Below are 57671 nucleotides of genomic sequence, written 5' to 3'. Positions count from 1 at the left end.
GAGACTCTAGCCATAACGGTTATTCTCTTGTTAAATGGAATCGCCTTGTCTTATTTTACAAAGGATCAAGGCTTCATGATTGGTGTGAAGAAGGTCTTTATGATTTATGGCTTGCAGATCTTTATTTTCCTAAGAAGACTGTTCCGAATCCTATTTGCACCAAATTCAGTTTTCGGTAATAACTATCATTACAAAGACTTACTAATCATGAACAGCGAATTTACGTTCTACTTCCTCGAGGGACTTTTTGTCCTTATCATGCTTTTCCTTATTCGCAATATACGCAAGGAAAATCGTAAAAGTGCTGCTTAGAATGAAAGCGTAGAGAAGAGGACTCTAGTTCAAGTTTCTAGTAAATTTTCCTGAATAAAGGTATAATGGAACTATTAAAATGAAAGAGGTAATGAAAATGGCTTCAAAAATGCTACACACTTGCTTGCGAGTAGAAAACCTTGAAAAATCAATCGCTTTTTATCAAGATGCTTTTGGTTTTAAAGAATTGCGTCGCAGAGATTTTCCAGATCATGCTTTCACCATTGTCTATCTGGGACTTGAGGGGGATGACTACGAGTTGGAATTGACCTATAACTATGACCACGGTCCTTACGTGGTAGGAGATGGTTTTGCCCATATCGCCCTCAGTACACCTGATCTTGAGGCACTTCATCAAGAACATAGCGCGAAAGGCTATGAGGTTACAGCCCCTAATGGACTTCCAGGAACTCAACCAAACTATTACTTTGTCAAGGATCCTGATGGCTACAAGGTCGAAGTCATTCGTGAAAAATAATCCAGTGAAGTCAAGTAGAATGTTCGTTTTCTACTTGACTTTTTTTCTTTGAAAGAGTATACTAATACAAATTTAACCTTTAAGGGGAGTCCAGAGAGACTCACAAGGTGTCAGATAAAAGGGATAGGGGACTCTCTGTGGAGACTTTTTAAGTGTGCGCATGAGTTCTAGCCTAACCTAACTGAGGCCTTGCATTAGCAAGGTCTTTTCTTTATCTGGTCCCCTTAAATTTAAGGAGGAAAAGTCATGAATCCCACATGTAAGAAACGTTTGGGTGCTATTCGTTTGGAAACCATGAAGGTGGTCGCACAAGAGGAAATTGCGCCAGCAATCTTTGAATTAGTCCTAGAAGGAGAAATGGTTGAAGCCATGCGAGCAGGCCAATTTCTTCACTTGCGTGTGCCTGATGATGCCCATCTCTTGCGTCGTCCTATTTCAATTTCGTCTATTGACAAGGCAAATAAGCAGTGTCATCTCATTTATCGGATTGAGGGGGCTGGGACCGCAATTTTTTCAACCTTACGTCAGGGAGATACTCTTGATGTGATGGGACCTCAGGGAAATGGTTTTGACTTGTCTGATTTAGACAATCAGAGCCAAGTTCTCCTCGTTGGTGGTGGGATTGGTGTTCCCCCCTTGCTTGAAGTAGCCAAGGAATTGCATGCGCGTGGGGTGACAGTAGTGACAGTCCTTGGTTTTGCGACTAAGGATGCTGTTATTCTCGAAACCGAATTGGCCCAATATGGTCAGGTCTTTGTAACGACAGATGACGGTTCGTATGGCATCAAGGGAAATGTGTCAGTCGTCATCAATGACTTAGACAGTCAGTTTGATGCTGTTTACTCATGTGGAGCGCCTGGAATGATGAAGTATATCAATCAAAGATTTTATGATCATCCAAGAGCCTATCTATCTCTAGAATCTCGTATGGCTTGCGGGATGGGGGCCTGCTATGCCTGCGTTCTAAAAGTGCCAGATAGTGAGACTGTCAGTCAACGCGTCTGTGAAGATGGCCCTGTTTTCCGAACTGGAACAGTTGTATTATAAGGAGAAAGTCATGACTAACAAACGTTTACAAGTTTCTCTGCCGGGCTTGGACTTGAAAAATCCTATCATACCAGCATCAGGCTGTTTTGGTTTTGGCCAGGAATATGCCAAGTACTATGATTTGGACCTTTTAGGCTCCATTATGATCAAGGCGACGACACTTGAACCCCGTTTTGGTAATCCTACTCCAAGAGTTGCAGAGACGCCTGCTGGTATGCTCAATGCAATCGGCTTGCAAAATCCAGGTTTAGAAGCTGTTTTAGCTGAGAAATTGCCTTGGCTGGAAAGAGAGTATCCTACACTTCCCATCATCGCCAATGTAGCAGGCTTTTCAAAACAAGAGTATGCTGCCGTTTCTCGAGGAATTTCCAAGGCAGCTAATGTAAAAGCTATCGAGCTCAACATCTCTTGTCCGAATGTGGATCACGGCAATCATGGACTTTTGATTGGGCAAGATCCGGATCTAGCTTACGAAGTGGTAAAAGCAGCTGTGGAAGCCTCTGATGTGCCAGTTTATGTTAAGTTAACCCCTAGTGTAACGGATGTTGTCACCATCGCCAAAGCCACAGAAGATGCAGGAGCAAGTGGCTTAACCATGATCAATACTCTAGTCGGTATGCGCTTTGACCTCAAAAACAGAAAACCAATCCTAGCAAATGGAACAGGTGGGATGTCTGGTCCAGCAGTTTTTCCAGTAGCCCTCAAACTCATCCGCCAAGTCGCCCAAACAACCGACCTTCCCATCATTGGAATGGGGGGAGTGGCTTCTGCTGAAGCAACGCTAGAAATGTATCTGGCTGGTGCCTCTGCCATCGGAGTTGGAACAGCCAACTTTACCAATCCTTATGCCTGTCCTGACATCATCGAAAATCTGCCAAAAGTCATGGATAAATATGGCATTAGCAGTTTGGAAGATCTCCGTCAGGAAGTCAAAGCCAGTCTGAGATAAGCTAGGTCTTCCTTATCGTCAACAAGAAATAGAATCTTCATCAATTTGTAATATTTCCGTCGATTAACTATGTTACAATAGGGATTAGAAAACGTTATTGGAGCATTTAAATGAAACGATGGAAAGTGGCCCTAGTAAGTGCTGGCTTATTGGGGTGTTTTTTTACTGTAGTGGAAACAGCAAAAGCAGAAGAGGGGACTTGGCAAGGAAAGACCTACCTCAAAGCAGACGGGAAACCAGCAACCAACCAATGGATCTATGACCAAACGCAACAGGCCTGGTTTTATTTAACAGCTGATGGAAATCGTGCTGAGAACGGCTGGCTGACTGTTGGTGGTAAGGATTACTATTTTACCGAAGTTGGAAAATTAGCTACGAAAACGTGGGTTGGCCAGTACTATGTGACTGAAAGTGGTACTAAAGCCAAGGAACAGTGGGTATTTAATCAGGAACAAGAATCCTGGTATTATCTCAAGTCTGATGGTCAGAAAGCTCAAAACGAATGGATTCAACAAGGTCAGGAAAAATATTACCTTAAAGAAGACGGGAAAATGGCCAAAGATGAGTGGATTACTCAAGGGGAGAACCAGTACTACATCAATTCACAAGGTAAAATGCTGAAAAATGCTTGGCTTGGTAAGAATTATATATCAGAAAATGGTCATAAGGTTAAACAAGCCTGGATTTATGATGACAACTATAGCAGTTGGTTCTACATTCAACAAGATGGTACCTATGCTGAAAATGGCTGGTTAACCATAGATGGGAAGGACTACCATTTTAAATCAGGCGGCTATCTTTCTACCGAGCGTTGGATTGATCGCTTCTATGTTGCGAAGAGTGGAGCTAAATTGAAATCGGAATGGCTCTTTGATAAGAATTATGATGCTTGGTTTTACTTGAAAGCTGACGGAACCTATGCCGAAAAAAGCTGGGAAACGATTAAAGAAAAAGATTACCATTTCAAATCAGGTGGGTATCTTTCTACCGAGCGCTGGATTGATCGCTTCTATGTTGCTAAAAGTGGAGCTAAATTGAAATCGGAATGGCTCTTTGACAAGAATTATAACTCTTGGTTTTACTTGAAAGCTGACGGAACCTATGCTGAAAAAGGTTGGCAAACTATCAAAGGTAAGGATTACCATTTCAAATCAGGCGGCTACCTCTCTACGGAAACTTGGATTGACCGCAGTTATGTGACGAGCAGTGGAGCAAAAGCTGGCAAAGGGTGGCTCTTTGACAAGAATTATAACTCTTGGTTCTATATCAACTCTGATGGAAATTATGCCAATAAAGAATGGCTCTGGGATAATGGTTACTACTATCTCAAATCTGGTGGTTATATGGCTGCGAGTGAGTGGGTATGGTACAAGAACAATTGGTTCTACCTCAAGTCAAATGGAAAGATGGCTGAGAAAGAATTAATCTACGATTCATCCGACCAATCATGGTACTACCTTAAATCAGGCGGTTATATGGCAAAAAATGAAACTGTAGATGGTCATACCTTGGATGCTTCTGGTAGATGGCATGTTGCGGATAAAACCAAATATTACAAAGTTAAACCAATCACAGCCTATGTCTATAGTGCATCTGGAGAAATCTTGAGTTACATTAACCAAGGAAGCATTGTTTCACTGGATAGCTCGACGCGAAAAGGCGGCCGACTTGCAGTTTCGATTTCTGGCTTGTCTGGCTATATGAATCAAAGTGATTTGACAGCAGTAGATGAAGGTAGCGAGTTTATCCCTCATTATACTAGTGATGGGAAATTCCTCTACCATGAACTCTCTCCATACACGAGTATCAAAGTAGCTCCACACACATCTGCTATGGTTATTGGTAAGAAGTACTACTCAACTGACGGGGAGCATTTTGATGGCTTTACCATTAAAAATCTTTTCCTCTATAAAAACTTGAGAGAACCAAGTAATTATAGTGCAGCTGAGTTGGATAAACTGTATTCGATGATGAACTTGCAGGATAGTCCTCTCGCAGGTAAAGGAGCGACTTTCAAAGAAGCTGAGGAACGCTACGGTGTCAATGCCCTTTACTTGATGGCACATAGTGCCCTTGAAAGTGCTTGGGGTCGCAGTCAAATTGCCAGAGATAAGAATAACTTCTTTGGTATTGCTGCTTATGATACGAGCCCATATCTCTCAGCCAAGAGTTTTGATAATGTGGATAAAGGAATCCTTGGAGCGGCCAAGTGGATTCGTGAGAATTACATCGACTATGGCAGAGACCACCTTGGAAATAAAGCAACCGGAATGAATGTTCGCTATGCTTCTGATCCATACTGGGGTGAGAAAATAGCTAGCATCATGATGACCATCAATAGCAAACTTGGTTGGAAAGACTAATCAAAAGAAATCAACGATAACTACTGAAAAGTGGTTATCGTTTTTGTTTTAAACATTGGGGGAGAAATAGTATAATAACAGCCTCTTTATTCTTGAACAATTAACAAAATGATAGTAAAATGTAATAGGAGATATTAATCTAATTACTATATAAAAAGGAGACTTTTATGAAAAAGCTACTATCCTTCTCAATTGCCTTGCTTTCAATCACAACACTAGTTGCTTGTTCTGGACATAAGGCGGAATCAAAGGTCCCAGAAGAAAAAATTGAACAGAAGCAAATCAAGTTCGATGAAAAGTTGTTTAAAGAAGCTGGACTCTTACCTTTTAAAAATGAGAAACAACTAGAACTTGGGGAATTGGATTCTAAATCACGCGCAACGGGTGCTCATATTCAACTTAAGGACAGTGATGAACCAACAGAGAAGAGAGAGCCTAAGATAAGTTATAACCCAGTTGGTTGGCACAACTATAATTTTTATTATGGAGATGGCTCTAAAAAGGCTTGGTTGATGAATCGTGGTCATTTGATTGGGTACCAGTTTAGTGGATTAAACGATGAAAAGAGAAACTTGGTCCCTATGACGAACTGGCTCAATGCTGGAACTTACTATGGTACAGATAATACTAATCAAGAAAGCATGCTTTATTATGAAAATCGATTGGACTCTTGGTTGGCCAATCACCCCAACTACTATCTTGACTACAAGGTAACCCCAATCTATCAGAAAGATGAATTAATTCCGAGACAAATTGAATTGCAGTATGTGGGAATAGATGAAAATGGCAAACTCTTGGAAATCAAATTGGGTGGTAGTAAAGAAAAGATTGATCAGTATTCAGTAACGCATGTCGTTTTAGACAATGTTTCAGCTAATGCGGAAATCAATTACTTGGACGGTACGGCTAAAAATACAGTTGAAAACAAAGAAGAAAAAGCTAAAAAAGAAGCTGAAGAAAAGGCCAACAAGGAAGCTGAGGAAAAAGCCAAGAAAGAGGCAGAAGAAAAAGAAGCAGCTGAAAAGAAAGCAAAAGAAGAAGAACAGGAAAAAGCACATCAGGCCGCACAAGAAAAGGAAGAAAGCCAAGAATCAAACTCGCAATCATCTAATTCAGGTGGCTACTTTAGAGATAAAAACGGAAGATGGCACAGACCAAATGGTAAATTTGCTTCCAAGAAAGAAATCAGAGAAGCAGGATTACAGTGGTAGGAAGAATTTAGTAGATATACAGTCAAAAAGCCGTTGGAAAACGGTTTTTTGTTATAATTAAATGAAGAATGAAGAATGAAGAATTAAAGGAGAAAAATTTGATGAGATACATAACTCTTGGTCAAGATGACAAAGAATTATCAGAAATTGTTCTCGGAATGATGAGAATAAAAGATAAGTCTGTAAAAGAAGTTGAAGAGCTTGTAGAAACAGCACTTTCTGTTGGAATCAATGCTTTTGACTTGGCTGATATTTATGGTCGTGGTCGTTGTGAAGAACTGTTAGGTATTGTCCTAAAAAATCGTCCAGATTTAAGAGAAAAGATGTGGATTCAGTCCAAATGTGGCATTCGCATTGAAGAATTTACCTATTTTGATTTTTCTAAGGACTATATTATAAAATCAGTCGACGGAATTTTGCAAAGATTGAAGATTGATCATCTAGATAGCTTGCTTCTTCATCGACCAGATGCTTTGATGGAATCTGACCAAGTAGCAGAAGCCTTTGATCTTCTTTATAAACAAGGTAAGGTCCGAGATTTTGGAGTTTCTAATCAAAATCCTATGATGATGGAGTTGCTTAAAAAAGATGTCAAGCAGCCGTTAGCTGTTAATCAGCTACAATTGAGTGCGGCTTTTACTCCAGGATTCGAATCAGGTTTTCATGTTAATATGGAAGATAGTCAAGCAACTATGCGAGATGGCAGCGTTTTTGAATATTGCAAATTACACGATGTGGTCATTCAAGCATGGTCTGTCTTACAATTCGGTTATTTTAAAGGGAACTTTGTTGGTAATGAGAAATTTCAAGCTTTGAATCAAGTACTTGATCGTCTAGCTTTTAAATATGGAGTAACCCCTTCAACTATTGCCATTTCTTGGATATTGCGTTATCCAGCAAAAATGCAGGCAGTCGTAGGTACAACAAATCCTAAGCATTTGAGAGAAGTTAGCCAAGCGGCAAACTTTAGCTTAACAAGAAAAGAATGGTATGAAATTTATCTTGTAGCAGGGAATAATTTGCCGTAAGTAGAAGCAGATTTAAATAAAGCACAGTCAAAAAGCCGTTGGAAAACGGTTTTTTGTTATAATTAAACTAAGAATTTAGAATTAAAGGAGAACATCATGACTTTTGAAGAAATCCTGCCTGGGTTAAAGGCCAAGAAAAAATATGTACGCACTGGTTGGGGAGGGGCTGAAAACTATGTCCAACTCTTTGACACTATCGAGCAAAACGGGGTTGCACTTGAAGTGACGCCTTATTTCCTCATCAACGTGTCTGGGGAGGGGGAAGGTTTTTCCATGTGGAGCCCGACACCTTGTGATGTTTTGGCGACGGATTGGGTAGAAGTGCATGACTAGACGTGTATTGATTACGGGAGTGAGCTCAGGTATCGGACTTGCTCAAGCTCGACTCTTTTTAGAGAAGGGTTATCAAGTTTATGGAGTTGACCAGGGCAAAAATCCACTCTTAGAGGGTGATTTTCATTTTTTACAGAGAGATTTGACCTTGGACTTGGAGCCAATTTTTGACTGGTGTCCTTATGTGGATGTTTTGTGTAATACTACAGGAGTTTTGGATGATTACAAACCACTGTTGGATCAAACAGCGCAGGAAATTCAAGAGATTTTTGAAATCAACTATGTGACTCCTGTTGAGTTGACTCGCTATTATTTGACGCAAATGCTGGAAAATAAAAAAGGAATCATTATCAATATGTGTTCGATTGCCTCAAGTCTAGCTGGCGGAGGTGGTCATGCCTATACTTCCTCTAAGCATGCCTTGGCAGGATTTACCAAGCAGTTGGCCCTAGACTATGCTGAAGCTGGGATTCAGGTCTATGGGATTGCTCCAGGGGCAGTTAAGACAGCTATGACCGCTGCCGACTTTGAACCAGGTGGCTTAGCTGACTGGGTGGCTAGTGAAACGCCAATCAAGCGCTGGATTGAGCCAGAGGAAGTAGCAGAAATCAGCCTTTTCTTAGCAAGTGGAAAGGCATCTGCCATGCAGGGACAAATTTTGACAATAGATGGTGGTTGGAGTTTGAAGTAATATAGTTGATACTTAGTGAATATGTGGAGGTGAACTATGAAAAGGAGAAATGATGCGTAAATATATAGAACTTTCACTTGAGCAGATTATCGAGCAGGTGCGTGTGGACAAGTTATCATCAGATGATTTTTGCCTCTATGCCAAGGAGGATGGAGAACTGAGACTTAATAACCTATATTGGGTATCAGATTATCCAGATGTCGTGGAAGACCGTGATGTCTACCCGACAGAAGTGGCGGAACAAAACCTCCAGCTAGTCTACTATGGAGAGCAGTTGATTGATGTTCTCATCGTAGCGCTCGAAGAAAAGCCAGATGCAAGTCACCAAGACTTGGTTGATGCTTTGAATTATTATAATCAGCACGATAATTTTATACCCTTTAATGATTAGCTAGGTTAATTAGATAAAAGGTATCTGATGACTGATAGCATTAGGAGAGAAAATGATGAGAGGATATAAATTTGATATCCATAACGAGATGTTTGTATCGATTCCAGAGGAAAGAGAAAAGGTCTGCCTTGTTTTAAGTGATTCTTTATAGGTTATCAATGAGGAGTTGACTTCGTCTTACAGAGCAAAACTAGATAATCTCCTGGATCAATCATCAGTATGGTATCCAAAAGCTTTGGCAAAAATTCAGGAGGAATTTACAGAATTAGCAAGTGCAAGACTCCTTTCCATTTTTATCTTGTCTGAACAAAGGGATATAGATTTAATTTTCGGCTTGGAATTTGGACTGAAAGAGGACTCGGAGCATGGTAGAGGTATTAAATTCTCCCTCAATTCTCTTGAAATATTAGAATATGTTTTAGGAGAAGTCGCTTACTACTAGGTGTGGTCGGTTATAAGAGAAGTATGAGAAGATGGAGCAGGAGATGGTTGAGAAAGATGGGATTATCATAAAGGATGGGCAGATCATCCTAAACAGTGGTGAGAAGCTATCGATTGAAAATCTAAAAGAGGAAGCAAGAAGGATTCGTTTTATTCGGAATCAGCACTTTAAGGATACAAGCATCAGAATACTAGAGAGTTCACGAGTCGTGTTTGAAAACTGTATCTTTGAGAATGTCTTCTTTGAAAACTGTGATTTGAGGGAAATCAGCTTCAAAGATCATACAGTTATTCGAAACTGTACTTTCAAACGATGCAATTTAAATGGAACTTTATTTTATGACAGTCACATTATATCGTCTACCTTTCTTTCTTGTCAGATGGAGCGTCCTCTTTTGGAGAATGTCAGTGAGATGAGGGATTGTCTCTTTAAAAAGTGTAGGATGCACGATATTTTCTTTCCCCTACCAGAATTTCAGTCTAATAAAATCATTGGAAAACTGTCTGAATGTACCTTTGGGTCGAAAACAAAGAAAGTAGAAAAGTTGTATGCAGATCTATCAGAGGCTCAACTCAGTTTTGTCGAGTTTACAAGGTGTGATTTAACGGAGATCATTTGTCCTGCGGATCCAGATATTCTCTATATAAAAAATCTGAGTGAACGGTCAAAGAAGGCTCAGGAAAAAATAGCAGCGATCCAAGATGATAGAAAAAGGCGAGCTCTTTCTATCCATACAGAGAGCTGGATGAATGAAAAGTATGTGGATTACTTGATGAGTCGCAAAGATTACAAATGGGCCTGGGATGATTATTTTGAGGATGTGTCTAGGTGTTTGGGACTTGAATGGAAGTAACTAGCTCTTGTTTGAAAAATGACTGAGATAGTTGCAAATAGGTAAGCAAGAAAAGGGAGATCGGATAGAGAAATGACAGTCAATATCAATGAATTAGTGAAGGAGCACGGTTTTTGTGTGGTGTCTACAGAGGAGAAATCATTTCGTCTGGATGAGGTCCGTTTCAACCTTTTGTCTTATTTAGAGGATTATCCAAAAATGGGATTCTCTTTTGTCAAAGTAGCTAACGAACTAGTCGAACTCAGGAGAAAGCAAGAGGTCTATAGGCTTTTTGGCCAGTGTTTTTTAGGATTTTTTGTGATTGGAGAAGAGGAGCAAATCTTTTTACTTTGCAATTCTGAAGGAAGGGAAGTTTTTCAAGAAGATAGAGTTTTTGTCAATTCTTCCTTGCAAGCTTTTATTTCCTCTTATTCGCTCTTTCTATCAAGCATCTTTCTTTTGAAAGCAAAGTTTTATGAGATTGAGCAAGATGAAGTCGAAGAAATTGCAGCAAACTTGAAGAGTCAAGTACTTGCCCTAGATAAGCACCTTGAACAACAATTGCCCTTTTGGGAGCATATGGCTTATTTGATAGAAGACGATGGAATTGTTCTAAGAGATGATCTCTTTCATATCTTAAATAAAGAGCAGTAGGAATGGAATTAATTATGGAGAAAAAATTGCCCCAGTTAAAGATTCGTGAGTGGAATGAAAAGCCAAGAACAAAACTTCGATTTATTAAAATTGGTGATATTTTTTGCTATCAATTTTCGGAGGAAATGTTTGTATTTGGTCAAATCCTTGGAAAAGTGAATGTTGGTCATGTCATCCAATTTTTCGATATCTTTCAAGCAAGTCCTACTATAACAGTTGAGGAGCTAAGTCGTGCTCAATTTATAGGTAAGCCCATCATTGTAGACTCCTACACCTTGTTTGATCGAAGTCCAGTATGGTCTTGGCAGATAATTGGTCACCAAGCGGATTTTGATCCAAGCCCTTTTAAGGATTTAGCCTTTAAGTGGGGAGATCCAAATGGTCTTCACTTTGGGAAGGTCTGGCTAGATGGTAGGCGGGAATCTAAGATTTTTTCTAGGGAAGAAGTTGAGGACCTAGACTGGGAAGCCTGTGTTGGAAGTATAGTTTATAACAGAATCTTGGAAGAAGAACTGGCAAGCAGAAATAAAGGAGTTTGATATGGACTATGTAGAGGAGTTAAGCTCAGGACGTACGCCCTTGGTAAAAAAAGCAGCGAAAAAAATTTTAAAAGGCAGACTAATAGGAGAAAACTATGAAGTACTACTTTGTGATGGATGATAAAGCAAATAAATCCTTTAATTTTGATGTTGAATACGGACGAGTGGATTTTGAGATTCAAACGAAACCCTACGAAGAAGAATGGAGTAAACCGATAGAATATATCTATGATCCAAATTGTCCCGATGTGATCTATTATAATTTTGTGAATAAAAAACAATACATAAATAAAATAAATTTTGATTATGATTATTATTGGTATTCCCATGGTTTTATCCTTTCTAAAAAGTTAGCAACCATTTTTAAACAATTCAAAATTCAGGGTCATGTTTGGAAAAAGCTTAAATTTACAGTGAATGGCGATGTAATGGAAGCTCCTGACTTTTATCTATTTAAATTTAATACCTATACCAGAGATAATCCCGCTCCTGATTTTATTGATTATGAGAAAACAGAATCGTTCCCTTCTAAAACGATGTATACAGTATCAAGAAAAATAGTCTTAAAAGAGGATGTTGACTATGATATTTTTAAGCCTGGAAGGGTTGAATTACTTGCAGCGGCTGGCTTTGTCGTTACGGAGGAAGTAAAAGAAGCCATCGAATCGAATCGCTGTGGTCGAGGCATTCGTTTTTTACCGATTGAAACAGCTCAAGAAGAATATTGCAAACATAGTTTCAAGGATTTTAACGACTTAATAAAAAGACCAAAACCAAGAATACCCTGGTAAGTAGTAGCTATTCTTGCTGGTATCCTTTGCCTTTTCTTCAGATCTACAGACATAAAACTTCAATCTTAATTGGATGATAAGGGAGAGGAAGAAGGATATTTAAGTATTAAAAATTGTTAAAAGGTTGGCCATGATAAAGAACGTAAAAACTGATTTTGAAAAGAAGTTAAAAGCTTATCTAGCAGATAGATTTGCAGAATAGAAAGATATTAAAGTTTTAAAAAATGAAATACTCATTGAAGCAGAAAACGGACAGGGGATAATAAGATTCCTCTACCTAAGAAATCTCCAGGGCTATAATCTGTCAGAAAGTGTATCTATTCCAGCAATTCAAGATTTCTATGAGAAAATATCCCTTCCTTATAAACCAAATTTTCGGACAGATTTTGTATTGGTGATGAACACATCGATGGAAAGTAAGTACAGACAATTCTCTCCTACAGGTGCGGTCAGTTTACCTCTAGATGAAGAGGAGCAGGAGAAAGTTTGTGACTACCTCTACCAGAAAGTAAAGAATATTTACCTACCTAGGGTTCGAAATCTGCTCCAAGAAAACGAACAGGTCATAGAGGATGTTTTACGATTTCCTAATTATTATAAATATCCATTTTTGACTATCTTGTATATCATCGAAAAAAATGAGTTAAAACTAGAAAAAAATGATTGGGATGCTATTTTAAGTAAGCGTATTATGGGGAATAAAAGGTTTGATCAGCTTTTATTGGAACATTATTCCTTGTCTAGTTCATCATCTTCAGTTCTAGAAGTAGAGGATGAATTGACTAAATGAGATCCTATGAAACTACTGATATAACTACATAAGTTCCTGTCATGTGTAGGTGAAAAATCTGTTTTTAGGAGGAAATATGCCCCATACGAATCTAGCAAAAGAAACCTTCCTCCAGTTTATGCAGGCCATGTATTCTTGGGAGAGGAAAGCCACTAGGAGCTTAAAAAACAAAGCTGATAAAGAGATGTTGAAGGATGAATTAGCTGCTATATTTGATCAGTTTTGTAGATCTAAAAAAACACTCAGAGCAAGGGAAGTATCTTTATCTGTTCGATTTCCATTTGACTATAAAATAGAAACGCATCCCATCATTGATGAAGAGCATGACGGGAATCAAACTTACTTCTATATCAAGGAGAATCGTTCTGGTTTAGAAACTCTCTATCGTTTTCGAATGGTGTTTCAAGAAGGACGATGGTGGATTGATAAGAAAGAATGGCTTGGTGATGGGAAGTGGATCAATTCTTCCTTGTGATATACTGAAGAATGTAGGAAGACAGGAAGAAATGTGTTTCAAAAGACAGTGGTAGTCTAAGTGTAAGTAATGAAATGTTAGAGGTCAATATGAATAAAACACTTTCAAATCAAAAAAGAAAATTAACAACTATTAGAAATCAAGTACTAAAGGCGAGAGATTTTGATCTTGAAAAAGCACAGCTTTTTACTACTAAAGCAATTTTAGAAGCATTAAAAGCAGGCAAAAAAAGCCTTGAGATCAATTGGGAGGAAAACGGGAAAACAGAAACCTACTCCTATAAACATGTACGGATGGTTCATGCTATTCAACCATATACTTTGGTTTCTGAGTTCATTGAAAACAAGACATCTGAAACCTATCAATCTTTGCTAAATGGCTGTTTTTGTTCTGTAATGGCAGATATGGCTTCTGCTAAATACTTGGCTAAAGGGGGCTCAAACTTTGATACAGATATTTGTTTGAATATCTTATTTGCCCTTGCCTATCTAGATGATACTTATGTAGAGTGTTTAATTGATAAATTAGCCTATTTTAAAGAAGCCCAAGTTGAAAAAGGGAAAAAAATTATTTTCTTTTCAGCCCAGAGTTTATTGCCTTTAGTCGTTTTTCTTTATGGAAATGGACAGGGAGAGCAGTTAGCTAGCTTGCTCGAAAATGCCTGTGATGCTAAATATAAACCCTTGGACTCCAATCCTTATCATAATGTGAATGATGCCTATAAACAGGTTATGGAAACTATTTTTTCAGAGGATGTTGATGTTTTTAGAGAAACAATTATATCCATGTGTGATTATCATTTAGCGAACACCAAAGATAGTCATTTAGTTGAATTCAATACCTTACTATGGCAGTATTTCCCAATTGAAATCTTAGTTTTACTAAAAGAACGTCAGAAAAGAGGCCTCCCAATCGACGGGATTAGCCATCCCTTGCTTGATGACTTTTTACCCTATTTCTTTGATGACTTTCAGATATCCGAGCAAAATAAGATGATACTTGGCACAATCATAGAGTAGCAGTGTGAAATGATGAGCAATCGATTTATAGTAGTATCAATGTATAAGAAACATCCTCTTGAGGGAGTGATATTTCAATAGTAACAAAAAAGAGATAATTAATGAAAACCTATTTACTGGACGAAAGGATATTCCAGTATCCTGAATCGTTTAAAAAATTGATCGAACTCAATTTAGTTGATTTTGATTGTTGGTATCTATTGGATTCAGAATGGGCTCTATCTCTGTACAAGGGATTGCAGGAAAGGTACCCAAGCAGAAAGTTGATTCCGTTTGCTAAAAGAGGAGACTGTGATGATACAGCTTGTTTTGAAATAGGAAAGGGCAATAAGGTTCAACTCATTCATGATTTTGCTGCCGAAGGATGGGAGCAACGGAAAGAGTTTAACGACTTTTGGGAATGGGTAGAATATGCAGTCAAATGCATGATAGAGTATAACAAAGAGGATGGGATTGAATAATGGGAAGGCCCTATTATAGGGACGAAGAAACTGAACTACAAGGTAAGGAGAACAAATGGAAACGATTACCCAATTATTAAATGAGATTGAAAAAAGTCTCCAACAGCTAGATCATTCTTGTGTAGAACATCTAAATTCGGGAATAACTTCTCTAAAAATCCAAGAATTGTTTGAGGAAATTCCATTACAGCCGAACCAGGACTTGCATGCCCTTTATGCTTGGAGAAACGGATCAAAAGATAGTGAGGGAATCACACTCGGTGAGCTGGCATTTTTTCCTGGTTTCTATTTGATGTCTCTGGAAGAAAGTGTCCAGACCTACTTGGAACTAATAGAAACGGATACTTGGGACCAGTCTTGGTTTCCAATTTTTGCTAGCGGAGGGGGAGATTTTTATGCCATGATCCTGGCTCCAGAAGCTCAGGGGCAAATACTTGGTTTTTAGGTATTTGAAGAAGAGGCTCAGATCGAATACCGGTCATTGAAATCCATGCTCACAACCTTTAAAGTATGTTATGAACAAAGTATTATTTTCCAGAATGAACAAGGCTACTTGGATATGGATTATAAGAAGCATGCTGAGGTAGCTCATGAGATAAATCCAGAAGTGAAGATATGGCAGGAATTCCTAAAGGAGACGTAAGAGGAATGACCAAGGAGAGAAAAATGACAGTAGTTACTGTATTAAAAAAGATCATTAAACTCTATGAGGAAACAACGTTTATCCCCCAATCGGTGAGTTTTTCAGATGAAAAATTGAGGATCCAGTCCTCAGATTTGACAGGAGAATTACTTGATTACTATCAACACATAGCATTTGATAAGAATTTGTATTTTGCTAATGATAGTTTTAATATCATTTTGTTGCCTTTAGATTCTCATGCAAGGACAGTTGAATGCTGGGCTTTACAAGATGATCCTCAGTTTACTGAGGGGCAATACCAGATATTCGCTGCTACAGATATAGATGACATTCTTTTCTGCGATATAAGAGATGAAAAATCTCCTGTTTACGCTTGGATTCCTGGAGAATGTAATTATTACAAACTCAGTGAAAGTTTGACGGAGTTTTTTGAGTTCTATTTCGCTTTTTCAAATTTCTGGGGCCAAAGAGAAGATGTCCCTCTGGAGGAATATATTGTAGGGACAGGTGACTTGATAGAGCGCTATCTTTCCCCAAGCGTCCAAACAACAGCGAAAGATTATCTATTTCGGTAAGATTGACCTGAGAAAAGCCTTTCTTAGTAACACAAAGTGAGTTGGATAGGAGAAAAGAAATGAATGTGAAAGAACTAATCGAAGAGATTGAAAATGATGCTGAGCTAGTATCGTATTTGAACCTGGTCCTTAAAAGGAATAAGAAGCCCCAAGCTAGCTATCTCGAATCACTGAATCATCTGGCCTATTTACTTTATCTGGATGGTTAAGAGGTAATGGCTAAGAAATTATTAGATCGTATCATACAAGTTCCATTTGAAGGGAATTATAACACTTGGACCTTTGTTTCGAGCTCTCTGGTTTTATTGGCCTATCTGGAAAGAGAAAAAGAAAATCAGGTACTCGTCTATAAAAAACTCCTTTTGTCTCCATTAGAACATGGGGAGAAATCCACTCAAAAAATTAGAAGGAGAGTTCATCAGAGATTTTTGAATGGTGATAGCTTGGAGCAAAAGCTTGCAAAAATCGAGCAGGCTCCAAGCCCTGAATCAGAAATGGAACGTCGTCTGCTATACCTGACTGATTTATTAAAAATTCACCTCTTTATTGCTGAGTCAACTTGTGAAGAGACTGATATCCAGGCAAAAATCGAAGAGAATATGGAGATACTGAAGAAGTATATCAAAGAGTATGAAATCTATAGTCTCTTTCCTTTTAAGGGATAAGGTGAGCTAGCAATCTTGGATTTTTAGAAAGAGTGGAATATGGAAATCAAACATCACTTTGGCGTCTATGGCATTTGCTATGAGAAAGGAAAATTACTCTGCATTGAGAAAATGAGAGGGCCTTATCAGCATCGTTTTGATCTACCGGGTGGTAGTCAGGAAGTAGGGGAGGGGTTGACAGAAACTCTCAAGAGAGAAGTTCTGGAAGAGACAGGATATACTCTTAGCCGTTATTCAAATCCTAGGATGTATGATGTGCTGGTTCAAGAAGAGGGGCAAGACTTCGCTGTTCACCATATCATGGCCTTTTATGATATCGTACTCGATTTCGAGAGCTCTCAACAATCCCTTCCTCAGGAGGTTCTTGATGGAAGCAATGATTCAGCAAAGGCAATTTGGCTTCCTCTTGAGCAGATGACCGAAGAAAATGCTTCTCCCTTAGTATTGAAGGTAAAGGCAGAGTTACGAGGATTCCCAGAATTGGAACTGACAAGTTATAAGAATTGGAAGGTAAAAGAAAAGAAGGAGAACAAATGACACCTCAAGAAATGTGGAATGCGTATAAGCAAATTAACCCCTCTATCGGAGATGAGATAGATGCCTGGGCTTTTGGAGTGGAAGCCGATACCTTGGCAGGTTTGGTTTTAAAAGGCGAAAAGACAGCAACCGCCTCAGCTTACGATCTTTACGCAGTAGAGGACGAATCTCTTCCACAAGAAGGGACCTTCGATGTCATTTTAGACAGTCAAAATCAGGCTGTCTGTATCGTCGAAATTACAAAGGTTTTCGTTCAGCCTTTTCATCAAGTTTCTGCTGACCATGCCTTTAAGGAAGGGGAAGGTGACAAATCCCTAGCCTATTGGCGTCAGGTTCATGAGAAATTCTTCACGGAGTGGCTGGAGGAAGCGGGCTTGACTTTTACACCTGACAGCAAGGTTGTTTTAGAAGAATTTTGCAAGGTCTACCCACAGTAGACCGCTAGGATGAAGAAAGTTTTGGAAATTGCCGTCCAATCCTTTTTTCTTAAGCAAAACATGATATAATAAGTTTGTTTGAAGAAGAGTAAAACTCTTAAACTTAGAATAGGAGAAAACTATGCAAGCAGTTGAACATTTTATTACGCAATTTGTTCCTGAACATTATGATTTATTTTTAGACTTGAGTCGTGAGACCAAGACCTTTTCTGGGAAGGTGACCATTACTGGTCAAGCACAGAGTAACCGTATTTCCCTTCACCAAAAAGACCTGGAAATCACTTCTGTAGAAGTTGCGGGTCAAGCTCGTCCATTTACAGTTGATCATGAGAATGAAGCCCTTCATGTCGAATTGGCTGAGGCTGGTCAAGTTGAATTGGTTATTGCTTTTTCAGGAAAAATCACAGACAACATGACAGGTATTTACCCTTCTTACTACACAGTGGATGGTGTCAAGAAGGAAGTCTTGTCTACCCAGTTCGAGAGCCATTTTGCGCGTGAAGCCTTCCCATGTGTGGATGAGCCTGAAGCCAAGGCTACTTTTGACCTCGCTCTTCGTTTTGATCAAGCAGAAGGTGAAGTGGCCTTGTCAAACATGCCAGAAATTGATGTGGAAAATCGTAAGGAAACAGGCATCTGGAAGTTTGAAACAACACCTCGCATGTCTTCTTACTTGTTGGCCTTTGTAGCAGGTGATTTGCAAGGTGTGACCGCTAAAACTAAAAATGGTACCCTCGTAGGTGTCTACTCAACCAAAGCCCACCCACTATCTAACCTTGATTTCTCATTAGACATCGCTGTTCGCTCAATCGAGTTTTACGAAGATTACTACGGAGTTAAGTATCCAATCCCTCAATCACTTCACATCGCCCTTCCTGACTTCTCAGCTGGTGCCATGGAAAACTGGGGTCTTGTGACCTACCGTGAAGTTTACTTGGTTGTGGATGAGAACTCAACCTTTGCTAGCCGTCAACAAGTAGCTCTTGTGGTGGCGCATGAGTTGGCTCACCAATGGTTTGGAAACCTCGTGACTATGAAATGGTGGGATGACCTCTGGCTCAATGAAAGCTTCGCAAACATGATGGAATACGTCTGTGTGGATGCCATCGAACCAAGTTGGAATATCTTTGAAGATTTCCAAACAGGTGGGGTTCCAGCTGCGCTTAAACGCGATGCGACGGATGGCGTGCAGTCTGTTCACGTCGAAGTCAAACACCCAGATGAAATTAATACGCTCTTTGATGGCGCTATCGTCTATGCCAAAGGAAGCCGTCTCATGCACATGCTTCGTCGCTGGCTCGGTGATGCGGATTTTGCTAAAGGCTTGCATGCTTACTTTGAAAAGCACCAGTACAGCAACACCATCGGTCGTGACCTTTGGAATGCCCTTGGTCAGGCATCAGGACGTGATGTCGCAGCCTTCATGGATTCTTGGTTGGAACAGCCTGGCTATCCAGTTCTCACTGTCAAAGTTGAAAATGATGTCTTGAAGATTTCACAAAAACAATTCTTTATCGGTGAGCACGAAGACAAGAGCCGCCTCTGGGTAGTGCCACTCAACAGCAACTGGAAAGGTTTGCCAGACACACTTGAAACTGAAAGTATCGAAATCCCTGGCTATGCCGCTCTTCTTGCTGAAAATGAAGGAGCTCTTCGTCTCAACACTGAAAATACAGCCCACTACATTACAGACTATCAAGGAGACTTGTTAGATGCTGTTCTTGCTGAGCTAGAGTCACTTGATAACACAAGCAAACTGCAAATCGTCCAAGAACGTCGTCTGCTTGCTGAAGCAGGGCACATTTCTTATGCTGACTTGCTCCCAGTCCTTGATAAACTTGCTAAGGAAGAGTCATACCTTGTTGTATCAGCTGTTTCTCAAGTGATTTCTGCCCTTGAGCGCTTTATTGATGAAGGTACAGAAACTGAGAAAGCCTTTAATACACTCGTTGCTAAATTGGCTCGTCACAACTATGACCGTCTTGGCTTTGAAGCCAAAGACGGGGAATCAGATGAGGATGAATTGGTTCGTCAGTTGGCCGTTTCTATGATGATTCGCTCAAATGATGCAGAAGCTAGTCAAGTCGCTAGCCAAATCTTTGCAGCTCATAAGGAGAATCTTGCAGGACTTCCAGCAGCCATCCGTGCACAAGTTCTCATCAATGAGATGAAACACCATGAGACCAAGGACTTGGTCGCAACTTATCTGGACCTCTACACTCATGCGACAGATGCTGTTTTCAAACGCCAGTTGGCAGCTGCTCTAGCCTACAGTACAGATGCTGACAATATCCAAACCTTGATTCGTTCATGGAAGGACAAATTTGTGGTGAAACCACAAGACCTTTCTTCATGGTACCTTCAATTCCTCGGACACCAAGCTACACAAGAAACTGTTTGGGTTTGGGCGCGTGAAAACTGGGATTGGATTAAGGCGGCCCTTGGTGGTGACATGAGCTTTGACAGCTTTGTCATCTTCCCATCACATATCTTTAAAACAGAGCAACGCTTGGTAGAGTACAAGGAATTCTTTGAACCACAACTTTCTGACCTAGCTCTTAGCCGTAACATCCGCATGGGGATCAAGGATATCGCAGCGCGTGTTGACTTGATTAAGCGTGAAAAAGCAGCAGTCGAAGCTGTTGTAGCCCAATATGGCAAGGCTTAATTCGTTCAAAATGTAAACAAAAACTCAACTTTCTATCTGAAAAGAAGAGAGAGTTGAGTTTTTTTTAAGGCAATTTTGGTATAATAATCATAACAAGGAGGAGTTTCTGATGATAAAAATCTTATTAGTCGAAGATGACCTAGGCCTGTCAAACTCAGTATTTGACTTTTTAGATGATTTTGCAGATGTCATGCAGGTTTTTGATGGAGAAGAAGGTCTCTACGAAGCTGAAAGTGGCGTTTATGACTTGATTTTGCTTGACCTGATGTTGCCGGAAAAAAATGGTTTCCAAGTCTTGAAAGAATTGCGCGAAAAAGGAATTACCACACCAGTCCTTATCATGACCGCTAAGGAAAGTTTGGATGACAAGGGACATGGTTTTGAGTTGGGAGCAGATGATTATCTGACCAAACCTTTCTACCTAGAAGAACTCAAAATGCGGATCCAAGCCCTTCTCAAACGTTCAGGCAAGTTTAACGAAAACACCTTGACCTATGGAGATATTGTCGTCAACCTTTCAACGAATGAAGTGAAGGTGGAAGATACTCCTGTGGAACTACTCGGAAAAGAGTTTGAGTTATTGGTTTACTTCCTTCAAAATCAAAATGTTATTCTTCCTAAGACGCAAATTTTTGACCGTCTATGGGGGTTTGATAGCGATACGACGATTTCTGTTGTAGAAGTCTATGTCTCAAAAGTTCGTAAGAAATTGAAGGGAACAGCCTTTGCTGAAAATCTTCAAACCTTGCGTAGTGTCGGGTATATTTTAAAAGATGTTCAATAAACTAAAAAAAACATGGTATGCAGATGATTTCAGCTATTTCATTCGAAACTTTGGAGTGTTCACACTGATCTTCTCTGCTATGACCTTGATTATCCTCCAGGTCATGCACTCGATTCTCTACACTTCTGTAGATGAAAAACTCCAAGCCCTTAGTAGCAGTCCCCAAGCTGTCATCCAGTTAGCCCTGAATCGGGCAACTGAAGAGGTCAAGGATATTCAACCAGCAACAGCGGATGCCAACAAGGCTGAAATCAAACCCAATGTCAGCTCCAATACGGAAGTCTTGCTCTTTGACAAGGATTTTAACCAACTCTTACTGGGCAATCGTTTTTTAGGTTTGGACAAGATCAAGCTGGACAAAAAGGAGTTGAATCACATTCGCCAAATCCAAGTTGTCAATAGCTACGGTCAGGAAGAAACCTATCGGATGATTTTGATGGAAACAAATTCGTCCACTGTTTCAAGCAATGTCAAATATGCGGCGGTTTTAATCAATACCAGCCAGCTCGAGCAAATCAGCCAAAATCACGAGCATTTAATTGTTGTAGTCATGGCTAGTTTCTGGCTCCTGTCTTTAATTGCCAGTGTTTACTTGGCACGCGTCAGTGTCAAACCCTTGCTGGAAAGCATGCAAAAGCAGAAGCCCTTTGTTGAAAATGCGAGTCACGAACTGAGAACGCCTTTGGCCGTTTTACAAAATCGTTTGGAAAATCTCTTTCGAAAACCAGAGGCAACGATTATGGAATCCAGCGAAAGTATCGCTTCCAGTCTTGAAGAAGTTCGCAACATGCGCTTCCTCACGACCAATCTTCTCAACCTTGCACGTCGCGATGATGGAATCAAACCAGTAATAGCAGAAGTATCACCACAGTTCTTTAAGACGACCTTTGCTAACTATGAGTTGATTGCTTCTGAAAATGATCGAGTTTTTAACTACGAAAATCGGATTTATCGTCCCTTCATGACCGATCAGTTACTCCTAAAACAGCTCATGACCATTTTATTTGACAATGCCATCAAGTATACCGAAGAAGATGGGAAAATTGAGTTCGTAGTTCATGCTACAGATCGTCACCTCTATCTAACAGTAACGGATAACGGAATTGGAATCTCAGCTACTGACAAGAAGAAAATCTTTGACCGTTTTTATCGTGTAGACAAGGCAAGAACTCGTCAGAAAGGTGGCTTTGGTCTTGGACTATCCTTGGCCAAGCAGATCGTAGATGCCTTACGAGGAACGATTAGCGTAAAAGATAACAAACCTAGAGGAACAATTTTTGAAGTTAAAATCGCTATTCAATCTCCTTCAAAACGTAAGAATAAATAAAAAGACAGTTATATAACTGTCTTTTTTGATAACTAGAAAAGAGGTTGGTAGTAGTACCAACCATTATTTTAAAAATTTTCGTTTCATCATCTTTCGTTGAAGTTGTAAAAGGGCGAAACTAAGACCCATTGCAGCGATAAAGGATAAAGCTGTATTTAATTTTAAGGCTAAAAAGATAAAACTAAACAGTGCCATAAAAATACAGAAACAAGCGATATTTACAAAAAATAAAATCTCTTTTAGGTTAGGGCCGACTGGGGCTTCAGGTGTGTAATCTTGGTAAAGCGGAGTTTGTTTCGATTCGGGAGCTTGTTCAAACTCATAAGCTTCTAGTTTTCTTGCGGACATGATTCTCTCCTTAACAGTACATAACTATTTTATCATTTTTTATGCAGAGAATTATTACAGAATTGTTACAAAACTACTAAAGTCTCTTATCAACTTCTAAGTCTCTCTTCTTGACACCCACTAGAGAAAATGATAGCATGGATGTTACACTTAAAACAGATGACCTAACTTTCTCTATTATAAATATACTGAGAAAGGTAAGGATAACTTATATAAATTGATAGCAAGCTGAGGCCTTTTCCTAAGATGATTTGTTAAGTTGCTACCTGGATACTTTTGAAGAGTATTGGTAGGAGTTGTTTTGAATGGATGGAAGGACAGAGATTCTGTCTATTGGACTGGGTGGCATTCTTGCTACCTCTGGGAAAAGTAAAAGGAGATAAGCATGTATCTTGCTATCAAAGAGATATTACGAAACAAACTTCGATATAGTTTGATTCTAACTACCATTTTTCTTATCGCTTTTATGGTCTTTTTTATGACCAGTCTAGCTCTTGGTCTTGTGCGAAACAACCGAGCAGCTATTGATAATTGGCAAGCGACGGGTGTCGTTTTATCCGACTACGCAAATGATAATTTGACGGCATCCTTTATTCCTGAAAAGGACTACAAGGACAAGAGTTCTGAAGAGGCTGCTCCATTGGGCTATATGTTCGCTGTAACCAATCTAGTTGATGGTAGTGAAAAGGTCAATGTTTCCATTTTTGCTCAAGACTGGGACTCTTTTATCTCTCCTAGTTTGACGGAGGGAAGGTACCCAGAAGGGGATGATGAGGTTGTCGTGGATCAGTCTTTTGAGAACTATGGGATGAAGCTAGGCGATGCCATTCAGCTCAATGGAAGCGAGGCAAGTTACAAGATCGTAGGCTTGACTCAAGGAAATAAATTTTTCACCGAGCCAGTTGTCTTTACGAGTCTGACAACTTATTGGACCTTACAAGGAACCTTGAAAGCCAATCGTTCCGTCTCTGCCTTGGTATTGAAAAATGATATAGAAGTGGTCGGGGATGGTCTGAAACAGATTTCCATTCCAAAAATGATATCGAAAATTCCTGGTTACACACCTCAGGTTAATGTATTTTCAGGAATGATTCTTGCTATGATTGTCATTACAGGCTTGATTGTGGGAATTTTTGTTTATATCATTACCATCCAAAAACTAGGTCTTTATGGAATAATGAGGGCTCAGGGGATACAGATCAAAACCATTGTATGGTCTCTGTTCTGTCAAATCTTCCTCCTAGCTGGTATGGGGATTGCTTTAGCCTTGCTGGCAATTGGAGGAGTGATTTTAGTCTTACCAGCTACCTTCTTTTTCTATCCAAGTTGGATAGCCTACTCTGTCCTAAGTTTGGTAATTTCCTTGATGGCCCTTCTAGGTGGTGTCATTTCACTTCCACGCTTGCTAAAGGTGGACCCGATTACTGCGATTGCAGAATGATAAGGAGAATAGTATGACAGCATTGATTGAAATGAATCAAGTGACAAAAACCTACGGGGAAGGAAAGATGAAAGTCGTTGCCCTGCATGAGACGAATTTTCAGCTAAATGCGGGAGAGTTCGTAGCTATTGTTGGACCTTCTGGCTCTGGCAAGACAACCTTTCTAACAACTCTAGGACAACTTCAGGAAGCATCGAGTGGAAAGATTCTAGTAAAGGGGAAGGAAACAGGCAGTTTGACGGAGAAGGAAAAAACAGACCTCCGTTTTAGAGAGTTTGGTTTCATTCTCCAGGCTTCAAACCTAATTCCTTTTCTAACGGTCAAGGAACAGCTTGACTTGATAGACAGACTGGATAAGGGAAAAAATAGTAAAAGTGACCGAAAAGAGCTATTTGACTTGTTGGATTTGGAAAAGGTCCAGAATCAGTATCCCAAGGCTCTATCGGGTGGCGAACGTCAACGTGCCGCGATTGCTAGAGCGCTTTATAACAATCCGAGTATCGTTCTTGCAGATGAGCCGACAGCCAGTCTTGATACCGAGCGTGCTTACCAAGTAACGGAGATGCTGGCTGCCATTGCCCATGAACAAGGTAGAGGAGTTGTTATGATTACGCATGATACTCGCCTTCTTGATAAGGTTGATCGTATTTATGTCATGAACGATGGCCACCTAGTTGAAGAAACACATGCATAAAATAGAGTGAATGGTACAAGTTACTGTTCACTTTTTGATTGGGAAAGATAGAAACAAGTTTAACTTTTTGTGAAACTCTCAGTACCCATAGCTGATTTTTGAGAAATGTGGTATAATTTTTCTTATGGAAAAGATTATCATTACAGCAACTGCTGAAAGTATTGAACAAGTTGAACAACTACTCGAAGCTGGCGTAGACCGTATCTACGTCGGTGAGAAAGATTTTGGCCTTCGTCTGCCAACAACCTTTAGCTATGAAGAGTTACGCACCATTGCTAAGTTGGTTCATGAAGCAGGCAAAGAATTGATTGTTGCGGTTAATGCCCTCATGCACCAAGATATGATGGACCGTATCAAGCCTTTCCTAGACTTCTTGGAAGAAATTAAGACAGACTATATTACTGTTGGGGATGCAGGTGTCTTTTACGTTGTCAATCGCGATGGTTATTCCTTTAAGACCATCTACGATGCTTCAACCATGGTGACAAGTAGTCGTCAGATTAACTTCTGGGGTCAAAAGGCTGGCGCATCTGAGGCGGTTTTGGCGCGTGAAATTCCATCTGCTGAACTCTTCAAGATGCCTGAGATTTTGGAAATTCCTGCTGAAGTATTGGTTTACGGAGCTAGTGTCATCCACCATTCTAAGCGTCCACTCTTGCAAAACTACTATAACTTTACGCATATCGATGATGAAAAGACGCGTAAACGTGACCTCTTCTTGGCAGAGCCGAGTGACCCAGAAAGTCACTATTCCATCTTTGAAGACAATCATGGTACCCACATCTTTGCAAATAACGACCTTGATTTGATGACTAAATTGACAGAGTTGGTAGAACATGGTTTCACTCACTGGAAGCTAGAGGGACTCTACACACCAGGTCAGAACTTTGTGGAGATTGCTAAACTCTTTATTCAGGCGCGTGGCTTGATTCAAGAGGGTAACTTTAGCCATGACCAAGCCTTCTTGTTAGATGAGGAAGTGCGCAAGTTACACCCTAAAAACCGTTTCCTCGACACAGGATTCTATGATTACGATCCTGATATGGTTAAATAGGACACCAAAACCCGAAATAAAAATGTTCGGGTTTTTCCAGTGTATCCATGAAATAAAAACGGATACATGTTATAATAAAAATAGCTCTTTAATGGAGGTGTTTAAGTGGAGAATCTGAAAAAGATGGCAGGTATCAAGGCTGCTGAGTTTGTCAAGGATGGCATGGTAGTCGGTCTGGGAACAGGCTCTACTGCCTACTATTTCGTAGAGGAAGTAGGTCGTCGGATCAAGGAAGAAGGTTTGCAGATTACTGCTGTGACAACTTCCAGTGTGACTAGTAAACAGGCTGAAGGACTTAACATCCCGCTCAAGTCGATTGATCAAGTGGATTTTGTTGATGTGACGGTTGACGGGGCGGATGAAGTAGATAGCCAGTTTAATGGAATCAAAGGCGGAGGTGGTGCCCTTCTGATGGAGAAGGTTGTGGCAACGCCCTCAAAAGAATACATTTGGGTGGTAGATGAAAGCAAACTAGTAGAGAAACTAGGTGCTTTTAAATTGCCAGTAGAAGTGATTCAGTATGGTGCAGAACAGGTCTTTCGTCGGTTTGAGCGAGCTGGCTACAAACCAAGTTTCCGTGAAAAAGACGGTCAACGTTTTGTGACCGATATGCAGAACTTTATCATTGATCTTGCCTTGGATGTCATTGAAGATCCAATTGCCTTTGGGCAAGAGTTGGACCATGTCGTTGGTGTCGTAGAGCACGGCTTGTTTAACCAAATGGTGGATAAGGTTATCGTAGCTGGACGAGAAGGAGTTCAGATTTTAACTTCAACAAAAGCAAACTAATCAAAGTAATAAGGAGACATACTATGTCAAAATTTAATCGTATTCACTTGGTGGTATTGGATTCTGTAGGAATCGGTGCAGCACCAGATGCTAATAACTTTGTCAATGCAGGAGTTCCAGATGGAGCTTCTGACACATTGGGACACATTTCAAAAACAGTTGGTTTGAATGTGCCAAACATGGCCAAAATCGGTCTAGGAAATATTCCTCGCGAAACGCCGCTTAAGACTGTACCAGCTGAAAGCAATCCAACAGGTTATGCAACAAAATTGGAAGAAGTTTCCCTTGGTAAGGACACCATGACTGGTCACTGGGAAATCATGGGACTCAATATTACCGAGCCTTTCGATACTTTCTGGAACGGATTCCCAGAAGAAATCTTGACAAAAATCGAAGAATTTTCAGGACGTAAGGTCATTCGTGAAGCCAACAAACCTTACTCAGGTACGGCTGTTATCGATGATTTCGGACCACGTCAAATGGAAACTGGAGAGTTGATTATCTATACTTCAGCTGACCCTGTTTTGCAGATTGCTGCCCACGAAGACATTATTCCTTTGGATGAATTGTACCGTATCTGTGAATACGCGCGTTCGATTACCCTTGAGCGTCCTGCCCTTTTAGGTCGTATCATTGCCCGTCCGTATGTTGGCGAGCCAGGAAACTTCACTCGTACAGCTAACCGTCGTGACTTGGCCGTTTCCCCATTTGCACCAACTGTTTTGGATAAATTGAACGAAGCTGGCATCGATACGTACGCTGTTGGTAAAATCAATGACATTTTTAACGGTGCGGGTATCAATCATGACATGGGCCACAACAAGTCAAACAGCCACGGAATTGATACACTTTTGAAGACCATGGGACTTGCTGAGTTTGAAAAAGGATTCTCTTTCACAAACTTGGTGGACTTTGATGCCCTTTACGGCCACCGTCGCAATGCTCATGGTTACCGTGATTGCTTGCATGAGTTTGATGAGCGCTTGCCTGAAATTATCGCAGCTATGAGAGAAAATGACCTTCTTTTGATTACTGCGGACCATGGAAATGACCCAACCTATGCAGGAACAGACCACACTCGCGAATATATTCCACTTTTGGCTTACAGTCCTTCCTTTAAAGGAAATGGTGTCATTCCAGTTGGACATTTTGCAGATATCTCAGTGACAGTTGCGGATAACTTTGGTGTGGAAACTGCCATGATTGGGGAAAGTTTCTTAGATAAATTGGTATAAGATGACACACTATGCTTTACTGGTTAGGGGCATTAATGTCGGTGGGAAGAATAAGGTTGTTATGGCGCAACTTCGTCAAGAACTGACAGAGTTGGGACTGGAAAAGGTTGAAACCTACATCAACAGTGGCAATATTTTCTTTACTTCGACAGATGCCAAAGCCCAATTGGTTGAAAAGTTAGAGGATTTCTTTGCAGTCCATTATCCATTTATTCAGAGCTTTTCCTTGCTGAGTCTTGAGGACTTTGAAGCGGAACTTGAAAATCTGCCTGAATGGTGGACCAAAGATTTGGCACGAAAGGATGTGCTCTTCTACACGGAGGGCTTGGATGTGGATCAAGTCATCGAGAAAGTGAACAGTTTGGCACTGAAAGATGAAGTGGTTCATTTTGGAAGACTTGGGATTTTCTGGGGGAAAATCTCAGAGGAATCCTACTATGCAACTGCCTATCATAAGTACTTGCTCAAGATGCCTTTTTATCGCAACATCACCATTCGCAATGCTAAAACTTTTGACAAAATCGGTCAAATGTTAAAAAATAATAAAGGAGACACACAATGACATTTTTAGATAAAATCAAGGAAACAGCTGCTTTCCTGAAAGACAAGGGAATCCAAGCGCCTGAGTTCGGTCTAATCCTTGGATCAGGACTTGGAGAATTGGCTGAAGAAATCGAAAATCCAGTTGTAGTAGATTATGCAGACATTCCAAACTGGGGCCGCTCTACAGTAGTTGGGCACGCTGGTAAATTGGTATATGGTGAACTTGCAGGGCGCAAGGTCTTGGCTCTTCAAGGACGCTTCCATTTCTACGAAGGCAATCCTCTTGAAGTCGTGACTTTCCCAGTACGTGTAATGAAAGTACTCGGATGTGAAGGTGTCATTGTAACCAATGCAGCTGGTGGTATTGGCTATGGTCCTGGTACCTTGATGGCTATCTCAGACCATATCAATATGACGGGGCAAAACCCATTAATGGGTGAAAACTTGGATGACTTTGGTCCACGTTTCCCTGATATGTCTAAAGCCTACACACCAGAATACCGTGTTACTGCCCATGAAGTGGCTAAAAAACTCGGTATCAAGCTTGATGAAGGTGTCTATATCGGTGTAACCGGTCCGACTTATGAAACACCTGCAGAAATTCGTGCCTATAAGACATTGGGGGCAGATGCAGTTGGTATGTCCACTGTTCCTGAAGTGATTGTAGCCGCTCACTCAGGCTTGAAAGTTCTCGGTATTTCATGTATTACTAACCATGCTGCAGGATTCCAAGAAGAACTTAACCACGAGGAAGTTGTGGAAGTGACAGAGCGTGTCAAAGGTGACTTCAAAGGTTTGCTTAAAGCGATTCTTGCTGAATTGTAATGTCATGAGAGTTCACTTTATTTTACATGAGACATTTGAGGTTCCAGGCGCATATCTAAAATGGGCTATAGAACGAGGTCATCAAATTACATCAACAAAGGTTTATGAAAAAGAACCTCTTCCTGAAACAATTGACGGGATTGATTTTCTGATTGTCATGGGTGGTCCTCAATCACCTGATGAGGATAGAGAAAACTTCCCATACTATGATCCAAAGGCTGAGCTTGCTTTTATGAAAGAAGCGATTGCAGCAGATATTTATATTGTTGGTGTCTGTCTTGGTGCGCAACTCCTGTCTGTTGCCTATGGTGCGGAGTATGAGCACAGTCCTGAGCGCGAGATCGGCGTTTATCCTGTGACATTGACGATGCAAGGTCTAACAGATCCTCATGTCAGCTTGTTCGGAAAAAACATAGAAACCGGCCACTGGCACGGTGATATGCCAGGGCTGACAGATGAAGCTGTCGTCTTAGCGACCAGTCAAGGTTGTCCACGCCAAATTATTCGCTTCAGTTCAAAACATTATGCCTTTCAGGCTCATTTGGAATTTGATCCAGACGCAGTAAAACTTTTAATTACTGCGGATGGTGAGGAGAAATTAAGAGAGCAAAGTGAAAAGTTGCCTTTTGTTCAAACACCAGAAGAATTACGTGGAAACGATTATTCTGAAATGAATGCAAAGCTGTATGCATTTTTAGATTCATTGGTAAACTAGGAACTACAGAAAGGCAGAGTATCTGAGTTATAGTCAAACTCGGGCTAATTGTTCTGTGAAATATTTAATTTTAAAATCAAGAAAGAAAGGATGGGTAAACCGTATTTGTTGAACTGAATACGGGCGGAGAACTGTGTAAAAAAGATAAACTGTCTAGCATCTGCGATGCTTCGTCAGTTTCCTATTTTTACATTGTTCTCTGTCGCCCTTTATATATTAAACATGTCTATCCATATTGCTGCTAAGCAGGGTGAAATTGCTGATAAAATTCTTCTTCCTGGGGATCCTCTTCGTGCGAAATTTATTGCTGAGAATTTCCTTGAAGATGCTGTTTGTTTTAATGAAGTGCGTAACATGTTTGGTTACACTGGCACTTACAAGGGTCACCGTGTATCTGTCATGGGAACTGGGATGGGAATGCCTTCCATTTCGATCTACGCGCGTGAGTTGATTGTGGACTACGGTGTGAAAAAATTGATCCGTGTGGGAACTGCTGGTTCTTTGAATGAAGATGTCCACGTCCGTGAATTGGTTTTGGCACAAGCAGCTGCAACCAACTCAAACATCATCCGCAACGACTGGCCACAGTATGATTTCCCACAAATCGCTAGCTTTGATTTGCTTGACAAGGCCTACCATATCGCCAAAGAACTTGGTATGACCACCCACGTTGGAAACGTTTTGTCATCAGATGTCTTTTATTCAAACTACTTTGAAAAGAACATCGAACTTGGTAAATGGGGAGTTAAAGCTGTGGAAATGGAAGCAGCAGCCCTTTACTATCTTGCTGCCCAACACCACGTTGATGCCCTTGCTATCATGACCATTTCTGATAGCTTGGTCAATCCAGATGAAGATACTACTGCAGAAGAACGCCAAAATACCTTCACCGATATGATGAAGGTTGGTTTGGAAACCTTGATTGCAGAGTAAAATGTAAACGAAAATCCTGATTTCACTTGAAATCAGGATTTTTTCATAGATGCGATTTTTTCTGGGTCTGGTGTAACGCGGAGGGTCTTTTGTCCTGTGTAGGTTACAAAACCGGGTTTGCCACCAGTTGGTTTATTGAGTTTCTTGACTTCAATCATATCCACCTGCACGAGATTTGACAAGCGCCCTTTGGAGAAGTAGGCAGCTAGTTCGGCCGCATCTGTTTTAACTTCATCAGATGGGGCAAGATTTCCTGAGATGACGACGTGGCTTCCAGGAATGTCCTTGGCATGGAACCAAAGTTCCTCCTTGCGGGCCATTTTAAAGGTCAATTCCTCATTTTGCAGGTTGTTTCGTCCGACATAGATGATGGTCTTGCCATCGCTCGCCAGATACTGTTCTGGTTTTTTGCGTTTCTGAATTTTCTCGCGTTGGCGTCTTCTAATAAAGCCAGTTTGGATCAATTCTTCACGGATTTCAGCGATTTCCTCCAGCCCAGCTTGATTGAGAACAGTCTCGACACTTTCTAAATAAAGAATGGTAGCCTTGGTTTCTTCGATCAGTTCAGTCAGGTATTTGACTGCTTCTTTGAGTTTCTGGTAACGCTTAAAATAGCGTTGGGCATTCTGACTGGGAGTCAAGGCCTTATCAAGCGCAATGGTGATAGGTTGATTGGTGTAGTAGTTGTCCAAGGTAACCTGATCTTGGTCATTAGGCACTTGGTGGAGGAAGGTTGTCAACAATTCCCCTTTTTGGCGAAATTCCTCAGCATTGTCTGTTGCCAGTAATTCTTTTTCTTGTTTTTTCAGCTTATGTCGATTTTTCTGAAGTTCATTTTCAACACGTCGAATCAGTTCGCTGGCTTGCTGTTTGACACGGTCGCGTTCAGCCTTGTCCTTATAGTAGGTGTCCAGCAAGTCAGAAAGGCTGGCAAAAGGCTCTCCCACCTGATTTACAAAAGGAACTGGGCTGAAGGAAGTCTCTGTTAAGCATGGCTTGGTTTCTTGACTGAAAAAGTTTCGGAAAGTAGACAGTTTATCACTGACAAGAATGTTTTCCAATTCATTTGCCGTATCACGTCCCAGACCTTGAAAGAGACTTTGAAGATTTTTTGCAGTTAGTTCTTGGGTTTGCAGAATTTCAAAGAGCTTTTCATCCTTGACGGTAAATGGATTGAGAGACTCGGTACTTGGCGGAGCGATATAGGTCGATCCTGGAAGTAAGGTGCGGTAGCTATTTTGTGAAAAGCCGACGTGTTTGATAACTTCGAGGATTTTATGGCTGCTTTTATCGACTAGTAGAATATTGCTGTGTTTGCCCATAATCTCGATAATCAAGGTAGCCTGGATATGGTCCCCAATCTCGTTTTTATTGGAAACGGTAATTTCCACGATACGGTCGTTTTCGACTTGCTCAATTGACTCAATCAGGGCGCCTTGTAAATACTTTCTCAAAACCATGATAAAAGTAGAAGGTTGGGCTGGATTTTCAAAAGTCGTTTGGGTCAGCTGGATGCGACCAAAAACGGGATGAGCAGAGAGGAGCAGGCGATGGCTTTGGCGATTGCTGCGGATTTGCAAGACCAACTCTTGTTCAAAAGGCTGATTGATTTTTTGGATTCGACCATTGACCAACTCGCTTCGCAATTCCTCAACCATGTGGTGTAAAAAAAATCCGTCAAATGACATCGTTCTCTCCTTGTGATTGTATTCCATAGTATTATATCAAAAAGGTAGAATAAAATCATGGAAATATGGTATAATAAAGCCAAGTAAAGAGAATCGAGAAGTACATGTATATTGAAATGGTAGATGAAACTGGTCAAGTTTCACAAGAAATCTTGCACCAAACCCAAGAAATTTTGGAATTTGCAGCCCAAAAAATAGGAAAAGAAGACAAGGAGATGGCAGTCACTTTTGTGACCAACGAGCGTAGCCACGAACTCAATCTGGAGTACCGTGATACGGATCGTCCGACAGATGTTATCAGCCTTGAGTATAAACCAGAGTTGGATATTGCCTTTGACGAAGAGGATTTGCTTGAAAATCCTGAATTGGCAGAGATGATGTCTGAGTTTGATGCTTATATTGGGGAACTGTTCATCTCTATCGATAAGGCTCATGAGCAGGCTGAGGAATATGGCCACAGCTTTGAGCGTGAGATGGGCTTCTTGGCAGTACACGGCTTTTTACACATTAACGGCTACGATCACTACACTCCGGAAGAAGAAGCGGAGATGTTCGGTTTACAAGAAGAAATTTTGACAGCCTATGGACTCACAAGACAATAAACGAAAATGGAAAAATCGTGACCTGGTATCCAGTTTAGAATTTGCCCTTACAGGAATTCTGACTGCTTTCAAGGAAGAACGCAATATGCGAAAACATGCAGTGACAGCTCTAGTGGTCATCCTTGCAGGTTTTGTTTTTCAGGTGTCACGGATTGAATGGCTCTTTCTCCTAATGAGCATTTTCTTGGTAGTAGCCTTTGAAATTATTAACTCTGCTATTGAAAATGTGGTGGATCTAGCCAGTCACTATCACTTTTCTATGTTAGCTAAGAAAGCCAAGGATATGGCAGCTGGTGCCGTACTTGTGGTTTCCCTTCTTGCTGCAGTGATTGGTGCACTTATCTTTCTCCCACGTATTTGGGATATACTATTTTAAACAATAAGAGGAAATTATGACATTTAAATCAGGCTTTGTAGCCATTTTAGGACGTCCCAATGTTGGGAAGTCAACTTTTTTAAATCACGTTATGGGGCAAAAGATTGCCATCATGAGTGACAAGGCGCAGACAACGCGCAACAAAATCATGGGAATTTACACGACTGATAAGGAGCAAATCGTCTTTATCGACACACCAGGGATACACAAGCCTAAAACAGCCCTTGGAGATTTCATGGTGGAATCTGCCTATAGTACTCTGCGTGAAGTGGATACTGTTCTATTCATGGTGCCAGCTGATGAGCCACGTGGTAAGGGCGACGATATGATTATCGAGCGTCTGAAAGCTGCCAAGGTTCCTGTGATTCTGGTGGTGAATAAGATTGATAAGGTTCATCCTGATCAGCTCTTGGCTCAGATTGATGATTTCCGTAACCAGATGGACTTTAAGGAAATTGTTCCTATCTCAGCCCTTCAGGGAAATAACGTTTCTCGTTTAATTGACATTCTCAGTGAAAATCTTGAGGAAGGGTTCCAGTATTTCCCAGCTGATCAAATCACAGATCATCCTGAGCGTTTCTTGGTTTCAGAGATGATTCGTGAGAAAGTCTTGCACCTAACTCGAGAAGAGATTCCTCACTCAGTTGCAGTGGTAGTTGACTCCATGAAGCGTGATGAAGAGACAGACAAGGTTCATATCCGTGCAACCATCATGGTCGAGCGTGATAGTCAAAAAGGTATCATCATCGGTAAAGGTGGCGCCATGCTTAAGAAGATTGGGACCATGGCCCGTCGTGATATCGAACTCATGCTAGGGGATAAGGTTTTCCTAGAAACTTGGGTCAAGGTCAAGAAAAACTGGCGTGATAAAAAGCTAGATTTGGCAGACTTTGGGTATAATGAAAAAGAATACTAAGTAGAGGTGGGCTCATGCCTGCTTCTTGTTTTTACAGAAGGAGGAACTATGCCTGAATTACCTGAGGTTGAAACGGTTCGTCGTGGCTTAGAAAAATTGATTATAGGAAAGAAGATTTCGAGTATAGAAATTCGTTATCCCAAGATGATTAAGACGGATTTGGAAGAGTTTCAAAGGGAAGTACCTGGTCAGATTATCGAGTCAATGGGGCGTCGTGGAAAATATTTGCTTTTTTACCTGACAAACAAGGTCTTGATTTCACATCTGCGAATGGAGGGAAAGTATTTTTACTATCCGGACCAAGTTCCAGAACGCAAGCATGCCCATGTTTTCTTCCATTTTGAGGATGGCGGTACTCTTGTGTATGAGGATGTACGCAAGTTTGGTACCATGGAACTGTTGGCACCCGACCTATTGGAAGCTTACTTTGTTTCTAAAAAACTAGGGCCGGAGCCAATAGAGCAGGATTTTGATTTGCAGTCCTTCCAAGCTGCCCTAGCCAAATCTAAAAAGCCTATCAAATCCCACCTTCTAGACCAAACCTTGGTAGCTGGTCTTGGAAATATCTATGTGGATGAGGTTCTCTGGCGAGCTCAGGTCCATCCAGCTAGGCCTTCTCAAAGTTTGACAGCAAAGAAAGCGAAAGCAATTCATGACCAGACCATTGCTGTTTTGGGTCAGGCTGTTGAAAAAGGGGGGTCAACCATTCGGACCTATACCAATGCCTTTGGGGAAGATGGAACCATGCAGGACTTCCATCAGGTCTATGATAAGACTGGACAAGCATGTTCCCGCTGTGGGACAGTGATTGAGAAGTTCCAGCTCGGTGGACGAGGAACTCATTTTTGTCCTCAGTGTCAAAGGAGGGACTGATGGGGAAAATCATTGGAATCACAGGAGGAATTGCCTCTGGTAAATCAACTGTGACAAATTTCCTAAGAGAGCAAGGCTTTCAAGTGGTGGATGCTGACGCAGTCGTCCACCAACTACAGAAACCTGGTGGTCGTCTTTATCAGCTCTTAGTTCAGCACTTTGGACAGGAAATCATCCTTGAAAATGGAGAACTTAATCGCCCTCTTCTGGCTAGTCTCATCTTTTCAAATCCTGAGGAACGAGAATGGTCTAAGCAAACCCAAGGGGAAATTATTCGTGAGGAATTGGCTGCACTGAGAGACCAGTTAGCCCAGACAGAAGCGATTTTTTTCATGGATATTCCCCTGCTTTTTGAACAGGACTACGCCAACTGGTTTGATGAAACGTGGCTGGTCTATGTGGACCGAGATGTTCAGGTGGAACGTTTCATGAAACGGGATCATCTTTCTATGGAAGTAGCTGAGTCCCGTTTGGCTGCCCAGTGGTCTTTAGAAGAAAAGAAAAAATTGGCAAGCCATATATTAGATAATAATGGCAGTCGTGATCAGCTTGTGGCTCAAGTAGTGAAGTTACTTGAAGGAGGCGATAGCTGTGCAAGAGATTAGTTGGAAAGAGAATCTTCGTGTCGCCTGGTTTGGTAGTTTTCTAACGGGCGCCAGCATTTCCTTGGTCGTTCCTTTCATGCCTATCTTTGTAGAACAGTTGGGAATTGAAGGGGACCAAGTTGCTTTTTATGCTGGATTAGCCATCTCAGTTTCCGCTGTTTCAGCAGCTCTAGTTTCTCCCATCTGGGGTATTCTTGCTGACAAATATGGTCGAAAGCCCATGATGATTCGAGCAGGTCTTGCCATGACCATTACCATGGGAGGTTTGGCCTTTGTGCCAAATATCTATTGGCTACTCTTTTTGCGCTTGCTCAATGGTGTATTTACTGGTTTTGTCCCCAATGCAACGGCCTTGATTGCTAGTCAGGTACCGAAAGATAAGTCTGGAGCGGCTCTGGGGACTCTATCTACAGGTGTTGTTGCAGGAACACTGACGGGTCCCTTTGTTGGAGGCTTTATTGCTGAAATTTTTGGCATTCGTAATGTCTTTTTATTGGTAGGTTCTTTCTTATTTTTAGCTGCAATCCTAACCATTTTCTTTATCAAGGAAGATTTTCAGCCAGTGGCTAAGGAGAAGGCTATCCCAACGAAAGAAGTATTTTCTGCTTTCAAGTATCCTAGGCTTTTAGTGAATCTATTTTTGACGAGCTTCGTCATTCAATTTTCAGCTCAATCAATTGGCCCCATTCTAGCTCTCTATGTGCGGGACTTAGGGCAGACTGAGAATCTCCTCTTTGTATCAGGATTGATCGTATCCAGCATGGGATTTTCTAGCATGATGAGTGCTGGAATTCTAGGAAAACTTGGCGATAAGGTAGGGAATCATAGATTGTTAGTTGCAGCGCAGATTTATTCCGTCATCATTTACCTTCTTTGTGCCCATGCGACCAGCCCCCTTCAACTTGGCTTGTATCGTTTTCTCTTTGGTTTGGGAACAGGTGCTCTCATACCGGGAGTTAATGCCCTTCTTAGCAAAATGACTCCGAAATCAGGTATTTCAAGGATTTTCGCCTTCAACCAAGTCTTTTTTTACCTCGGTGGAGTGATTGGACCTATGGCGGGATCCGCAGTTGCAGGATATTTGGGCTACCATGCTGTCTTTTATGCGACAGCAGCCTGTGTGGCTTTCAGTTGTTTATGTAACTTAGTGCAATTTAGATCATTATTAAAAGTAAAGGAAATCTAGTGCGAGTAAAAATCAATCTCAAGTGCTCCTCTTGTGGCAGCATGAATTATCTAACCAGTAAGAACTCCAAAACCCATCCAGACAAGATTGAGGTGTTAAAATATTGTCCAAAGGAAAGAAAAGTAACTTTACATCTTGAATCTAAGTAGAATTTATGGTAAAATAATAGGGATTTTAAGGAGTTTGATATGTATAACCTATTATTAACCATTTTATTAGTATTATCTGTTGTGATTGTGATTGCGATTTTCATGCAACCAACTAAGAACCAATCCAGCAATGTATTTGATGCCAGCTCAGGTGATTTGTTTGAACGTAGTAAAGCGCGTGGTTTTGAAGCTGTGATGCAACGTTTGACAGGTATTTTAGTCTTTTTCTGGCTAGCCATTGCCTTAGCATTGACGGTATTATCAAGTAGATAAGAAATGGGCAGGACTAGGTCTTAGCCTATTTTTATTTTTATACTCTTCAAAAATCAAATTCAAACCACGTCAGCGTTGGCTTGTCGTACTCAAGTACTGCCTGCGCCTAGCTTTCTAGTTTGCTCTTTGATTTTTATTGAGTATTAAATGATGTTTGAGAAGGTCTTACAGTAAAAGAAAATTAAAAAGTCTAGAAAGAAAACATGAAAGATAAAATCAAAGAATATTTGCAAGAGAAGGGGCGAGTGACGGTAAATGACCTAGCTCAGGCTCTCGGAAAGGATGGATCCAAGGATTTCCGTGAGTTGATTAAAACTCTGTCTCTGATGGAAAGAAAGCACCAGATTCGTTTTGAAGATGATGGTAGCTTATGTCTGGACCAAAAGAAGAAACATGAAATTACCCTCAAAGGGATTTTTCATGCCCATAAAAACGGCTTTGGCTTTGTCAGTCTAGAAGGCGAAGAGGACGACCTTTTTGTAGGAAAAAACGATGTCAACTATGCTATTGATGGCGATACCGTTGAGGTAGTCATTAAGAAAGTTGCTGACCGTAATAAGGGAACGGCAGCAGAAGCCAAAATTATTGATATCCTAGAACACAGCCTGACAACCGTTGTCGGCCAAATCGTTCTGGATCAGGAAAAGCCCAAGTATGCGGGCTACATCCGTTCAAAAAATCAGAAAATCAGCCAGCCAATCTATGTGAAGAAACCAGCTATCAAGTTGGAAGGTACTGAAGTTCTCAAGGTCTTTATCGACAAATACCCAAGTAAGAAACATGATTTCTTTGTCGCTAGTGTGCTGGACGTGGTGGGACACTCGACTGATGCCGGGATTGACGTTCTTGAAGTCTTGGAATCCATGGATATTGTCTCAGAATTTCCAGAAGCTGTTCTCAAGGAGGCAGAAAGTGTGCCAGAAGCTCCGTCTCAAAAGGATATGGAAGGTCGTCTGGACCTGAGAGATGAAATCACCTTTACCATTGACGGTGCGGATGCCAAGGACTTGGACGATGCGGTACACATCAAGCCTTTAAAGAATGGCAATATGGAACTCGGAGTTCACATCGCGGATGTTTCCTACTACGTGATTGAGGGTTCTGCCCTCGACAAGGAAGCCCTTAACCGCGCGACTTCTGTCTACGTGACAGACCGTGTGGTCCCAATGCTTCCAGAGCGTTTGTCAAACGGCATTTGCTCGCTCAATCCTCAAGTCGATCGCTTGACCCAGTCTGCCATTATGGAAATTGATAAACATGGTCGTGTGGTTCATTACACTATTACCCAAACGGTTATCAAGACAAGTTTCCGTATGACCTATAGCGCTGTTAATGATATCCTAGCTGGTGACGAGAAAAAGAGACAAGAGTTTAAGAAAATTGTTCCAAGTATCGAACTCATGGCCAAGCTCCATGAAAGGCTAGAAAGCATGCGTGAGAAACGTGGTGCCCTTAACTTTGATACCAGTGAAGCTAAGATCTTGGTGGATAAAAAAGGTAAGCCTGTGGATATCGTTCTTCGCCAACGTGGCATTGCTGAGAGGATGATTGAGTCCTTCATGTTGATTGCTAATGAAACGGTTGCCGAGCACTTTAGCAAGCTGGATCTACCTTTCATTTATCGAATCCACGAGGAGCCCAAGGCTGAAAAAGTTCAGAAGTTTATTGATTACGCTTCGAGCTTTGGTTTACGAATTTATGGGACGGCTAGTGAGATTAGCCAAGAGGCGCTCCAAGACATCATGCGTGCTGTTGAGGGAGAACCCTATGCGGATGTATTGTCCGTGATGCTTCTCCGTTCTATGCAGCAGGCTCGCTATTCAGAGCATAATCACGGCCACTATGGACTAGCGGCAGACTATTACACTCACTTTACCAGCCCGATTCGCCGTTATCCTGACCTCCTTGTTCACCGGATGATTCGTGACTATGGGCGTTCCATGGAAATAGCAGAGCATTTTGAGCAAGTGATTCCAGAGATTGCGACCCAGTCTTCCAACCGTGAGCGCCGTGCCATCGAGGCAGAGCGTGAAGTCGAAGCTATGAAAAAGGCTGAGTACATGGAAGAATACGTGGGAGAAGAGTACGATGCGGTTGTATCCAGCATTGTTAAGTTCGGTCTCTTTGTCGAATTGCTGAATACAGTTGAAGGCTTGATTCACATCACCAATCTACCTGAATTTTATCATTTCAATGAACGGGATTTGACACTCCGTGGGGAGAAATCAGGCATAACTTTCCGCGTGGGACAGCAGATTCGTATTCGCGTTGAAAGAGCGGATAAGATGACAGGTGAGATTGACTTCTCTTATATCCCAAGTGAATTTGATGTCATTGAAAAAGGCTTGAAACAGTCTAATCGCAGTGACAGAGGTCGTGGTTCAAATCGTCGTTCGGACAAAAAAGAGGACAAGAGAAGACAGGGACGTCCTAACGACAAACGCAAGTCCTTATCAAAAGATAAAAAGAAAAAAGGCAAGAAACCTTTTTACAAGGAAGTAGCTAAGAAAGGAGCCAAGCATGGCAAAGGGCGAGGGAAAGGTCGTCGCACAAAATAAAAAAGCGCACCACGACTATACAATCGTAGATACGCTAGAGGCAGGAATGGTCCTGACCGGAACTGAAATCAAGAGCGTTCGAGCTGCTCGAATCAATCTCAAGGACGGTTTTGCCCAAGTAAAAAATGGGGAAGTCTGGCTGAGCAATGTTCATATTGCCCCTTACGAAGAGGGCAATATCTGGAACCAGGAACCGGAACGTCGTCGCAAACTCCTGCTCCATAAGAAGCAAATTCAAAAATTGGAACAAGAGACCAAAGGGACAGGGATGACCCTTGTTCCCCTTAAAGTCTACATCAAAGATGGCTACGCCAAGCTCCTTTTAGGTTTAGCAAAAGGGAAACACGACTATGATAAACGAGAGTCGATCAAGCGACGTGAACAAAACCGCGACATCGCGCGTGTGATGAAAGCTGTCAACCAGCGTTAAGAAGAGGAAGTAAAATGGAAAAATTAATTGCCTATAAACGGATGCCCTTGTGGAACAAACAGACCATGCCAGAAGCTGTCCAGCAAAAGCACAATACTAAGGTCGGCACTTGGGGAAAAATTACTGTCTTAAAGGGGGCACTCAAGTTTATTGAGTTGAATGAAGATGGTGAGGTTCTAGCTGAGCACCTCTTTGAGGCAGGAGCTGACAATCCCATGGCACAACCGCAAGCCTGGCACCGAGTGGAGGCTGCCACTGATGATGTAGAATGGTACTTGGAATTTTATTGTAAACCTGAGGATTATTTCCCTAAGAAATACCAGACCAATCCAGTCCATTCAGAGGTCCTAGAGGCTATGCAGACGGTGAAACCAGGAAGAGCCTTGGATTTGGGTTGTGGTCAAGGACGTAACTCTCTCTTTCTTGCACAGAATGGTTTTGATGTGACAGCTGTGGATCAAAATGAATTGTCCCTTGAAATCTTGCAAAGCATTGTGGAACAAGAGGATCTAGAAATGCCTGTCGGACTTTATGATATCAATTCAGCCAGCATTAGACAAGACTATGATTTCATCGTATCGACAGTTGTTCTGATGTTCCTACAAGCGGACCGCATTCCAGATATTATCCAAAATATGCAGGAGCACACCACGGTCGGTGGTTACAATCTTATCGTCTGTGCCATGGATACGGAGGATTATCCTTGCTCGGTTAACTTCCCATTCACCTTTAAAGAAGGGGAGTTGGCGGACTACTACAAGGATTGGGAATTGGTCAAGTATAATGAAAACCCAGGACATCTGCACCGTCGTGATGAAAATGGCAATCGCATTCAACTACGCTTTGCGACTATGTTAGCCAAAAAAGTCAAGTAAATCAAACCTATACTAGCGAATAGAAATCACTTTGCAAGGTTTCTATTCGTTTTTGTTTGCGTTGGTTGATTGGGACGAGCAGGATTTTATGCTATACTAGAAGTAGGAAATCTGAGCAGTAGAACTGTGTTGCTGATACTCTCAGCGCAAGAAAGTCTTTATGATGGAGGTGGTCGAATGACGAGTCTTTTGGTGGAATTGTATGATCGGCATGTATTGGAAAAGAATGTCTACCAAGCCTTTATCAGTGATTGTGACGAGATTCTTTTTCTATCTTTGACGAAAATAAGTAATGAAGAGAAGCTCTCCCTCCGTCAGTTTATCATGGATGAGGTGCCTCATATCCAACGAGTGACCTTTCGTCAGTTATCCTTAGAACAACTAGCGGACCAGTTAGATTATTGCCTAGCAGGTTACGACCAAGTCCTTCTCGATGTTTTTGGTGGGGATTCGCTACTAGCCTTATCCCTCTATCAATACGGCTTGGATCGGGACCTCCCCATCGTTGCCATGGATGTCGAGCGAGGAAAACAATACAAGTGGGTAGCCGGTCAGTTAGAAAAAGAAGACTTGGACATTCCAACCCTAAGCATCCAGCAGTTGATAGCCTTGCGTGGTGGAAAAATGCTCAAATCAAAACGCCCTATCCACTCAGCTCAGCAAATTGCTGCTATTAAAAAACTAGCCAGCTCTGCTATTGCCAATCCCGCCCATTGGTACCAAGTAACCCAATTTTTTTCTCTAGCTAAGACCAATGACCTTCATGCTGAAACCGAAAAGATACTGGAAAACAACGGCAAGTATTATCACTACCCAGAAGTCCTTATCCCCTTACTTGTGGAAGCGGGGATGCTTTGTATGGAAAGCGAAGACAAGAAACGAGTAGCTTACAGCTTTCCAAGTCAAGAAGCTCAAGTCTTTTGCCGCAACAAGGGGTATATTTTAGAGGTATATCTCTATCTCTTGGCGCTTGAGTCTCAGCTGTTTGATGAGTGCATGATAGGCGGTGAGATTGATTGGAATGGCATCTTTCCAGAGGCAGACAATGTTCAAAATGAGATTGATGTCATTTTGAGAAAGGGCCGCTCGATTACCTTTATCTCCTGCAAGATGACAGATTTATCAGTTGAAGCCATCAATGAGCTAGAAGTCTACGCCAATCATTTTGCTGGAGAGCGTTGCCTCAAGTTGATTGTTTGTACGGGGAAAATCAATCCTGTTTATGCCAATCGCTGCCAGGAATACGGCGTGCTGGTCATTAGAAGCGAGCAGATCCCCAATCTCATACCCATGCTGAAAAAATACTCTAAGAGACAAAAAAGATAAGAAATAATATCATGAAAGGCTGGAATTCCAGTCTTTTTCACTTCTTTTTCGAATAAATGAGAAAAGGAGGTAGACCATGTTTGTAGCCAGAGATGCCAAGGGGAATTTGGTAAATGCCCTCGAAAAAGATGTTACCAGGCAAGCTTATACCTGCCCCGCCTGTGGGGGCGGACTACGATTACGCCAAGGACAGAGCATTCGAACGCATTTCGCCCATGAATCTTTAAGAGATTGTATGGCTATTTTTGAGAATGAAAGTCCAGAACACTTGGGCAACAAAGAGGCACTTTATCACTGGGCCAAGAAGAACAATCAGGTCGCCTTAGAATATAGTCTGCCCGAGATTCAGCAGATAGCAGATGTTCTCGTCAATGAAAAACTAGCTCTGGAGGTTCAGTGCAGTTCCTTGTCTCAAAAGCTTTTAGGCGATAGAAGCCAAGGATACCGTAGCCAAGACTATCAGGTTATCTGGCTACTGGGAGAAAAACTCTGGTTAAAAGAGCGATTAACACAATTGCAAAGGGGATTTCTCTATTTTAGTCAAAATATGGGATTTTATGTTTGGGAACTGGATATCAAAAAGCAAGTTTTGAGACTCAAATATCTTTTGCATCAGGACCTACGTGGCAAGCTTCATTTTCAGGTCAAGGAATTTCCCTATGGCCAAGGAAATCTCTTGGAAATTCTACGATTTCCTTATCAAAAACAAAAGCTAGCTAGTCTTACAGTTTCTCAAGATTCAACTATCTGTCACTACATTCGCCAACAGTTGTACTACCAAACGCCTTACTGGATGAAGAAGCAAGAAGAGGCCTATCATCAAGGAGACAATCTATTAAAGCATCAACTAGACGACTGGTATCCTCAAGTCAGACCGATAGAGTCAGGTGATTTTTTGCAGATTGAAACGGATTTGGCTAGCTATTATAGAAATTTTCAGGCTTACTATCAAAAAAATCCGAAAAATAATCGCCAAAAGCTCTATCCACCAGCCTTTTATCACTTATATTTCTCAAAAAATGTGGTAAAATAGAAAGGATGGAGGAATCTTATGGTATTACAACGATATGAAATAAATGAAAAAGATACATGGGATCTTTCAACGATCTACCCAACAGACCAGGCTTGGGAAGAAGCCTTGAAAGATTTAACTGAAAAAGTACAAACAGCATCTCAGTATGAGGGACATCTCTTGGACAGCGCAGACAGTTTGCTTGAGATCACAGAATTCTCACTCGACTTGGAACGCCAAGTTGAAAAGCTTTATGTCTATGCGCATATGAAAAATGACCAGGACACGCGTGAAGCCAAGTATCAAGAGTACTATGCTAAGGCAATGACCCTATACAGTCAGTTAGAACAAGCCTTTTCATTCTATGAACCTGAGTTTATGGAGATTAGGGAAGAGCAGTATGCGGTCTTCCTAGAAGCTCAACCAAAACTCCAAGTTTACAAACACTTTTTTGACAAGCTCTTGCAGAAGAAAGACCATGTTCTTTCGCAACGTGAGGAAGAATTACTTGCTGGAGCAGGAGAAATTTTTGGCGCTGCTAGTGAAACCTTCGCTATTTTGGACAATGCGGATATTAGCTTCCCATACGTGCTTGATGACGAAGGCAAGGAAGTACAACTCTCACACGGTACTTACATCCGCTTGATGGAGTCTAAAAACCGTGAAGTGCGCCGTGGTGCCTATGAAGCCCTTTATGCGACATATGAGCAATTCCAACACACTTATGCTAAGACCTTGCAGACAAATGTTAAGGTGCAAAACTACCGTGCTAAAGTTCGCAACTATAAGAGTGCCCGCCATGCAGCCCTCGCAGCCAATTTTGTTCCAGAAAGTGTCTATGACAATCTAGTAGCAGCAGTTCGCAAGCACTTGCCACTCTTGCATCGATATCTTAACCTTCGTTCTAAAATCTTGGGTATTTCTGATCTCAAGATGTACGATGTCTACACACCGCTATCTTCAGTAGAATACAGCTTTACTTATGAGGAAGCCTTGAAAAAGGCAGAAGAAGCTTTGGCGGTTTTAGGTGACGACTACTTGAGCCGTGTTAAACGTGCCTTCAGTGAGCGTTGGATTGATGTCTATGAAAACCAAGGCAAGCGTTCTGGTGCCTACTCTGGTGGTTCTTACGATACCAATGCCTTTATGCTTCTCAACTGGCAGGACAATCTAGATAATCTCTTTACCCTTGTCCATGAGACAGGTCACAGTATGCACTCCAGCTATACTCGTGAAACCCAACCTTATGTTTACGGAGATTATTCTATCTTCTTGGCTGAGATTGCCTCAACGACTAACGAAAATATCTTGACAGAGAAATTGTTGGAAGAAGTAGAAGACGATGCGACTCGTTTTGCAATTCTCAATAACTTCCTAGACGGTTTCCGTGGAACAGTCTTCCGTCAAACTCAATTCGCTGAGTTTGAACATGCCATCCACCAAGCAGATCAAAATGGAGAAGTCTTGACAAGTGATTTCCTCAATAAGCTCTACGCTGACTTGAACCAAGAGTACTATGGACTCAGCAAGGAAGACAATCCTCAAATCCAATATGAGTGGGCACGCATTCCTCACTTCTACTATAACTACTATGTTTATCAGTATTCAACAGGTTTTGCAGCTGCTTCAGCCTTGGCTGAAAAGATTGTCCATGGTAGTCAGGAAGACCGTGACCGTTATATCGACTACCTCAAGGCTGGTAAGTCTGACTATCCGCTTAATGTCATGAGAAAAGCGGGAGTGGATATGGAGAAGGAAGACTATCTCAACGACGCCTTTGCAGTCTTTGAACGCCGTTTAAATGAGTTTGAAGCCCTTGTTGAAAAATTGGGACTGGCTTAAGATGGTAGAGTCTTATAGTAAAAATGCCAATCACAATATGCGACGTCCCGTCGTCAAGGAAGAAATCGTAGAACTCATGCGCCAGCGTCAAAAGCAGGTGACAGGTTCCTTGAAAGAATTGGAGACCTTCGCTCGCAAGGAAAACATTCCCATTATTCCCCATGAAACGGTCGCGTATTTTCGATTTCTCATGGAGACCATACAGCCCAAGAACATTTTGGAGATTGGGACAGCTATCGGTTTTTCAGCCCTCTTGATGGCGGAACATGCGCCAGATGCCAAGATTACAACCATTGACCGTAATCTTGAGATGATAGCCTTTGCCAAGGAAAACTTTGCCCAGTTTGACAGTCGTAAGCAAATCACTCTTTTAGAGGGAGATGCAGTCGATGTTTTATCTACTTTGACAGAAACTTATGACTTTGTCTTTATGGATTCGGCCAAGTCAAAGTATATCGTCTTTCTGCCTGAAATCCTCAAGCACTTGGAAGTTGGTGGAGTAGTCGTCTTGGATGATATTTTCCAAGGAGGAGATGTTGCCAAGGACATCATGGAAGTCCGCCGTGGTCAACGAACCATTTACCGAGGTTTGCAAAGACTTTTCGACGCAACGTTGGACAATCCAGGTCTAACAGCAACTCTAGTTCCACTTGGAGATGGTATTCTCATGCTACGAAAGAACCTAGCAGAAGTAGAGCTTCCTGAGAGCGAATGATTTTCAGAAAAATTTAAGAAATTATAGTAAAATAGATAAGGTAATACTTACCGTAAAAGGAGTAAAAATGAAGAAAAAACTTATGGCAGGAGCCATCACACTTTTATCAGTAGCAACACTTGCAGCTTGTTCAAACAGTTCTGAAGGAAAAGATTTGATCAGCATGAAGGGCGATGTGATTACAGAGCATCAATTCTTTGAAGAAGTAAAGAACAATCCAACTGCACAACAAGTCTTGCTCAATATGACCATCCAAAAAGTATTTGAACAACAATATGGATCAGAGGTAACGGATAAAGATGTGGATGATGCCGTTGCTGAAGAACAAAAGAAATACGGCGATAGCTACAACAGCGTGCTTCAACGTGCAGGTATGACACCTGAGACTCGTAAAGCTCAAATCCGTACCAGCAAATTGGTTGAATTGGCAGTTAAGAAGGCTGCTGAGAGTGAGTTGACAGACGAAGCTTACCAAAAAGCTTTTGAGTCTTACACACCAGATGTAACAGCTCAAATCATCCGTTTGGATAATGAAGACAAGGCAAAAGAAGTACTTGAGAAAGCTAAAGCAGAAGGTGCAGATTTTGCTCAGTTGGCAAAAGACAACTCTAACGACGACAAAACAAAAGAAAATGGTGGAGAAATCACTTTTGACTCTGCTTCAACAGAACTTCCAGAACAAGTCAAGAAAGCAGCTTTTGCTTTGGATGTGAACGGGGTTTCTGATGTGATTACAGCTACTGGAACACAAGCCTACAGTAGTCAGTTCTACATCGTCAAAGTAACGAAGAAAACAGAAAAATCTTCTAATATCGAGGATTATAAAGAAAAATTGAAGACCATCATCTTGACTCAAAAACAAAATGATTCAGCCTTTGTTCAAGGAGTAATTGGTAAAGAATTGCAAGCAGCAAACATCAAGGTTAAAGACCAATCATTCCAAAACATCTTCACCCAATACATCGGTGGTGGTGACTCAAGCTCAAGTAGCAGTTCTTCATCTAACTAAGAAAGCAAAAAACAAATCTCAAAAGAGATTTGTTTTTTTTATACCTGATACTAGAAAATGGGTAAAATTCGAAGGATTAAAGGATAAGAGTTTTTTTCTTTCTGAAAAAGTGGTATAATAGCAATCAAAACTAGAAAATAAAACGGAATTGGGAACAGAAGCGTCTGTTCCTATTAGAGTGGTGAAATATGAAAATTAGTAAAAGGCACCTACTAAACTATTCCATTTTGATCCCTTACTTCCTTTTATCGATTTTGGGGCTGATTGTGGTGTACTCGACAACGAGTGCAACCTTGATTGAAGAAGGAAAAAGCGCCTTTCAATTGGTGCGTAACCAGGGGATCTTCTGGATAGCTAGTTTGATTCTGATTGCCTTAATCTATAAATTAAAATTAGGATTCTTAAGAAATGGTCGTCTCATCTTTATCGTAATGATTGTGGAGATGGTTCTTTTAGCTCTGGCGCGACTGGTCGGAACACCTGTCAATGGAGCATACGGATGGATCTCTGTAGGACCTGTAACGATTCAGCCTGCGGAATACCTTAAGATTATCATCATCTGGTACCTAGCACATCGATTTTCAAAACAACAAGATGAGATTGCGGTTTATGACTTCCAGGTTTTGACACAGAATCAGTGGCTACCTCGAGCTTTTAATGACTGGCGTTTTGTTCTGCTGGTTCTGATTGGTAGCTTGGGAATTTTCCCAGACTTGGGAAATGCGACCATCTTGGTCTTGGTGGCGCTCATCATGTATACTGTAAGTGGGATCGCCTATCGTTGGTTCTCGACCATTTTGGCTCTCTTGGCAGGGAGCTCAATGTTAGTCTTATCTGTCATTCGCTTTGTTGGGGTTGAAAAGTTCTCTCAAATTCCTGTATTTGGTTACGTTGCTAAACGTTTTAGTGCCTTCTTTAATCCCTTTAATGACTTGGCGGGTGCAGGGCACCAGCTCGCAAATTCCTACTATGCAATGGTAAATGGTGGCTGGTTCGGACTGGGACTGGGAAATTCTATTGAGAAGCGTGGTTATCTGCCAGAAGCCCATACGGATTTTGTCTTTTCGATTGTTATCGAGGAGTTTGGATTCGTAGGAGCCAGTATGATTTTGGCTTTACTCTTCTTCTTGATTTTGCGAATCATCTTGGTTGGTATTCGAGCAAAGAATCCCTTTAACTCCATGGTTGCTATTGGTGTCGGAGGAATGATCCTTGTTCAGGTCTTTGTCAATATCGGTGGGATTTCAGGGTTGATTCCTTCTACAGGGGTAACCTTCCCCTTCCTTTCACAAGGTGGGAACAGTCTACTGGTATTATCCGTAGCCATCGCGCTTGTACTGAACATTGATGCAAGTGAAAAACGTGCCAAACTTATCAGAGAATACGAAAATCAAACCGATGAAAGTCTGTAAGGATTGAATGGAAAGGAAAGTATATGTCTCTTCAAAAATTAGAAAACTATAGTAATAAAGCAGTCGTCCAAGAAGAAGTCTTGATTCTGACTGAGCTATTAGAAGATATCACAAAAAATATGCTAGCGCCAGAAACCTTTGAAAAGATTATCCAGTTGAAGGAATTATCAACTAGTGAGAATTATCAAGGGCTCAATGACCTAGTGACCAGTCTTTCGAATGAAGAAATGATTTACATTTCACGCTATTTCTCTATCCTTCCACTTTTAATTAATATTTCTGAGGATGTGGATTTGGCCTATGAAATCAATCACCAAAACAATGTGGACCAAGACTATCTAGGAAAACTATCTACAACGATTAAGATGGTAGCTGAAAAAGAAAATGCAGCCGAAATTTTAGAAAAGTTAAATGTCGTTCCTGTCTTGACCGCCCATCCAACGCAAGTACAACGCAAGAGTATGCTGGATTTAACCAACCATATCCATACGCTTTTGCGCAAGTACCGTGATGTTAAACTCGGCTTGATTAATAAAGAAAAATGGCACACGGATCTCCGTCGTTACATTGAAATTATCATGCAAACGGACATGATTCGTGAGAAAAAATTGAAAGTAACCAACGAAATCACCAACGTGATGGAGTATTACCAAAGTTCTTTCCTGAATGCTGTTCCACGTTTGACGGCTGAGTATAAGAAACTAGCTAAAGAACAAGGAATTGAGATCCAACATCCAAAACCAATTACTATGGGGATGTGGATTGGAGGAGACCGTGATGGGAATCCTTTCGTAACTGCAGAAACTCTTAACAAATCAGCCTTGACTCAATGCGAAGTCATCATGAACTACTACGATGAAAAGATTTATAATCTTTATCGTGAATTTTCACTGTCAACCAGTATCGTGAATGTCAGTGATAAAGTTCGTGAGATGGCGCTGAAGTCACAAGATAACTCCATTTATCGTGAAAAAGAACTCTATCGCCGTGCCCTCTTTGACATCCAAGCTAAGATGCAGGCAACCAAGGCTTATTTGATTGAAGACAAGAACCTTCAGCCTAGATATGCTACTGCAGATGAATTTTATCAAGATTTGTTGGCCATTCGCGACTCTCTCCTTGAGAACAAAGGAGAATACCTGATTTCAGGAGAATTTGTCGAGTTGATGCAAGCTGTCGAAATTTTTGGTTTCTACCTTGCTTCTATTGATATGCGCCAAGATTCTAGTGTTCACGAAGCCTGTGTGGCAGAATTGCTAGCATCTGCTGGCATCAACGACCACTATAGCGATCTGTCAGAAGACGAAAAATGTACCCTCCTCTTAAAAGAGTTGGAAGAAGATCCTCGTATCCTCTCAGCGACTCATGCTGAAAAGTCAGAACTGCTTGAAAAAGAACTCTCTATCTTTAAAGCTGCGCGCAAGTTGAAGGATAAACTGGGTGAAAATGTTATTCGTCAAACTATCATTTCGCACGCAACTAGTGTATCCGATATGTTAGAGCTAGCCATTATGCTTAAGGAAGTCGGCTTGGTGGATGCTCAAAAAGCTCGTGTTCAGATTGTTCCCCTCTTTGAAACAATCGAAGACTTGGATCACTCAGAAGAGACTATGAGAAGATATTTCTCTCTACCTTTGGCTAAAAAATGGATTGCTTCAAAAGACAACTACCAAGAAATCATGCTTGGCTACTCTGATAGTAACAAAGACGGTGGTTACCTGTCATCATGTTGGACCCTCTATAAAGCGCAACAACAACTGACTGCTATCGGGGATGAATTTGGCGTTAAAGTCACTTTCTTCCACGGTCGTGGTGGTACTGTGGGTCGTGGTGGTGGACCAACTTATGAAGCTATCACATCTCAACCACTCAAGTCTATCAAGGACCGCATCCGACTGACTGAGCAAGGAGAAGTCATTGGAAACAAATACGGTAACAAAGACGCTGCTTATTACAACCTTGAAATGTTGGTTTCTGCAGCCATTAACCGTATGATTACCAAGAAGAAGAGTGATACCAATACGTCAAATCGTTACGAAGCCATCATGGATCAAGTAGTAGACCGTAGTTATGATATCTACCGTGATTTGGTCTTTGGAAATGAACATTTCTATGACTATTTCTTTGAATCAAGTCCAATCAAGGCTATTTCAAGCTTCAATATCGGTTCGCGTCCAGCAGCTCGTAAGACCATCACTGAAATTGGCGGTTTGCGTGCCATTCCTTGGGTCTTCTCATGGTCACAAAGCCGTGTCATGTTCCCTGGATGGTATGGAGTAGGATCCAGCTTTAAAGAGTTTATAGATCAAGATCCAAAGAATATCGAGTTTCTTCGTGATATGTACCAAAACTGGCCTTTCTTCCAATCTTTGCTTTCCAATGTAGACATGGTCTTGTCTAAGTCTAATATGAACATTGCTTTTGAATATGCCAAGCTCTGTGAAGACGAGGAAGTACAAGCTATCTACTACACTATTTTAGATGAATGGCAGTTGACTAAGGACGTTATTTTAGCTATCGAAGGCTATGACGAACTCTTGGCAGAAAACTCTTACCTAAAAGACAGTCTAAACTATCGTATGCCTTACTTTAATATCCTGAACTACATTCAGTTGGAGTTGATCAAACGTCAACGTCGCGGCGAATTGTCGGCTGACGAAGAAAAACTGATCCATACAACTATCAACGGAATTGCAACCGGTTTGCGTAATTCAGGCTGATATTCTACAAACTTCCTCTTTTTTCAAGGGGAAGTTTTTGAATTGTTTAAATAATTCTAAAAATAAGCTTGACAAGTAGTTGAAAAATGATATAATTTAAACATTCAGAAAGTAATCTTGCTCATTTTTTAGAGAGTCTGTGGTTGGTGAAAGCAGATAGATGAAATTGATGAAATTGGGCTGAATGTACTTAAGAATTTGAAATCATAAAAATTCGGTGAGCACACCTTACAGTGCAACTCGTTATTGCGAGAAAGAGCGATAGGGATATTCCCTATAATTGAGGTGGCACCGCGCATCGACGTCCTCACACAAGTTTTTTGTGTGAGGACTTTTTCTATGGGGAGGAAAGATATTGGAATTTAAACGATGGCATCGCTTGATGATGTGATTTAACAAGTTAAGGTAAAAGAATTAAGGAGAAAGAAAAATGAAAAATAAACGTTTGATTGGAATTGTCGCTGGATTAGCAGTATTGGTAGTGGCTAGCTTGATTTATTCATCAATGAACAAGCCAGCAGCTAAGGAAGAGCAAAAGGTTGCTAAGGTTGGTGTCCTTCAATTTGTTAGTCACCCATCCTTGGACTTAATTTACCAAGGGATTCAAGATGGACTAGCTGAAGAAGGCTATAAGGACGACCAAGTAAAAATCGACTTTATGAACTCAGAAGGTGATCAGAGCAAGGTTGCAACCATGAGTAAACAATTGGTAGCAAATGGAAACGACGTTGTTGTTGGGATTGCGACACCAGCTGCTCAAGGACTTGCTAGTGCTACAAAAGACCTACCTGTTATCATGGCTGCTATTACAGACCCAATCGGTGCTAACTTGGTCAAAGATTTGAAAAAACCAGGTGGCAACATTACAGGGGTGTCAGATCATAACCCAGCTGAACAGCAAGTGGAATTGATTAAAACTTTGACACCAAATGTCAAAACAATCGGCGCTCTCTACTCAAGCAGTGAAGATAACTCAAAATCACAAGTTGAAGAATTCAAGGCTTATGCTGAAAAAGCAGGTTTGACAGTCGAAACCTTTGCCGTTCCATCAACAAATGAAATTGCTTCAACAGTCAATGTTATGACCAGCAAGGTCGATGCGATTTGGGTTCCAATTGACAACACCATCGCATCTGCATTCTCAACAGTTGTTTCAAGCAACCAAACAGCTAAAAAGCCAATCTACCCAAGTGCCACTGCCATGGTAGAAGCAGGTGGATTAGCATCTGTAGTAGTTGACCAACATGATCTTGGAGTGGCTACTGGTAAAATGATTGCCAAAGTTTTGAAAGGTGAAAAACCAGCTGATACGCCAGTTAATGTCTTTTCAACTGGTAAGTCAGTGATTAACAAAAAACTAGCGCAGGAACTTGGTATCACCATTCCTGAGTCCGTTCTAAAAGAAGCAGGACAAGTGATTGAATAAAGATAAAGGAGGAGCTGGACACATCTCCTCCCATTTTTACTAAAGAAAGAAATGAGTGAAAGATTATGATAGTATCCATTATTTCTCAGGGGATGGTCTGGGCGATTTTAGGTTTGGGAATCTTTATGACTTTTCGAATTTTGAATTTCCCTGATATGACTACTGAAGGTTCTTTTCCTCTTGGGGGAGCAGTAACTGTAACCTTGATAACACAGGGAGTCAACCCATTTTTAGCAACCCTAGCCGCAGTAGGAGCGGGCTGTCTAGCTGGAATGGCGACAGGTCTCTTATATACCAAAGGAAAAATCCCAACTCTCTTATCAGGGATTCTGGTCATGACTTCCTGCCATTCCATCATGCTCATGATTATGGGGCGTGCCAATCTGGGGCTTCTTGGAACCAAGCAAATTCAGGATGTCTTGCCTTTCGATTCAGACCTTAACCAACTGCTGACTGGATTAATCTTTGTAGCTCTTGTTATTGGTCTCATGCTCTTTTTCCTAGATACCAAACTAGGTCAGGCCTACATCGCTACCGGTGACAATCCTGATATGGCACGTAGCTTTGGTATCAATACGGGACGTATGGAACTCATGGGTTTGGTTCTCTCAAATGGAATTATCGCGCTTGCAGGGGCCTTGATTGCTCAACAAGAAGGATATGCAGATGTTTCTCGAGGAATCGGCGTGATTGTCGTAGGGCTTGCTAGCTTGATTATTGGTGAGGTTTTGTTCAAGAGTTTGACTCTGGCAGAGCGACTCATGACCATCGTTGTAGGGTCTATTGCTTATCAGTTCCTCGTTTGGGGAGTGATAGCTCTTGGGTTTAATACAAGTTATCTTCGTTTGTACAGCGCCTTGATTTTGGCAGTTTGTCTCATGATTCCAACCTTCAAAAGCAAATACCTGAAAGGAGTCAAGTTTAGCAAATGACAGCAATTGTAGAATTAAAAAATGCTACCAAAGTCATCACGAATGGCTTTGACGAAGAAAAAATCATTCTGAATGATGTTTCTCTTGAAATTTTCGAACATGATTTCATTACCATCCTAGGTGGAAATGGAGCAGGGAAGTCAACACTTTTTAACACTATTGCAGGTACCTTACCTTTAACAAGTGGAAGTATCCGTATCATGGGCGAGGATGTGACGCATTTTTCACCTGAAAAGCGGGCTAAGTACTTGTCTCGTGTCTTTCAGGATCCTAAGATGGGGACGGCTCCCCGTATGACGGTGGCGGAAAATCTCTTAATTGCCAAGTTTCGTGGTGAGAAGAGAGGACTCCTTCCTAGGAGACTTTCAAGCCATAGAGAAGAGTTTCAGACTACCATTGAAAAAGTGGGAAATGGTCTTGAAAAGCATCTAGATACTCCGATTGAATTTCTATCAGGTGGTCAACGTCAGGCCTTGAGTCTCTTGATGGCAACCTTGAAACGACCAGAGTTGCTCTTGTTGGATGAACACACAGCAGCCCTTGACCCAAAGACCAGTGTTGCCTTGATGGAGTTAACAGATGACTTTGTCAGCAAGGATCATCTAACAGCCTTGATGATTACCCACCATATGGAAGATGCACTGAAGTATGGCAATCGTCTGATTGTCATGAAGGAAGGTCGTATCATCCAAGACCTCAATAAAGAAGAAAAAGCTCAGATGAAAATTTCAGACTACTATCAATTATTTGAATAGATGAGCCTGTATTTCATCAAAAAATAGTGAAGATTAACTTAGAAACATGGAAGTGTTTCTGAGTTTTTTTATCTTCTATTTCAATCTAGAAAAATAAGGCAAAGAGAATTACGGAAAGCGTATGAAATGGTTTACTTTTTTTCAGAAATAAGCTATACTAGTTTACGTGAAACTATGATAAGATGGAGGTATTGTGTATGGTTGACAAGCAAGTCATTGAAGAAATCAAAAACAATGCCAACATTGTGGAAGTCATAGGTGATGTGATTTCTTTACAAAAGGCTGGACGGAACTATTTAGGGCTCTGTCCTTTTCATGGTGAAAAGACCCCCTCTTTCAACGTTGTGGAAGACAAGCAGTTTTATCACTGTTTTGGATGTGGGCGTTCAGGAGATGTCTTTAAGTTTATCGAAGAATACCAAGGCGTGTCCTTCATGGAAGCCGTTCAGCTCTTAGGAGAGCGCGTCGGTATTCAACTAGCTATGCCGGTTCAGTCTCGTCCCCAACAAGCTTCCCCTCATCAAGCTCTATATGATATGCATGAAGAAGCTGCCCGTTTTTACCATGCCATCCTCATGACGACCAAGATGGGAGAAGAAGCAAGGGCTTATCTCTACAAACGCGGATTGACAGATGATGTTCTGAAGCACTTTCAGATTGGGCTAGCTCCAGCAGAGAGAACCTATCTCTACCAACGTTTAGCTGACAAGTTTGAGGAAAAGGATTTATTGGATTCCGGCTTGTTTTATCTGTCAGATGGCAATCAATTTTATGATACTTTTTTTGGACGGATCATCTTTCCTTTGACCAATGACAAGGGGCAGGTTATTGCATTTTCAGGTCGTATCTGGCAAGAAACGGATAGTCAGACTGCCAAGTATAAAAATAGCCGTTCAACTGCAATTTTTAACAAGAGTTACGAATTGTATCATTTGGACAAGGCAAAAAAGGGAACAGGTAAGGTTACAGAGCTCTATCTGATGGAAGGCTTCATGGATGTGATTGCAGCCTACCGTGCTGGTATAGAAAATGCTGTAGCTTCCATGGGAACAGCCTTAAGCAAGGAGCATGTTGACCACCTCAAACGCTTTACCAAAAAAATTGTTCTCAGCTATGATGGCGACAAGGCAGGGCAGGCAGCAACAGCCAAGGCTTTAGAGGAGTTAAAAGACTTTTCAGTGGAGGTTGTTCGAGTACCTGATGCCATGGACCCAGATGAGTATTTGCAAAAGAATTCTACTGAAGACCTGGCTTACCTTTTAACCAAGACCCGGATTAGTCCTATAGAGTTCTATATTCACCAGCTCAAGCCAGAAAATAGTGATAACTTACAGGCGCAAATTGAGTTCATTGAAAAGATTGCGCCCCTAATCGCCAAGGAAAAGTCTATCACTGCCCAGAATTCTTATATCCACATTCTGGCGGATAATCTACTTTCTTTTGATTACCAGCAGGTGGAACAGATAGTAAATGAAAGTCGCATTGTTCAGAGGCAGGAAAGAGTTAAAGAGGAGCAACCTCCAGCAGCGATTAGTTTGCCTGTAACGCGCCAACTGACAGCAGTCATGAGAGCAGAGGCACATCTCCTCTATAGGATGGCTGAGAACCCAGTTGTTTTGAATGACTATCGATTAAGAGAAGATTTTTTCTTTGATACCCCAGAATTTCAGATTCTTTACGAATTATTAAGTGAGCAGGGAGAAATCGCCTCAGAGGAGCTTTCTCATCAGACACCTGAAGTTGAAAATGCTTGGTACCACGTGCTTAGCTTGGATTTGCCAGTTGAGATGTCGCCCCAAGAGCTAGCGGAAGTCGAAGCGACTCGAAACCGTGCCCTCCTCAGCAAGGACAACTTAAGAATTAAAAAGAAAGTGCAGGAAGCTAGTCATGTAGGAGATACAGACACAGCCTTGGAAGAATTGCAACGATTGATTTCCCAAAAGAGAAGAATGGAGTAATAATGGCAACAAAACAAAAAGAAGTAACGACATTTGATGTGCAAGTAGCAGACTTTATCCGTAACCACAAAAAAACAGGAACAGCAACAGATGACGAAATCAATTCAAGTCTGGTTATTCCTTTCACCCTCGATGCAGACGGCATTGAAGACCTTTTGCAACGGATTCAGGATGCTGGAATTTCTATCACAGATAATGAAGGAAATCCAAGTGCGCGTGTTCTTAGTGCAGAAGAAGAACCAGAACTCAGTGATGAGGACCTGATTGGCTCAACTTCTGCCAAGGTTAATGACCCTGTCCGTATGTATTTGAAGGAAATTGGGGTTGTTCCTCTCTTGACAAATGAAGAGGAAAAAGAATTGGCCCTAGCAGTTGAGGCTGGTGATATCGAAGCCAAACAACGTCTTGCAGAAGCCAACCTTCGTTTGGTAGTTTCTATCGCTAAGCGCTACGTAGGGCGTGGCATGCAGTTTCTTGACTTGATTCAAGAAGGAAACATGGGCTTGATGAAGGCCGTGGACAAGTTTGACTATTCAAAAGGATTTAAGTTTTCTACGTATGCAACTTGGTGGATTCGTCAGGCAATCACTCGTGCCATCGCTGACCAGGCCCGCACTATCCGTATCCCTGTCCACATGGTAGAAACCATTAACAAGCTTGTCCGTGAACAGCGGAATCTCCTTCAAGAATTGGGTCAAGATCCAACTCCTGAACAAATCGCTGAGCGTATGGATATGACACCTGACAAGGTGCGTGAAATCTTGAAAATCGCTCAAGAACCAGTATCACTTGAAACACCGATTGGTGAAGAGGACGATAGCCATCTTGGGGACTTTATCGAAGACGAAGTGATTGAAAATCCAGTAGACTACACAACTCGTATCGTTTTGCGTGAGCAGTTGGATGAGGTTTTGGATACTCTCACAGACCGTGAAGAAAACGTCTTGCGCTTGCGCTTCGGGCTAGATGATGGGAAAATGCGTACTCTTGAAGATGTTGGGAAAGTCTTTAACG

The 57671-nt window shown here is 41.3% G+C and carries 59 protein-coding genes, 1 pseudogene and 1 other annotated feature (2 of these 61 running past the window's edge); of the genes and pseudogenes, 58 read left to right on the top strand and 2 right to left on the bottom strand.

All coding sequences use genetic code 11. The annotated features are described in order from the left end of the window. From MP387_RS05540 to MP387_RS05410, 26 genes and pseudogenes are all read left to right on the top strand, one after another. Positions 1-312, top strand: partial view of a J domain-containing protein gene (locus MP387_RS05540; protein ID WP_242745646.1) — the final stretch only. Its footprint begins 2694 nt before the window's first position; only the last 312 of its 3006 coding nucleotides appear in the window; the start codon falls outside the window, past its left edge; it ends in the stop codon at positions 310-312. 97 nt (positions 313-409) lie between these two features. Then, positions 410-790, top strand: a complete 381-nt coding sequence (gene gloA / locus MP387_RS05535; RefSeq protein WP_000157150.1) for a lactoylglutathione lyase — start codon at positions 410-412, stop codon at positions 788-790. A 246-nt stretch (positions 791-1036) separates the two neighbouring features. After that, the gene (locus MP387_RS05530; RefSeq protein ID WP_242745645.1) at positions 1037-1837 is read left to right on the top strand and encodes a dihydroorotate dehydrogenase electron transfer subunit; all 801 of its coding nucleotides are present in this window, start codon (positions 1037-1039) and stop codon (positions 1835-1837) included. Next, entirely contained in the window at positions 1800-2786 is a 987-nt protein-coding gene (locus MP387_RS05525; RefSeq protein ID WP_242745643.1) for a dihydroorotate dehydrogenase, read from the top strand. Before MP387_RS05530 ends, MP387_RS05525 begins: the two co-directional genes overlap by 38 nt. Before the next feature lie 110 nt (positions 2787-2896). Next, positions 2897-5149, top strand: a complete 2253-nt coding sequence (locus tag MP387_RS05520; RefSeq protein ID WP_242745641.1) for a glucosaminidase domain-containing protein — start codon at positions 2897-2899, stop codon at positions 5147-5149. Positions 5150-5316: 167 nt separating this feature from the next. Then, positions 5317-6360 carry a DNA/RNA non-specific endonuclease gene (locus tag MP387_RS05515; protein WP_242745639.1) on the top strand — a complete coding sequence of 348 codons (1044 nt, stop codon included), beginning with the start codon at positions 5317-5319 and terminating at the stop codon, positions 6358-6360. A gap of 101 nt (positions 6361-6461) precedes the next feature. Beyond that, the gene (locus MP387_RS05510; protein ID WP_242748048.1) at positions 6462-7388 is read left to right on the top strand and encodes an aldo/keto reductase; all 927 of its coding nucleotides are present in this window, start codon (positions 6462-6464) and stop codon (positions 7386-7388) included. Between the two features lie 96 nt (positions 7389-7484). Next, complete coding sequence (locus MP387_RS05505; RefSeq protein WP_000141913.1) at positions 7485-7721, top strand: DUF2829 domain-containing protein; 237 nt, start codon at positions 7485-7487, stop codon at positions 7719-7721. Further along, on the top strand, positions 7714-8412 hold the full coding sequence (locus tag MP387_RS05500; protein ID WP_242745637.1) for a 3-oxoacyl-ACP reductase: 699 nt from the start codon (positions 7714-7716) through the stop codon (positions 8410-8412). Before MP387_RS05505 ends, MP387_RS05500 begins: the two co-directional genes overlap by 8 nt. Positions 8413-8464: 52 nt before the next feature. Next, on the top strand, positions 8465-8803 hold the full coding sequence (locus tag MP387_RS05495) for a DUF7716 domain-containing protein (RefSeq protein ID WP_242745635.1): 339 nt from the start codon (positions 8465-8467) through the stop codon (positions 8801-8803). 485 nt (positions 8804-9288) lie between these two features. Further along, positions 9289-10098, top strand: coding sequence for a pentapeptide repeat-containing protein (locus MP387_RS05490; RefSeq protein WP_242745633.1), 810 nt, complete (start codon positions 9289-9291; stop codon positions 10096-10098). 72 nt (positions 10099-10170) lie between these two features. Continuing rightward, positions 10171-10731 carry an immunity protein gene (locus MP387_RS05485; protein WP_242745631.1) on the top strand — a complete coding sequence of 187 codons (561 nt, stop codon included), beginning with the start codon at positions 10171-10173 and terminating at the stop codon, positions 10729-10731. A gap of 2 nt (positions 10732-10733) precedes the next feature. Next, entirely contained in the window at positions 10734-11270 is a 537-nt protein-coding gene (locus tag MP387_RS05480; protein WP_223354846.1) for an Imm26 family immunity protein, read from the top strand. 95 nt (positions 11271-11365) lie between these two features. Continuing rightward, complete coding sequence (locus MP387_RS05475) at positions 11366-12061, top strand: imm11 family protein (protein WP_242745629.1); 696 nt, start codon at positions 11366-11368, stop codon at positions 12059-12061. Between the two features lie 409 nt (positions 12062-12470). Further along, positions 12471-12851 (top strand): hypothetical protein, encoded by a 381-nt coding sequence (locus MP387_RS05470; protein ID WP_242745627.1) that lies wholly within the window; start codon positions 12471-12473, stop codon positions 12849-12851. 76 nt (positions 12852-12927) lie between these two features. Next, complete coding sequence (locus MP387_RS05465) at positions 12928-13326, top strand: NTF2 fold immunity protein (protein ID WP_242745625.1); 399 nt, start codon at positions 12928-12930, stop codon at positions 13324-13326. An 89-nt stretch (positions 13327-13415) separates the two neighbouring features. Further along, positions 13416-14345: a hypothetical protein gene (locus MP387_RS05460; protein WP_242745623.1), complete on the top strand. Its 930-nt coding sequence runs from the start codon at positions 13416-13418 to the stop codon at positions 14343-14345. 101 nt (positions 14346-14446) lie between these two features. Next, on the top strand, positions 14447-14806 hold the full coding sequence (locus MP387_RS05455) for a hypothetical protein (protein WP_242745621.1): 360 nt from the start codon (positions 14447-14449) through the stop codon (positions 14804-14806). 55 nt (positions 14807-14861) lie between these two features. Continuing rightward, the gene (locus MP387_RS05450) at positions 14862-15251 is read left to right on the top strand and encodes an SMI1/KNR4 family protein (RefSeq protein WP_242745615.1); all 390 of its coding nucleotides are present in this window, start codon (positions 14862-14864) and stop codon (positions 15249-15251) included. Between the two features lie 221 nt (positions 15252-15472). Next, positions 15473-16024: a hypothetical protein gene (locus MP387_RS05445; protein WP_242745613.1), complete on the top strand. Its 552-nt coding sequence runs from the start codon at positions 15473-15475 to the stop codon at positions 16022-16024. Between the two features lie 59 nt (positions 16025-16083). Continuing rightward, positions 16084-16689, top strand: a pseudogene (locus MP387_RS05435) (DUF6707 family protein). A gap of 39 nt (positions 16690-16728) precedes the next feature. After that, a complete protein-coding gene (locus MP387_RS05430; protein ID WP_242745608.1) occupies positions 16729-17226 on the top strand; it encodes an NUDIX hydrolase in 498 nt (165 codons plus the stop codon). After that, complete coding sequence (locus MP387_RS05425) at positions 17223-17663, top strand: ASCH domain-containing protein (protein ID WP_242745606.1); 441 nt, start codon at positions 17223-17225, stop codon at positions 17661-17663. Before MP387_RS05430 ends, MP387_RS05425 begins: the two co-directional genes overlap by 4 nt. Before the next feature lie 121 nt (positions 17664-17784). Further along, on the top strand, positions 17785-20331 hold the full coding sequence (locus tag MP387_RS05420) for a M1 family metallopeptidase (RefSeq protein ID WP_242745604.1): 2547 nt from the start codon (positions 17785-17787) through the stop codon (positions 20329-20331). A gap of 109 nt (positions 20332-20440) precedes the next feature. Then, positions 20441-21115, top strand: a complete 675-nt coding sequence (gene ciaR / locus MP387_RS05415; RefSeq protein ID WP_000590630.1) for a two-component system response regulator CiaR — start codon at positions 20441-20443, stop codon at positions 21113-21115. Further along, the gene (locus MP387_RS05410; RefSeq protein ID WP_242745602.1) at positions 21105-22442 is read left to right on the top strand and encodes a sensor histidine kinase; all 1338 of its coding nucleotides are present in this window, start codon (positions 21105-21107) and stop codon (positions 22440-22442) included. Before ciaR ends, MP387_RS05410 begins: the two co-directional genes overlap by 11 nt. Positions 22443-22505: 63 nt before the next feature. Here the strand turns inward: MP387_RS05410 and MP387_RS05405 are convergent, their stop codons facing one another. Beyond that, positions 22506-22790 (bottom strand): DUF3270 domain-containing protein, encoded by a 285-nt coding sequence (locus tag MP387_RS05405; RefSeq protein WP_084918530.1) that lies wholly within the window; start codon positions 22788-22790, stop codon positions 22506-22508. A gap of 385 nt (positions 22791-23175) precedes the next feature. Between MP387_RS05405 and MP387_RS05400 the strand changes: the two genes are divergently transcribed. The 9 genes from MP387_RS05400 to deoD all read left to right on the top strand — a co-directional run bounded on the left by MP387_RS05400 (position 23176) and on the right by deoD (position 31019). Further along, complete coding sequence (locus MP387_RS05400; RefSeq protein ID WP_242745600.1) at positions 23176-24231, top strand: ABC transporter permease; 1056 nt, start codon at positions 23176-23178, stop codon at positions 24229-24231. Between the two features lie 13 nt (positions 24232-24244). Then, a complete protein-coding gene (locus MP387_RS05395; protein WP_242745593.1) occupies positions 24245-24925 on the top strand; it encodes an ABC transporter ATP-binding protein in 681 nt (226 codons plus the stop codon). A gap of 124 nt (positions 24926-25049) precedes the next feature. Continuing rightward, a complete protein-coding gene (locus MP387_RS05390) occupies positions 25050-25979 on the top strand; it encodes a peptidase U32 family protein (RefSeq protein ID WP_000411181.1) in 930 nt (309 codons plus the stop codon). Between the two features lie 105 nt (positions 25980-26084). Next, the gene (gene rpiA, locus MP387_RS05385) at positions 26085-26768 is read left to right on the top strand and encodes a ribose-5-phosphate isomerase RpiA (protein ID WP_242745586.1); all 684 of its coding nucleotides are present in this window, start codon (positions 26085-26087) and stop codon (positions 26766-26768) included. A 23-nt stretch (positions 26769-26791) separates the two neighbouring features. After that, a complete protein-coding gene (locus tag MP387_RS05380; protein WP_242745584.1) occupies positions 26792-28003 on the top strand; it encodes a phosphopentomutase in 1212 nt (403 codons plus the stop codon). Position 28004: 1 nt separating this feature from the next. After that, positions 28005-28565, top strand: coding sequence for a DUF1697 domain-containing protein (locus MP387_RS05375; protein WP_242745582.1), 561 nt, complete (start codon positions 28005-28007; stop codon positions 28563-28565). After that, positions 28562-29371, top strand: a complete 810-nt coding sequence (locus MP387_RS05370; protein ID WP_242745580.1) for a purine-nucleoside phosphorylase — start codon at positions 28562-28564, stop codon at positions 29369-29371. The genes MP387_RS05375 and MP387_RS05370 overlap by 4 nt, the downstream gene beginning before the upstream one ends. A 4-nt stretch (positions 29372-29375) precedes the next feature. Next, positions 29376-30086, top strand: coding sequence for a type 1 glutamine amidotransferase (locus tag MP387_RS05365; protein WP_242745578.1), 711 nt, complete (start codon positions 29376-29378; stop codon positions 30084-30086). 222 nt (positions 30087-30308) lie between these two features. Continuing rightward, positions 30309-31019, top strand: a complete 711-nt coding sequence (gene deoD / locus MP387_RS05360; RefSeq protein WP_000022080.1) for a purine-nucleoside phosphorylase — start codon at positions 30309-30311, stop codon at positions 31017-31019. Positions 31020-31051: 32 nt separating this feature from the next. Here deoD and pavA read toward each other — a convergent pair whose 3' ends face one another. Beyond that, positions 31052-32707 (bottom strand): Rqc2 family fibronectin-binding protein PavA, encoded by a 1656-nt coding sequence (pavA, locus tag MP387_RS05355; protein WP_242745576.1) that lies wholly within the window; start codon positions 32705-32707, stop codon positions 31052-31054. Positions 32708-32811: 104 nt separating this feature from the next. Here pavA and ybeY point away from each other — a divergent pair, with 104 nt between their 5' ends. The 23 genes from ybeY to rpoD all read left to right on the top strand — a co-directional run. Further along, positions 32812-33309: an rRNA maturation RNase YbeY gene (gene ybeY / locus MP387_RS05350; RefSeq protein ID WP_000275165.1), complete on the top strand. Its 498-nt coding sequence runs from the start codon at positions 32812-32814 to the stop codon at positions 33307-33309. Beyond that, a complete protein-coding gene (locus tag MP387_RS05345) occupies positions 33290-33685 on the top strand; it encodes a diacylglycerol kinase family protein (RefSeq protein ID WP_000378182.1) in 396 nt (131 codons plus the stop codon). The genes ybeY and MP387_RS05345 overlap by 20 nt, the downstream gene beginning before the upstream one ends. A 16-nt stretch (positions 33686-33701) precedes the next feature. After that, entirely contained in the window at positions 33702-34601 is a 900-nt protein-coding gene (gene era, locus MP387_RS05340; protein ID WP_000143274.1) for a GTPase Era, read from the top strand. A gap of 48 nt (positions 34602-34649) precedes the next feature. After that, complete coding sequence (gene mutM, locus MP387_RS05335; protein WP_242745574.1) at positions 34650-35474, top strand: DNA-formamidopyrimidine glycosylase; 825 nt, start codon at positions 34650-34652, stop codon at positions 35472-35474. Next, positions 35474-36079 (top strand): dephospho-CoA kinase, encoded by a 606-nt coding sequence (gene coaE, locus MP387_RS05330; protein ID WP_242745572.1) that lies wholly within the window; start codon positions 35474-35476, stop codon positions 36077-36079. Before mutM ends, coaE begins: the two co-directional genes overlap by 1 nt. Continuing rightward, the gene (pmrA, locus tag MP387_RS05325) at positions 36066-37265 is read left to right on the top strand and encodes a multidrug efflux MFS transporter PmrA (RefSeq protein WP_242745570.1); all 1200 of its coding nucleotides are present in this window, start codon (positions 36066-36068) and stop codon (positions 37263-37265) included. The genes coaE and pmrA overlap by 14 nt, the downstream gene beginning before the upstream one ends. Further along, the gene (rpmG, locus tag MP387_RS05320) at positions 37265-37414 is read left to right on the top strand and encodes a 50S ribosomal protein L33 (protein ID WP_007519517.1); all 150 of its coding nucleotides are present in this window, start codon (positions 37265-37267) and stop codon (positions 37412-37414) included. Before pmrA ends, rpmG begins: the two co-directional genes overlap by 1 nt. Positions 37415-37453: 39 nt before the next feature. Beyond that, positions 37454-37687: a preprotein translocase subunit SecG gene (gene secG, locus MP387_RS05315; protein ID WP_000282517.1), complete on the top strand. Its 234-nt coding sequence runs from the start codon at positions 37454-37456 to the stop codon at positions 37685-37687. Between the two features lie 203 nt (positions 37688-37890). Next, positions 37891-40245: a ribonuclease R gene (gene rnr, locus MP387_RS05310; RefSeq protein WP_242745568.1), complete on the top strand. Its 2355-nt coding sequence runs from the start codon at positions 37891-37893 to the stop codon at positions 40243-40245. Further along, positions 40208-40675: an SsrA-binding protein SmpB gene (gene smpB, locus MP387_RS05305; protein ID WP_001051742.1), complete on the top strand. Its 468-nt coding sequence runs from the start codon at positions 40208-40210 to the stop codon at positions 40673-40675. Before rnr ends, smpB begins: the two co-directional genes overlap by 38 nt. A 14-nt stretch (positions 40676-40689) precedes the next feature. Further along, complete coding sequence (gene tehB, locus MP387_RS05300) at positions 40690-41550, top strand: SAM-dependent methyltransferase TehB (RefSeq protein WP_242745566.1); 861 nt, start codon at positions 40690-40692, stop codon at positions 41548-41550. Positions 41551-41727: 177 nt separating this feature from the next. Then, on the top strand, positions 41728-42876 hold the full coding sequence (locus MP387_RS05295; protein ID WP_242745563.1) for a PDDEXK family nuclease: 1149 nt from the start codon (positions 41728-41730) through the stop codon (positions 42874-42876). Between the two features lie 76 nt (positions 42877-42952). Then, positions 42953-43909, top strand: coding sequence for a competence protein CoiA (locus MP387_RS05290; protein WP_242745561.1), 957 nt, complete (start codon positions 42953-42955; stop codon positions 43907-43909). An 18-nt stretch (positions 43910-43927) separates the two neighbouring features. Continuing rightward, positions 43928-45730: an oligoendopeptidase F gene (gene pepF / locus MP387_RS05285; RefSeq protein WP_242745560.1), complete on the top strand. Its 1803-nt coding sequence runs from the start codon at positions 43928-43930 to the stop codon at positions 45728-45730. Between the two features lies 1 nt (position 45731). Further along, complete coding sequence (locus MP387_RS05280) at positions 45732-46445, top strand: O-methyltransferase (protein WP_242745558.1); 714 nt, start codon at positions 45732-45734, stop codon at positions 46443-46445. A 67-nt stretch (positions 46446-46512) separates the two neighbouring features. Further along, positions 46513-47454, top strand: coding sequence for a peptidylprolyl isomerase PrsA (prsA, locus tag MP387_RS05275; RefSeq protein ID WP_000728083.1), 942 nt, complete (start codon positions 46513-46515; stop codon positions 47452-47454). Between the two features lie 188 nt (positions 47455-47642). Then, positions 47643-48866 carry a cell division peptidoglycan polymerase FtsW gene (gene ftsW, locus MP387_RS05270; RefSeq protein WP_216728409.1) on the top strand — a complete coding sequence of 408 codons (1224 nt, stop codon included), beginning with the start codon at positions 47643-47645 and terminating at the stop codon, positions 48864-48866. A gap of 23 nt (positions 48867-48889) precedes the next feature. Then, the gene (gene ppc, locus MP387_RS05265; protein ID WP_242745556.1) at positions 48890-51586 is read left to right on the top strand and encodes a phosphoenolpyruvate carboxylase; all 2697 of its coding nucleotides are present in this window, start codon (positions 48890-48892) and stop codon (positions 51584-51586) included. A gap of 96 nt (positions 51587-51682) precedes the next feature. Next, positions 51683-51898 (top strand) — a binding site (T-box leader). Positions 51899-52016: 118 nt separating this feature from the next. Further along, complete coding sequence (trpX, locus tag MP387_RS05260) at positions 52017-53012, top strand: tryptophan ABC transporter substrate-binding protein (protein ID WP_049479003.1); 996 nt, start codon at positions 52017-52019, stop codon at positions 53010-53012. 65 nt (positions 53013-53077) lie between these two features. After that, a complete protein-coding gene (locus tag MP387_RS05255) occupies positions 53078-53944 on the top strand; it encodes an ABC transporter permease (protein WP_242745554.1) in 867 nt (288 codons plus the stop codon). Further along, on the top strand, positions 53941-54699 hold the full coding sequence (locus tag MP387_RS05250) for an ABC transporter ATP-binding protein (protein WP_242745552.1): 759 nt from the start codon (positions 53941-53943) through the stop codon (positions 54697-54699). The genes MP387_RS05255 and MP387_RS05250 overlap by 4 nt, the downstream gene beginning before the upstream one ends. 197 nt (positions 54700-54896) lie before the next feature. Next, positions 54897-56657 (top strand): DNA primase, encoded by a 1761-nt coding sequence (gene dnaG / locus MP387_RS05245; RefSeq protein WP_242745550.1) that lies wholly within the window; start codon positions 54897-54899, stop codon positions 56655-56657. A 2-nt stretch (positions 56658-56659) separates the two neighbouring features. Then, positions 56660-57671, top strand: partial view of an RNA polymerase sigma factor RpoD gene (gene rpoD, locus MP387_RS05240; RefSeq protein WP_000201892.1) — the 5' portion only. The gene runs 98 nt beyond the window's last position; 1012 of the gene's 1110 nt are visible here — the first part of the coding sequence; the start codon lies at positions 56660-56662; its stop codon lies beyond the right edge, outside the window.

The sequence above is a fragment of the Streptococcus oralis genome (genome assembly GCF_022749195.1).
GTDB lineage: Bacteria > Bacillota > Bacilli > Lactobacillales > Streptococcaceae > Streptococcus > Streptococcus oralis_CI.
The sequence above is the reverse complement of the archived record's forward strand: the minus strand, read 5'-3'. Positions and strand labels throughout refer to the sequence as shown.

Excerpts from the sequence above, each read along its gene's own strand:
- dnaG (WP_242745550.1), top strand. The coding sequence starts at position 54,897 with ATGGTTGACAAGCAAGTCATTGAAGAAATCAAAAACAATGCCAACATT.
- MP387_RS05380 (WP_242745584.1), top strand. The coding sequence starts at position 26,792 with ATGTCAAAATTTAATCGTATTCACTTGGTGGTATTGGATTCTGTAGGA.
- MP387_RS05290 (WP_242745561.1), top strand. The coding sequence starts at position 42,953 with ATGTTTGTAGCCAGAGATGCCAAGGGGAATTTGGTAAATGCCCTCGAA.
- pepF (WP_242745560.1), top strand. The coding sequence starts at position 43,928 with ATGGTATTACAACGATATGAAATAAATGAAAAAGATACATGGGATCTT.
- tehB (WP_242745566.1), top strand. The coding sequence starts at position 40,690 with ATGGAAAAATTAATTGCCTATAAACGGATGCCCTTGTGGAACAAACAG.
- MP387_RS05420 (WP_242745604.1), top strand. The coding sequence starts at position 17,785 with ATGCAAGCAGTTGAACATTTTATTACGCAATTTGTTCCTGAACATTAT.
- rnr (WP_242745568.1), top strand. The coding sequence starts at position 37,891 with ATGAAAGATAAAATCAAAGAATATTTGCAAGAGAAGGGGCGAGTGACG.
- MP387_RS05525 (WP_242745643.1), top strand. The coding sequence starts at position 1,800 with ATGGCCCTGTTTTCCGAACTGGAACAGTTGTATTATAAGGAGAAAGTC.
- MP387_RS05370 (WP_242745580.1), top strand. The coding sequence starts at position 28,562 with ATGACATTTTTAGATAAAATCAAGGAAACAGCTGCTTTCCTGAAAGAC.
- prsA (WP_000728083.1), top strand. The coding sequence starts at position 46,513 with ATGAAGAAAAAACTTATGGCAGGAGCCATCACACTTTTATCAGTAGCA.
- MP387_RS05345 (WP_000378182.1), top strand. The coding sequence starts at position 33,290 with ATGGACTCACAAGACAATAAACGAAAATGGAAAAATCGTGACCTGGTA.
- trpX (WP_049479003.1), top strand. The coding sequence starts at position 52,017 with ATGAAAAATAAACGTTTGATTGGAATTGTCGCTGGATTAGCAGTATTG.
- MP387_RS05375 (WP_242745582.1), top strand. The coding sequence starts at position 28,005 with ATGACACACTATGCTTTACTGGTTAGGGGCATTAATGTCGGTGGGAAG.
- ftsW (WP_216728409.1), top strand. The coding sequence starts at position 47,643 with ATGAAAATTAGTAAAAGGCACCTACTAAACTATTCCATTTTGATCCCT.
- gloA (WP_000157150.1), top strand. The coding sequence starts at position 410 with ATGGCTTCAAAAATGCTACACACTTGCTTGCGAGTAGAAAACCTTGAA.
- MP387_RS05280 (WP_242745558.1), top strand. The coding sequence starts at position 45,732 with ATGGTAGAGTCTTATAGTAAAAATGCCAATCACAATATGCGACGTCCC.
- MP387_RS05405 (WP_084918530.1), bottom strand. The coding sequence starts at position 22,790 with ATGTCCGCAAGAAAACTAGAAGCTTATGAGTTTGAACAAGCTCCCGAA.
- MP387_RS05485 (WP_242745631.1), top strand. The coding sequence starts at position 10,171 with ATGACAGTCAATATCAATGAATTAGTGAAGGAGCACGGTTTTTGTGTG.
- MP387_RS05390 (WP_000411181.1), top strand. The coding sequence starts at position 25,050 with ATGGAAAAGATTATCATTACAGCAACTGCTGAAAGTATTGAACAAGTT.
- MP387_RS05430 (WP_242745608.1), top strand. The coding sequence starts at position 16,729 with ATGGAAATCAAACATCACTTTGGCGTCTATGGCATTTGCTATGAGAAA.
- MP387_RS05395 (WP_242745593.1), top strand. The coding sequence starts at position 24,245 with ATGACAGCATTGATTGAAATGAATCAAGTGACAAAAACCTACGGGGAA.
- deoD (WP_000022080.1), top strand. The coding sequence starts at position 30,309 with ATGTCTATCCATATTGCTGCTAAGCAGGGTGAAATTGCTGATAAAATT.
- MP387_RS05505 (WP_000141913.1), top strand. The coding sequence starts at position 7,485 with ATGACTTTTGAAGAAATCCTGCCTGGGTTAAAGGCCAAGAAAAAATAT.
- MP387_RS05455 (WP_242745621.1), top strand. The coding sequence starts at position 14,447 with ATGAAAACCTATTTACTGGACGAAAGGATATTCCAGTATCCTGAATCG.
- MP387_RS05465 (WP_242745625.1), top strand. The coding sequence starts at position 12,928 with ATGCCCCATACGAATCTAGCAAAAGAAACCTTCCTCCAGTTTATGCAG.
- MP387_RS05495 (WP_242745635.1), top strand. The coding sequence starts at position 8,465 with ATGCGTAAATATATAGAACTTTCACTTGAGCAGATTATCGAGCAGGTG.
- MP387_RS05255 (WP_242745554.1), top strand. The coding sequence starts at position 53,078 with ATGATAGTATCCATTATTTCTCAGGGGATGGTCTGGGCGATTTTAGGT.
- MP387_RS05410 (WP_242745602.1), top strand. The coding sequence starts at position 21,105 with ATGTTCAATAAACTAAAAAAAACATGGTATGCAGATGATTTCAGCTAT.
- era (WP_000143274.1), top strand. The coding sequence starts at position 33,702 with ATGACATTTAAATCAGGCTTTGTAGCCATTTTAGGACGTCCCAATGTT.
- MP387_RS05295 (WP_242745563.1), top strand. The coding sequence starts at position 41,728 with ATGACGAGTCTTTTGGTGGAATTGTATGATCGGCATGTATTGGAAAAG.
- MP387_RS05515 (WP_242745639.1), top strand. The coding sequence starts at position 5,317 with ATGAAAAAGCTACTATCCTTCTCAATTGCCTTGCTTTCAATCACAACA.
- MP387_RS05365 (WP_242745578.1), top strand. The coding sequence starts at position 29,376 with ATGAGAGTTCACTTTATTTTACATGAGACATTTGAGGTTCCAGGCGCA.
- MP387_RS05460 (WP_242745623.1), top strand. The coding sequence starts at position 13,416 with ATGAATAAAACACTTTCAAATCAAAAAAGAAAATTAACAACTATTAGA.
- MP387_RS05470 (WP_242745627.1), top strand. The coding sequence starts at position 12,471 with ATGGAAAGTAAGTACAGACAATTCTCTCCTACAGGTGCGGTCAGTTTA.
- MP387_RS05425 (WP_242745606.1), top strand. The coding sequence starts at position 17,223 with ATGACACCTCAAGAAATGTGGAATGCGTATAAGCAAATTAACCCCTCT.
- MP387_RS05510 (WP_242748048.1), top strand. The coding sequence starts at position 6,462 with ATGAGATACATAACTCTTGGTCAAGATGACAAAGAATTATCAGAAATT.
- MP387_RS05520 (WP_242745641.1), top strand. The coding sequence starts at position 2,897 with ATGAAACGATGGAAAGTGGCCCTAGTAAGTGCTGGCTTATTGGGGTGT.
- ciaR (WP_000590630.1), top strand. The coding sequence starts at position 20,441 with ATGATAAAAATCTTATTAGTCGAAGATGACCTAGGCCTGTCAAACTCA.
- ppc (WP_242745556.1), top strand. The coding sequence starts at position 48,890 with ATGTCTCTTCAAAAATTAGAAAACTATAGTAATAAAGCAGTCGTCCAA.
- MP387_RS05530 (WP_242745645.1), top strand. The coding sequence starts at position 1,037 with ATGAATCCCACATGTAAGAAACGTTTGGGTGCTATTCGTTTGGAAACC.
- MP387_RS05400 (WP_242745600.1), top strand. The coding sequence starts at position 23,176 with ATGTATCTTGCTATCAAAGAGATATTACGAAACAAACTTCGATATAGT.
- MP387_RS05500 (WP_242745637.1), top strand. The coding sequence starts at position 7,714 with ATGACTAGACGTGTATTGATTACGGGAGTGAGCTCAGGTATCGGACTT.
- pavA (WP_242745576.1), bottom strand. The coding sequence starts at position 32,707 with ATGTCATTTGACGGATTTTTTTTACACCACATGGTTGAGGAATTGCGA.
- MP387_RS05475 (WP_242745629.1), top strand. The coding sequence starts at position 11,366 with ATGAAGTACTACTTTGTGATGGATGATAAAGCAAATAAATCCTTTAAT.
- MP387_RS05445 (WP_242745613.1), top strand. The coding sequence starts at position 15,473 with ATGACAGTAGTTACTGTATTAAAAAAGATCATTAAACTCTATGAGGAA.
- MP387_RS05480 (WP_223354846.1), top strand. The coding sequence starts at position 10,734 with ATGGAATTAATTATGGAGAAAAAATTGCCCCAGTTAAAGATTCGTGAG.
- coaE (WP_242745572.1), top strand. The coding sequence starts at position 35,474 with ATGGGGAAAATCATTGGAATCACAGGAGGAATTGCCTCTGGTAAATCA.
- mutM (WP_242745574.1), top strand. The coding sequence starts at position 34,650 with ATGCCTGAATTACCTGAGGTTGAAACGGTTCGTCGTGGCTTAGAAAAA.
- MP387_RS05450 (WP_242745615.1), top strand. The coding sequence starts at position 14,862 with ATGGAAACGATTACCCAATTATTAAATGAGATTGAAAAAAGTCTCCAA.
- smpB (WP_001051742.1), top strand. The coding sequence starts at position 40,208 with ATGGCAAAGGGCGAGGGAAAGGTCGTCGCACAAAATAAAAAAGCGCAC.
- MP387_RS05490 (WP_242745633.1), top strand. The coding sequence starts at position 9,289 with ATGGTTGAGAAAGATGGGATTATCATAAAGGATGGGCAGATCATCCTA.
- ybeY (WP_000275165.1), top strand. The coding sequence starts at position 32,812 with ATGTATATTGAAATGGTAGATGAAACTGGTCAAGTTTCACAAGAAATC.
- MP387_RS05250 (WP_242745552.1), top strand. The coding sequence starts at position 53,941 with ATGACAGCAATTGTAGAATTAAAAAATGCTACCAAAGTCATCACGAAT.
- secG (WP_000282517.1), top strand. The coding sequence starts at position 37,454 with ATGTATAACCTATTATTAACCATTTTATTAGTATTATCTGTTGTGATT.